This window comes from Croceicoccus sp. Ery15 (assembly GCF_020985305.1).
In the GTDB taxonomy this organism is placed as follows: domain Bacteria; phylum Pseudomonadota; class Alphaproteobacteria; order Sphingomonadales; family Sphingomonadaceae; genus Croceicoccus.
Window position 1 is genome coordinate 3517108 of sequence record NZ_CP087588.1, and the last position, 57671, is coordinate 3574778.

Consider the following 57671-nt stretch of genomic DNA (forward strand, 5'->3'; position numbering starts at 1 on the left):
GATGGTGCTGGACGGTCCGATCAATGGCGACTGGTTCGAAGCCTATGTCACTCAGGTGCTCATTCCCGAACTGCGTCCCGGCGACATCGTCGTCATGGACAACCTGTCGAGCCACAAACGTGCGGCGGTGCGGGAAAAGATCGAGGCGGCAGGCGCGACACTGCGCTTCCTCCCGCCCTACAGCCCGGACTTCAATCCGATCGAGAAGGCCTTCTCACGCCTCAAGGCCATGCTCCGCAAAATCGGCGAGCGAACCGTCAGTGGCCTCTGGGACCTGATCGGCAAACTCGTCGATATCTTCCAGCCCGGCGAATGCGCCAACTACTTCAGCTCGTGCGGTTATGACCCGGAATGATCGAAAACCGCTCTAATCTGAAAAATCCGGATCGAGGTAGCGGGACAGGCCGCATTCCTCGCACTCTGCGATGACCGACGAAGTTATTTCGTACGGCAGGGCGTCGCGAACGTTCTGCTTGCTGTGATTTCTGAACACGCCATAGGTATCGGCATTGGATCCCGTCGTCGTGGATTTCTTCAGAAACTGCCGCGTCTGATCCGACATCGGCAATTGAAGCGATAGAAACATTTCCTGCACCTGCTGTTGTGGCTGCGCTTTCAGGGCATGGTATTTCAGGATGCGAACGCGACCGGGGTACTCTGCTTGCAATCGCTGGAAAATCAGCGTGGCGCGAAGCCAGCCTTCAAAGCCGAAAAACTCTTCCGCTCGCCCCCTGTTCTTCGAAGCTGCGCGTTTCCATTCCTCTGCGAAACTCCATTCAGGTCGAAATTCACGGGGTGCGGCGCGCCAACTTTGCAAAACTTCGCGTGGATCGCGCACAATCGCGACCAGCTGAATGCCGACATGTTCTGCCATAAGCATTGGAAGCAGGTTGTGATAGCGGACTTCCTTGAAAACCAGATAGTTGGGTAATGCTGCCTTTTGGAAGCGCAGTTCTTTACTCGATAACGCCTTACTGCCGGTTTGAAGAATGAATTCATCGTCGGTAGCAAGCAAGTCGACAAGGAATCGATCAATATCGCGACGACATGAATTCTCTGCTAGCCTGTTCTTAAACGCATAGGAGAACAGGGGCTGATAGCGATAGGCCACGTCCGGGCTCGAATTGAATATCTGCCCCAACCAGCTCGTTCCGGAACGAGGCACGCCTTGGATGGCAACGGGTATTGGCATGTCAGGCAAGAGTTGCCCCTTCGATCATTGCGCGAACGGCATCCGCTTCATTGAACATCAGGACGTCAATGATGCTGAGGTTGGGAATAAAGTCACCTCCGAATTGACGGTAGGGTGGGCAAGATGGCTCTAGAAATGAAAGTTCCAGACCATGTGCCCGAAAGGCAGCAGCATCATAGAGTGACCTTCCCCCGGGCGCGTTGATATAACGGTCTGCGCCAAGCTTTTTGCACAGCGCGATGACCTTGTCCTGGCCGCGATGGTGCGGCGAACAGTCGATAGATGAGGAATCCACGAATTTTCGATTCCATCCCAGATAAGTGCAGATCTCTTCAAGCAGGAAGGCATTGAGTTTGGCCACATTGCGGTCCGGGTGCCGCAAGACCCCGTCGATCAATGCCATCACCTTGTCGTAGTGGGGGGCCCGGCCATAGCAATTCTCAAGGCGGGAGAGTTGAGGTCCGGTTTTGCCGTAATCTTCGTAATGACGCTGGTTAATGGCAAGCTTGTGTGAAGCGGTTTTGACCGGGAGTGTAAACCAGCTGTTTCCGCCAGCGGGATGAATGCGATTGCGATTGACAAAGCCGCCCTTTATGTATTGTGCGTCATCGTAAAGTGCAAATATGTCGCAAGCGGCCATTAGCTGAAAATAGCCGAGGTAGGGAAAGAAATACGGCTGCATGATCGCGATACTGAGCTTCACTGATTGGTGATCCCGAAATGCAGACAGCAATTGGTCACGAATTCGTGGATCATGCGATTTTCTTCCGCCTCTGCATCCGCCAGCCGCTGTAATAGTCGGTCGCGTGTCGCAATGGCCCATTCTATGTTCTCTTCCCCATAGGCAAGGCCGTAGCGTCGGTGCTCTTCCGGCATCCATTCTTCTACCGACACGCCTTCAACCGGAACGATGACGGGAATGCAGCCACACACGGCCGCATAGATATTGTTCATGGAATACAGGTCATACGAATACAGTCTCTTGCTTCGGCGATAGATCATGGCCTTCTCGGCGTGGCTAAGCTTGTCGACTGAAACGCAGTCCGCAGGATGTCGGTCTAGCACACGATCCGCCCCCTTGTGGACTACAAAGCAATTTTCGGTCCGCTCATGCCCGGCGTCGTAATACTCGCCGTTGAAATGCTGTATGCGCAGATGGTGCGACATTGTGCCATCCGGCAGAGTGTCGGCGAAACTGGGCATGTAATAGGCAAGCATCTCACTGCTAAGGTCGAAACTGCTCAACTGACGGTCCGTCGGACGATATAGCAGCCATCGAACGATCCTCTCGGCATCCACCGGGTTGCCAATGGCGACTTCTGGATAGACTATGATGGAATTCCTGATCTCGGCCCAGCGCGCTTTTCTGACAGGAAAGGGGCCATAGCCGTAACCAAGATGCCAGCGCTGCCAGATCAGCTGGCCCAGTCCGGACAGAGTTTTTGGGATAAACTTATGTGCTGACCAGATTTTCGCCTGGTAGCCTAATTCGTTCATGCGATTGCACAAGGCATGCAATGCGATGGCGCCGCCGCTGTTCTCATTATAGCGGGGCGCCCAGATTACGAATCTGAGTTGGCCCTTGTCGATGTCGGCAAAACTGTCACTCATGCCCTGCTCTCGTCGGGTCGGTCAGTTGTCACAGTGCCAATCCGCTGCCTGAACAAGGCGAAACCACTGTCGATTAGCAGATTGAAATGGCGGGCATTCATTAATCGTCCAATTCCAAAATAAATTACTGCGGCAATGACCGCCTCTATCATCAAGGTCAGATAGACCGGCAATGTCGACCATTCGCTTATCACAAATATCGCGCCGGCCATGGCGAGGGTAGGGATGGCCAATTGCCTCTGATCCCAAAACTGTTTGTAAATAGGGTAGTCGATCGTGTCCTTCGAATATTGAGAATTCAAGAACACCGCCACCGTCGCAGACAGAACCATCGACCATGCCAGCGCCGTCAGCCCGAAGAAGCTGAATGCGATGATCAGGCAAATGCCGATGGTCTTTTTCTGGAATTCAATCTGAAAATATCTCCTCGACTCCCCTCTCGCCAGCAACACTTGAAGGTTGACCATGCTGAAGGGATAAAGAAGTCCTGCCAATGCAGTGATCTGCAATACCGGGGCCGCCCCCATCCACTCTTGCCCGAATGCAACCTCGATGACCTGCGGGGCCGTTATAATCAAACCGGTCATCGCGGGAAAGGCAAACAGCGTCATCAAGCTCAGGGCAGAAGCCGTCGCCTTTTTCATGTCCCGGGCGTCCTCGATTCCGGAAAGTACGGGAAGCGAAATGCGGCCGACCAGCCCTGAAAGGACGGAATTAACCAGTGTCTGCATGGACAGGCCCCTGTCGAACAGGCCGACCGTGCGCACGTCAAAGAACTTGCCGAGCAAGGGTGCGGATCCGCGGGCATAAAATGCTTCCAGTGCTCCGGCACCGCCAATCCACAATGCCGAACGAAGCAGGGGGCCGGGCTTCGCTCCCGCCAAACGGAAACTGGGCAGCCAATTAGCTTGCACCCAAGATATAACTGTCGATATGCAGGCATTTGCAAGCAACATCGCCGCAAGGGACCAAGCTCCAGCCCCCCAAACCGCCAAGGCGGATCCCAACAAACCGGAAGATACTGTGGCGATAGTCCCGCTGAAAAATATCGCGCGATAATCGAGTTTGCGGCTGAGGATAGCGATCGGCACTGACCCCAGGGCAGTTATTATAATGACAAGCGCGATAGCTGGTATCAGCATTGACAAAACCGGCTGCCGAAAGAACAAGCTGATCGGCCCGCCCAAGGCAGCCAATGCAATGGCTAATAGTATGGCCAGCGCCAGGTTAAGCCAATAGAGCGCGCTTTCATCGGCTCGGTCCGTCCTTGGGTTCTGGATCAGTGCCGTTGTTATGCCGCCTTGAGTGAAGGCGCAGCACAAGGTTGCGAAGAAGGTAGCGATCGCGATGATTCCGAACTGGTCCGGGCCCAGCAATCTGGCCATCACTATGCTAAAGGTTAGCTGCCCGATCGATCGCACGATTAGGTCGAGCGCGCTCCATAGCCCAGCACGTGCGATCCTTGAGCGATCGTGCATGCCTTTCATCAGCCCCTCCCCCCGTCGGTTCGAAAACGCCACGGTTCTTAGTTCGGACGTTTCTTGCGTGAATTTCTCGGCAGTAAGCCTTTAAGGTGCATCTCGTTAATGGCTAGGCGATAAAGGTGGATGATAAGCCCATCATGCAAGAGCAACGGGGAAGTGCAATAATGCCTCGTATCCTGATGTGGGGAACCTATGATCTTGGCAAGCCCCGCACACGCATTATCCGGCAAAGCTTCAGCAAGGCAGGAATGGAAATCCATGAGATCCATTTCGATGTATGGCAGGGTGTCCAAGACAAGAGCCAGATAAACTCTTTCTTTCAAAGAATGATCATATTGCTGAAGCTTTTGGTGTATTATCCGGTTCTTATCGCCAGATATCTCTCTTCGTCTCACCACGATGTCGTCTTTGTCGGTTACATGGGCGTCTTCGATATTCTAGTGCTGGCTCCATTTGCTCGAATGCGTGGAGTGCCCATCGTCTGGGACGCGTTTCTTTCTGTTTATGACACGGTGGTGAACGATCGCAGGATGCTTCGGCCTTCATCGCCGATGGCGCGGCTGTTATTATGGATGGAGCGCACAGCTTGCAGATTGTCAACGCTTGTTGTCTTAGACACTCATGCCCATGCGGGCTTGATGGCAAGGGTCTTGGACCTGCCCGCAGATCGATTCCGTGCAGTAATGGTAGGTTGCGAGCAAAACTTCCGCGTAAAGCGAAGCCGTCATCGGCCAAGCAAGCGAACTGTTCTCTTCTATGGGCAGTTCATCCCACTTCACGGCATCGAGACGGTGGTGCAGGCAGCGCAAAGCGATCGAGGAAGAGACTGGCAATGGGTCCTTATCGGTACCGGCCAAGAAAGCACACGAATTACCGATATGATAGAACGTGGTGACGGGTCCAATATCGCGTCCATCCCTTGGGTACATTTTGATGATCTTGCCGATCACATCTGCAAGGCGGATATCTGTTTGGGGATATTCGGCCAGTCGGAGAAGGCAGCTAGCGTCATACCGAATAAGGTTTTCCAAGTTCTCGCGACTGGCATGCCGCTGATTACTCGCGATTCTCCGGCCATACGCGAACTGATTCATGACCCGCAGCCGGGCCTGTACTTGATCGTGCCGGGCAACCCCGAGGCCCTTCTCGATGCGCTTGACCGTTTCGAGCGCGAGGGCGAAGATCTGCCCGAGCAATTGCACGATCAGATCATAGCCCGGTTCTTACCAGCAAAGCTGAGTCGCGACTGGCGGACACTTGTGGACGAGGCCGTGAGATTGGGGGGCAAGCGTGGCCACAGTTGATATCTTACTAGGCACCTATAACGGCGCACGTTTCATCAATGAACAGCTTCACTCGCTCAGTGCCCAGACGCATCGCGACTGGCGGTTGATCCTGCGTGATGACGGATCCGCCGACGAAACGGTCGAGCTGGTGCGGAACTGGGCCCTTCGCGAAAGCGTCGATATGGTCGAAATTAATGATGGCTGTTCGAATTTGGGCGCTTGCCAAAATTTCGCACGGCTTATGGAGCATTCGCTCGCGCCCTACTTTGCGTTTTGTGATCAGGATGATGTCTGGATGCCAGACAAATTGGAACGCATGCTTGCGGCCTTGTTAGAAAGTGAGATTGAGGTCGGACATGATGTGCCACAACTAATTTATGGTGATGCCGTGGTTGCATCGGAAAGTCTGGAGGTGATTCACGCTTCATTCCGTCAATATACCTCTCGGTTGACAGATGCAGATGCACAGGATGTGGCTATGGTGATGCTTGGAAACGTAGCCCCTGGATGCGCTATGCTAGGTAACGCGGCATTGCGACGCGCGGCACTTCCGGTGCATCCTGATGCGCGCATGCACGATTGGTGGGTGACAATGGTCGCCCTTTCTCAAGGTAAATCGATCCAGATGGATCAAACCGTACTGTTCTACCGACAGCACGGCAGTAATGCGCTTGGCGTTCCTCAGTCTGGTATGATGGCTCTTAAACTCTTTCTGCGCAGCCCATCAAGTGCGCTAAATCGTGCTCGCAAGATGCTAGATCGTACAACCAGCCAAGCCCGTGCATTCGCCAGCACGTATGGCGAGGCTGGCAGAAACGCGACCGTTGCCGGATACGGGCGTATTAGTAGAAAAAGCCTTATCGCTCGCAAGACCTTTCTTTTCCGCAATAAGGTTCGAGCAGCAGATTGGGGAACCTTTATTGCGCTTATGTTGGTGATTTAGGTCGTGGACCGAGCTCCGGAAATGTCGGATTCTATTTCCGACAGGTCGAACCGCTCGCGGACCAAAGTTTCTCGCCATGCATCAACATTTTCAAGCAACATCCTGCGTTTAACAAAGGGAAAGCCATGTGCTGCCTGTTGTGGCCATTCCGTTGCGGTCGGATTTCTCCCGCTGATGGATGGAAAAAGGCATGCTGTTCGCAGGCCGATTGATCGCAAGCTGTTTGCCAGATCGATTTCAAGAGTAAGAATTACCTTGGCCCGGCTAACAATCCGTGGTTGCCACAAGCGGGAAAATACAGGCGAGTTGATTGCGGCACCGTTGAACAGGAGCGCGTAGGACTGCAAGTGCCATCGCCATTCCAGACTGTCCGAGAATCCAATCAAATCGGCATCGACATTCTCAGCATTTATTATCGAGGCGGCCAGCCTGTCACTTACGAATGTGCTGTCGTTTACGGTAGCCAACCTTTGAGTCTTTGACAGGTCGATTTCTTTGATGGCGCGTGCCCATGCAGCAAGGTCATGTCCAATGTTTTCTCGCTTGATCGCATGTCCGAATGGTACGTCGGGATGCTCAGAGTAATTGTCGAGCGCGATGATGAACACGATTGAATAGCCGCTTGATCGCCAAGTTTCCGCGTGACGAATGGCGCGAAACGGTATCCGGCCGTTAGGAGCGTAAGTGACGAAAAGACACAATTTCTCGGCGTCAGTCGACGGCTTCGGCGTCAGCCATTCGTAGCGCGCACGATCTCGCCGAGCGAGCCATCTATCCATGGCAATGAACGGCTTGGAACTGCGGATGCGACGAATAAGGACCGCAATTGGCGATGCAAATGCGGAGCAAATCCCGCCTCGGGCATAAAGTTGCCAGTTAATATAGTCTTCCCGCATCACAGAACATACTCAATAGTCGGTGAAAACAGTCATCCCGTTGATGTCGCCTGACGCCACTTCGCTACCATTGCCCCAGCGAAGCACGCTTACCTTTCGCCGATCGGGCACGACAAGATGCTCGCCGCGGGCAAGATCTACGACCTCGCCCGGCGAATAGAGGTAGCCGTCGATGCTAATGGCTGCATTTTCGATCCTGTAGGGTCCCGGGATGTTGATATCGACAATTCGTTCGCGATCACCCGGTGCTATGAACTTTCCGGCCAGATAGAACGGGCCGCGTGCGTGAATATAGTTGGTTTGAAGTATTGCGCGATCGGCGGGCAGGAGGCCCTTGCGATCGTCGCTTGGCGCAAATGCGTTGAGCAGTGCGGGCGTGTTGACAATAACCATTGGCACTGTTTCGCGCGCGATCGCTTCGCGGATGATGGGTCGGCCGACATTGCGATAGGATTCTAGGGCCCAGCCGGACCAATATTGATCGACGGCCCTGGGATAAGGAGCGAGAACCCCCGCATTATCGATATACTTTGCCTCTTCGCCAATCAGACCCGTCGCGATCTGCTGAAATCGGCGCTGATTTTCGATGACCTTCCGATCTTCTGCAATCCATACGGCGGCCGCATTGGCTAGAAAGGCGGCGGCAGTGAGATGTAAGCCAAAGCGCCGGACCAGCGCTTCAATTCCAATACTTGCTCCGATCACCACAGGTGCCAGGATGAACTGGTAAAAATACGGATAGGCGTTGAGATACACGAGCACGGATGCGAGAGGGGTCATCAGTAGTGCTATGCCGATCCGATGCGGCGTTGGGGTCTTTGAATTGCGAGCGATGACGAAAGCAGCGATAACGATTGCCGCACTGAGGAAAGGCGCGAGTGAGAATGCACGTACGGCGTATCGGGATTCGGGAAGGATGCCGCCGCCAAACATCCGTTCGGCCGCCGCATAAAGACCTTTGCAGATGGCAGTGAGCTGATCGGGCGTGACCAGAACTGCCGTAAAGGTCGCTATGCCGAAAATGGCAAGCGCAATCGCGATAATACGAGGGTGCGGCATGCGCAGACCTTGCATGCCTTCCCCAAGGAAGGGTAACGCGAGAAATGCTGGTAGGTAAAGCGCGCTCTTGATCGACGCGACGAATGCCAGCCCGATGAGCAGCAGAAAGAGCATCCATCGTGCTTTAGACCGGAGCTCATGTAGGCCAAGCACTAGTGCACTGGTCAACATGGCAGCCGCAATGGGGTCGGCACGCAACGCAATGCCGTGAGAGAATGTGTAGCCGCCGGTCATATAGGCCAGTGCGGCAAGCAAAGCGATTTGCCTGTTTACGAATCGTTGGGCGCCCAGTGCGATCATGAATGCTGTCCAGGCGAAGAACGGCCAGGTGAGCAGTCGGGCAACGATCACATGGTCTATGGCCGAGCCGGGTACCGTTGATACCCAACCGAAGAGATACGCGAAGGGGACCTGAAATATCTGGCGAGGACCGCCATGATAATGCTTGTGAAGCAAGCCATAATGCCAGAACTCGTCCCAATTGAGCGATTTTGCCGTGGCCAGCTCAAGTTGCATCAGCGAAACAATGCCGATTATTCCCAGCAGCAGATAGCGCGACATCGCAGATTGGGCGACGTGTCGGTCTTCGGCCCAATCCATTCGGTCTGTTTCGTTCCGAACATCCGATGAAATACGGGAAGCGAAGGTCATAGCAAGCTCCTAGCCGAAGAACTTCGCTAGCGGGAGAGCCAGATCTGGGGCAATCATAGCGGTACCCACAACGGTCCACGTGGAGGAAGTTCGCGCGGCCTTCCGACAATATCTGCCCAGATCAGCTTAACGGCGTTCCGACCTGGATTGACTATGCGATGATAACCACGCGTCAACGTGATTGTATCGCCTTGCGTGAAGCTTTTTCCGTCCACAGCCAGTTCTCCGCCTATGAGACGATATTCGCCCGGCACGAGAAATTCCTGTTGTCCATTTGCGCCGGGCGCTATTTGTCGCCCGGCGACCCAGACCGGCCATTGCCATTCAATATAGTTGCTTTGCAATGCGGCCACGTCCGCGGGCAAGAATTGCGTCTCGTCGGTCGCTCGCAGGACGTCGCTTAGAACCCACCAGTTTTCTAGAACGAGCGGGATCGGGCGGCGCTCCATTTCCTGACGATAGTGTGGAACGCCAGCATCTCGATAGGCCTGCATCGCCCAGGGCATTAGAAGCAGATTGCGCTTGTCGAAATCAGGAAGCGTGTTGGCATGATCGAAATAGGCCACAGGCGTTGGGAAGAGTCTTCGCACACCTTCCTCGACCGCCGATTGTCGGGCAAGCACCGCGTGATTGCTTATGGCAAAGAGGAAGATTGTAGATGCGCTCAAGGCTGCGGTTGCGACCGATGGGCGGACTTTCTTCAATACAGCGGTCATGACAGGAGCCAGTGAAACACTAACAGGGGCAAGCATGAAGACGAAATAATAGGATGCGGTATTTCGATAGAACAAGAGGGTGAGGATGATGGAGCCCATTCCGGCCAACGCCAGTTTCTCTTCCGATTGCATCGACGAATGCCAAATCAGCAGCGGAGCGGCCAGTATTGCGACAGTCGTGCCAGGCGAGAGCAGCAAGCCCTTCAACGCCATTCCGGCATTGGGCGGCTTGCCGACAAAGAACATATATTGGGCAGCGTTTGCGCTCAATCGCGCGCCGTGGCCGGCTGAAGCCGGAGCCAGCGGCATACCGGTCCGATGAAATGCATAAAGCAGGGCAAAGCAAACGGCCGACATGATCGCGAAGCCAACAAGCAGTAGCGCCATGCGCGGTGATTGGTCGGCTTCTCTCCAGCGCATCCATGCCATGCCGGCGAACGCAGGCAGAAATAATATGGATTTGATCGTAAAGATTCCTGCGAGGCCCACCAAGGTGCTTGCCAATAGCAGGCTGGTCGGATTGATCGGTGCCCGAGTCAGTACGACCAAGCTCCACATCAGCAAGCAGGTGGCGAAAGGATCGGCCCGGAAACTAAAGCCGTTCTGGAAAACATAGCTGAACGACACATAGGCTAGAGTAGCCATCAGCGATGGAGCGAGGTCGGCAAAGCGGCGGGCGAGCAAAAAAATCGCGACCAGAGTTGCCAATTCCAGTGCCAGCATCACCATGCGCGCAACAACGATTTGTTCCACGCCATTGCCGTCAAGCAAAGTCAGCCAGGCAAAGGCGCGCGCATGGAAGGTCTGCAATGGTAGGCCAAGTCGGCCGTCCTTAAATCCTATGATCTGTGAATAGTACCAGAATTCGTCCCAGTTGATGGCGCGCGTATGCACCATCACGGCCTGTGCGATCAGCAATAGTGCGATAGCAACCGACGGCCAGATAGCACTTTCCGCATCGGGCAGGGCAGCCCTTGGCCCGGTGCGGGCATACAAGTGCGCGGACCGCATGGCTTAACGGCTCCGGCGAGTGGGCGTGCGTTTGGCCTTGGCGGGAAGGGGAACCACATCCGCGGCCCGTTTGCCGGTCGGATCTACGGCGGGAACCTTGGCGGAGGTGGCTTCCTGTTCCGCCAGCCGTTCCTCTAGCTTGCGGACCTTGTGCAGCGTGGCTTCCAGCAGCTTGCGATTGGCAGTGATCAGGTCGGCCAGCATGCCCATCACGGCCACCAGCGCGCCCAGCACCAGCAGCGCGCCGCCGATGACCAGCGACTGGATATGGCCGCCGCCATCGCCGTTTACATAAAACCACAGGAACCGCAGGATCGGCACCAGCCCTGCAAAGGCCAGCAGCAGACCCGTGCCCACGAACACGCGCAGCGCGTTATAGGTGGTATAGGCGCGCACGATCGTTACGCCGGTCTGGCTAATGAAACGCGGAATCGATGTGAACAGGCGCGACGGGCGCGGCGTGGCATGGGTGCGTACCGGCACGCTAACGATCGCCATGCGCTTGCGACCGGCCTGGATCAGCATGTCGGTGGTATAGCTGAATTCGGTGGTGATGGTGATACGCTGCGCCGCCTCGCGGCTGATGGCGCGGAAACCGCTGACCGCGTCGGTGATTTCCGTGCCCGACAGACCGCGAACCACGGCGCTGCCCAGACGTTGCAGTCGGCGCTTGAACGGGCCGAAATGCGCATTCTTGCCGACGCCGCGGTCGCCGATGGCAATGTCGGCATCTCCGCGCAGGACCGGTTGGACCAGTGCCGCGATATCCGCGCCCTCATACTGGCCGTCGGCATCGGTGTTGACTATGATATCGGCGCCCGCCGCCAGACAGGCATCCAGTCCGGACTGAAACGCATTGGCCAGCCCGCGATTGCGACGATGGCGAACGATATGCTGTACGCCCCATTTGCGCGCGACTTCGGATGTATTGTCCCTGGACCCGTCATCGATGATCAGCACTTCGATCGTGTCGATGCCGGCAATCTCGCGCGGCAGGGCAGCCAGCGTCGCAGGCAGGTCGTCTGCCTCGTTCAAACACGGAATCTGGATGATAAGCCGCGTCAATCTCATTCCCCCTGGCGCGCAAGACTAGTCGATAGAGCGGCTATGGGCAATTTCGCTTGAGAAAACGTTAACCATGACCGGTGCTTGCGGAAAAACGGAGTGGCTGCCTAAGGTCGGATCGATGACCCGCGAACCGGATTCACCGCTCTGCTGGCTGTGCGCCCGGCCTTTGGGACGGCGGGTGGAGCGGCATCATACGGTGCCGAAAAGCAGGGGAGGGCGGGTGACGGTCGATGTGCACCCGATCTGTCACCGCAGCCTGCACGCGCGCTTTACCAATGCAGAGCTGGCGCGGCTGGGCGATGATGTGGCGGCGGTGCGGCGCGATGCCGACATGGCCGCCTTTCTGCGCTGGATCGCACGAAAGCCCCCCGACTTCCACGCGCCCACACGCAAGCGGAACTAGGCCGGGGCGCGCAAGCGAAATGAGACCGAGACGCGCAAGCGGAACCGGGCCGGAATCTCAGGCCAGACGCAGCAGGCGCTGGAGCAGGCCGGGTTCTTCCAGCGGCTGGATGCGGCCATAACGCTGACGCCGCATATTGGCGTCGGTAAATGGCCGCGGACTACTCCAGGCATCCTTGCCCGATTGATGGAATGTATATCTCGACACGCTCTTGCCCCCTTGGCAGTCGATATGGATGAGTATCGCTTAGCGGGGCCTTTAAGACGAGCGCGAGTTATCCGCTTTCGATCCGCAGCTTTATCCACAGTCGTGGGTCACACAAAGGTTAATGGCAAGGGTCGGAAACGATTGACATTTTTGTCAGTGCAGGCCCGCAACCTATTGTCTGCGCGCGTTTGCTGGCAGGCGATGGCGGGAGAGCCACACGGGCGGCGCGAAATAAAAAGGCCCGCGCGTGGCGGGCCCTTTCGATGCTCGGTCGCTGATTATGCACAGGCGGCGGAGTCGAATCGCGCCGGTGCGACAGGACGGATCAGTCCTCGACGTGCTCGGCCAGAACGGTCAGGCCCGCGTCGCCAACCTCGGCAAAGCCGCCCGAGACGGTGATGACTTCGGGCGTGGCGCCCGCGGTCTTGTAGATGCGCATCTGGCCGTCGGCGATGGTCGACATGAAGGGCGCGTGCCCTTCCAGCACGCCGAACGCACCCTCGCTGCCGGGGACTTCCACCATGTGAACGTCTTCCGAGCGGACCAGCTTGGCCGGAGTTACGAGTTCGAAATGCAGCGCCATCGTTTCAGCTTTCAATCATTGTCGTGAAGGAGAGGGCGGAAGCACGCTGCCTCCGCCCGTCTCAATCAAATCAGGCGTCTTCGGCCAGCTTCTTGGCCTTCTCGACGGCCTCGTCGATGCCGCCAACCATATAGAAGGCTGCTTCGGGCAGGTGGTCGTATTCGCCTTCGACAACGGCCTTGAACGACTTCACCGTGTCTTCCAGCTGGACGAACTTGCCGGGGATGCCGGTGAAGACTTCGGCCACGTGGAACGGCTGCGACAGGAACTTCTGGATCTTGCGCGCGCGCTGGACGGTGAGCTTATCTTCTTCCGAAAGCTCGTCCATGCCCAGAATGGCGATGATGTCCTGCAGCGACTTGTACTTCTGCAGCGTTTCCTGAACGGCGCGGGCCGTTTCATAGTGCTCGGTGCCGACGACGCGGGGTTCCAGAACGCGGCTGGTCGAATCCAGCGGGTCCACCGCGGGATAGATGCCCAGTTCCGAAATCGCACGGTTCAGCGTGGTCGTCGCGTCAAGGTGAGCGAACGAGGTGGCCGGTGCAGGGTCGGTAAGGTCGTCGGCCGGCACGTAGATGGCCTGAACCGAGGTGATCGAACCCTTAGTGGTCGAGGTGATGCGTTCCTGCAGCGCGCCCATGTCGGTCGACAGGGTGGGCTGGTAACCCACGGCCGAAGGAATACGGCCGAGCAGAGCCGACACTTCCGAACCCGCCTGGGTAAAGCGGAAGATGTTGTCGACGAAGAACAGCACGTCCTGCCCTTCCTGATCGCGGAAATATTCCGCCATGGTCAGGCCCGACAGCGCCACGCGGGCACGCGCGCCCGGGGGTTCGTTCATCTGGCCGAAGACGAGCGCCACCTTGGAACCGTCCGAGGTTGCGTTGCCGTCGGCATCCTTGGCGATAACGCCCGCGTCGAGGAATTCGTGATAGAGGTCGTTGCCTTCACGTGTCCGCTCACCCACGCCCGCGAACACGGACACGCCGCCGTGGCCCTTCGCGATATTGTTGATGAGTTCCTGGATGAGCACGGTCTTGCCCACGCCCGCGCCGCCGAACAGGCCGATCTTGCCGCCCTTTGCATAGGGGGCGAGCAGGTCGATGACCTTGATGCCGGTGACCAGAATGGCCGCTTCGGTCGACTGGTCGACAAATTCGGGAGCCTTGGCGTGGATCGGCGCATGCATGTCCGAACCGACGGGACCGCGTTCGTCGATGGGCTCGCCCACCACGTTCATGATGCGGCCCAGCGTCTTGGGGCCGACCGGAACCGAGATCTGCGCGCCGGTGTTCGCCACCGGCTGGCCGCGGGTCAGGCCGTCGGTCGCGTCCATGGCGATGGTGCGAACCGTGTTCTCGCCAAGGTGCTGCGCCACTTCGAGCACAAGGCGCTGGCCGTTGTTCTCGGTTTCCAGCGCGGTGAGGATCGCGGGCAGCTCGCCTTCAAAGATCACGTCGACGACAGCGCCGATGACCTGGCTGATCTTGCCCTGTGCGGGGACATTCGATGTGCCCGAGAAGTCGAGCGTGGGTGCGGTGGCCATGGGTGTTTCCTTGCCTATTACTTAGAGCGCTTCGGCGCCCGCGATAATTTCGATAAGTTCGGTGGTGATCGCCGCCTGACGGCTGCGGTTGTACTGGATCGTCAGCTTGTTGATCAGGTCGCCGGCATTGCGCGTGGCATTGTCCATCGCGGTCATCGACGCGCCCTGTTCCGACGCATTGTTCTCAAGCAGGGCCTTGAAGATCTGCGTCTTCAGATAGCGGGGGAGCAGCGCTTCGAGGATTTCTTCCTCGCCGGGCTCGTACTCCACTACCGCGTCGCTCTCGGCAGCAGCCCCCTCAGGAGCGGCGACCGGGATGATCTGCTGCTCGGTCGGAACCTGCGCCAATGCGCTCTGGAACCGCGAGTAGAACAGATGCGCCACGTCGAAACGGCCATCCTCGTACATGCCGACCAGCTCGTCCGCGATCTGCTCGGCCTCGTTAAAGCCGGCTTCGCGCACATGGGTCGTGTCGAACTGCACGCCGATCCGGTCGGGGTGGGTGCGGCGGATCACCGGACGGCCCTTGCGGCCGATCAGGTAGAACTCGACGTCCTTGCCCTCGGCCAGCAGCGCCTTTGCCTTGGCGAGTGCCGCCTTGACGATGTTCGAGTTGAACGCGCCCGCCAGACCCTTGTCCGAATTGGCGACGACCAGAAGATGCTTCTGGCTGGAGCCGGTGCCGGCCAGCAGCTTGGGTGCATTGTCGCTCTTGCCCACTTTCGTGGACAGGCTTGCCATCACGCCCGTCAGCCGTTCGGCATAGGGGCGCGCGGCTTCCGCCGCGGCCTGCGCCTTGCGCAGCTTCGCGGCGGCCACCATCTGCTTGGCCTTGGTGATCTTCTGGGTCGATTTGACCGAGTTGATCCGGCCCTTGAGTTCCTTCAGCGAGGCCATGACGGCTCCCTAGCTACCTCTTGGACCTTAGGCGAATTGCTTGGCAAAAGCCTGAAGCGCGGCGACGGTCTTGTCCTTCGTCTCGCCTTCGAACTTCTGCGTGGTGCGGATTTCGGCCAGCACGTCGGCGTGCTGCGAACGCATGAACGACAGCATTTCGGCTTCGTATTCAGTCACGCGGTCGACCGCGATGCCGTCGACATAGCCGTTGGTGCCCGCGAAGATCGACACGACCTGCTCTTCGAAAGGCAGGGGCGAGAACTGCGGCTGCTTCAGCAGCTCGGTCAGGCGCGCACCGCGGTTCAGCAGCTTTTGCGTCGAGGCGTCGAGGTCCGAACCGAACTGGGCGAAGGCCGCCATTTCGCGGTACTGCGCCAGCTCCAGCTTGATCGAACCGGCGACCTTCTTCATCGCCTTGGTCTGGGCCGAACCGCCCACACGCGACACCGACAGACCCACGTTGATCGCGGGACGGATGCCCTGGAAGAACAGGCCGGTTTCGAGGAAGATCTGGCCGTCGGTGATCGAGATCACATTGGTCGGAATATAGGCCGACACGTCGCCTGCCTGCGTTTCGATGATGGGAAGGGCGGTCAGCGAACCGGCGCCGTTTTCCTCGTTCATCTTGGCCGCACGCTCCAGCAGGCGGCTGTGCAGATAGAACACGTCGCCGGGGTAGGCTTCGCGGCCCGGAGGACGACGCAGCAGCAGCGACATCTGGCGATAGGCGACGGCCTGCTTGGAAAGGTCGTCATACACGATCACGGCGTGCATGCCGTTGTCGCGGAAGAATTCGCCCATCGCGCAGCCGGTATAGGGCGCGAGGAACTGCAGCGGGGCAGGCTCCGAAGCGGTAGCGGCGACGACGATCGAATATTCCATCGCGCCGTTTTCTTCGAGCTGGCGCACGATCTGCGCGACGGTCGAACGCTTCTGGCCGACGGCGACATAGATGCAGTACAGCTTCTTGCCTTCGTCGTCGCCCTGATTGACTTCCTTCTGGTTGATGAAGGTGTCGATGGCGACAGCGGTCTTGCCGGTCTGGCGGTCGCCGATGATCAGCTCGCGCTGGCCGCGGCCGACGGGGACGAGGGCGTCAACGGCTTTCAGGCCGGTCTGCACGGGTTCGTGCACCGATTTACGCGGGATGATGCCCGGTGCCTTCACTTCGACGCGCGAACGCTTGTCCGCGACGATCGGGCCCTTGCCGTCGATCGGGTTGCCCAGCGCGTCGACGACGCGGCCCAGCAGGCCCTTGCCGACGGGGACGTCCACGATGGTGCCGGTGCGCTTGACCTGGTCGCCTTCCTTGATGGCGGCGTCCGAGCCGAAGATCACGACGCCGACATTGTCAGCCTCAAGGTTGAGGGCCATGCCCTGCGTGCCGTCGGAGAATTCGACCATCTCACCAGCCTGAACCTTGTCGAGGCCGTGGATGCGGGCGATGCCGTCACCCACCGAGAGGACGGAACCGACCTCGCTTACCTGTGCTTCGGTGCCGAAGCTGGCAATCTGGTCCTTGATGACCTTCGAGATTTCTGCGGCGCGGATTTCCATGGATCTAAGTGCCTTTTCCTAAGGACCCCCAGTTCAAGCGAACAGGTCAGGTCAGCCCTTCATGGCCTGGGCGAGAGAGTTGAGACGGGTGCGGATCGAGCTGTCGATCTGGCGGCTGCCGATCTTTACGATCAGCCCGCCAAGGATCGAAGGATCGACCTCGGTACGAACTTTGACGTCGCGGCCTTCGCGCGCGGTCAGCTTTTGGGTCAGCGCCATCACCTGCGAATCGTCCAGCGGGTGGGCGCTGGTGACGTCGGCGGTCACTTCGCCGCGCTGGGCGGCGGCGATGGTGGCGAATGCGCGGATCATGTCCGGCAGGCTCGACAGGCGGCGGTTCTTGGCCAGCACGCCCAGGAAATTCTTGGTCAGCGGGGCAAGATGCAGGTGATCGGCCACGCCCGCAACGGCGGCGCCAGCCTGCTTGCGGCTGATTTCCGGGTCCTTCAGCAAGGCAGCAAGATCGGTCGATTCGGCAATCGCCGAACGCAACGTCTCAAGGTCGCCCTCGACCGCGGTAACCTGGTTCTCGTCCACTGCCAGTTCGAACAGTGCCGAGGCGTAGCGCCCCGCAAGACTGGCCGTGATGCCGCCCGTATTCTCCACGCTTGTCCTGTCCTCAATGCATGCCGTGAAACGGCCCTACCCCCGAACGCCTTGGCCATGCCCCCGCGCCGTCACGAATGATGTGTAGCGCAAATGCACGGCACGCTGGATGCGTCCGTTACGGCGGCGCGCCTAGCAATGAAACCGCGATATGACAACCGGCGCGCGGCGTGTTTTGGGGCGTAACCATACCAATTGGCGACGGCAAAGCCCCAACGCGCGTGGAAACGGCGCGTTTCAGCCGTTTTCGTCGCCCCCTGGAATTTCCGCCTTCGCGGATTCATCCTTCGCAGGAGCGATTTCGCCCGGTTCGCAGCGATAGACCAGCCGTTCGTTGGGTGTATCGGGCAGCAATTGGCGAATCGCTTGTTGCTGGTCACCCAGATCGCGTGCGGCATCGGGGCCTGCCCCGCAGGCCGGCGCCTGATAGGACCCGCGCGCTTCCCGCGCCGCGCCCATGGTATTGAGGTCGAGGAAATAGCGGTCGGTGCGCAGGCTGCGCGTTGCCGGATCATAGCGTGACACCGAAACCGTCTGTTCGCTGTCGGGCACCATGATTCGCGTCCAGCCATCGGACGAGATGCCATATTGCGTGCGCCCGTTGACGCAGCCTTCCGCGTCCCATTGCAGTTCGACATCATTGCTGTTCGACACGGTGACGCGGCTGCGGTCGGGCAGGAACCGGCAGATGAAACGGCCCTTGTCCATGCTGGCCGACGGGGTTTGCGTCTTGGCGGGGGCCGTCAGAATGGCGCGCTGCGCCTCGTCTCCGCGTTCGATCACGTCGCTGACCGACGGGCGCGCGATCCATGCGGCCAGCGCGGCCAGCAGGGAGAACACGGTGAAAGCACCGGCGGCCATCGCCTGTTCGCGGCGCTGGTTGTCGAGCAGATAGACGCCGCCAAGCCCGCCCATCATCGCGAACACCACCATCAGCCCGGCAAGGCCCATCAGCGTATCGCGCTCGTCAATGGCGTCCAGCTCGGCGCGGCGGGCGGATTTTTCGGCGGCCAGATTGCGTTCGGCAGAGGCGGCGGCAAGGCGGGCGCGCTGTTCGGCCTCTTCGCGCAGGGACCGCGCCGTTTCCTCGGCATCCAGATCGGCGAGCGATCGGCATTCGCTGGCGCTGGTGCGCGCGGTAACGCCCGCCGCGCGCAGGAACGGGGCCAGTTCGCGCATCGACACCGCGAAATAGAATTCCGAATCGCTGCCATTGTCGCTGATCGTGCCGAACGCGTTGACGCCGACCACGCGGCCGCAGGGATCGAGCAGCGGCCCGCCCGAATTGCCGACGCCGATCGCGGCCGTGTGCAGGATCGTATCGTAATCGGCCGACGAACGCCCCGCCGAAACCTGCCCGCGCGTCTTCACCGGCGGCTGCGGAGAGACAAGCCCGTTCAGGCCAAGACCCAGCGCCTGGTCGACATTGGCGGGATAGCCCACGGCATAGACGTCCTGCCCGTCCTCCACCCGACCCGAATAGAGCGTCGATACGGGAAGCGAGGCATCCTCGGTCAGTTCGACCAGCGCCAGATCGACATCGCCCGCCACGCGCACGATCCGCGCGAAATAGCCGGTGCGCCCCTGCGCGGGCACGATGCCGAGACGCAGCCGGTCATCCTCCAGCAAAGGGGCCAGCACATGCGCATTGGTGACGATCAGCTTGGGCGTGACGGCAAAGCCGGTGCCATGGCCGATGACGTCATAGCCCGACGAATCGCGCATCACAATCACCACGCGCACGACCGAGCGGGCGGCGGCATTGATGTCGGCGGTATCGGCGCGCGCGCTTTGCACGCCGCCCGGCAGCACCGTGCCCGCCAGCGCCAGCATCAGCGCAAGCGCCGTCACGCGCATGGCTGCGACCAGCCGCGCCGGTGCAGATAGCCCGCCCTGCGCGGTTCGATAGTGTTTCAGCATTCCGCCAACGTCCATGGCTGCGGGCCTTAGCGGGTTTCGACGGGGCATGGCAGGGGTTTTCGCCGTGATCCCACAGGGATTCTGGTCAAATCATTCCGGTTTGAAATCGGCTTTCGGGATGCGTCGCGCGGCGCAAGGGGGTAGAACCGCCGTCATGACCGATACAAGCCCCCTTTCTGTGCCCAAGGCCGAAGCGCTGGCCGCCTTTGCGCGGCGCGACAAGGATTATGACGGGCGCTTTGTCGTGGGGGTGCGCACGACCGGCATCTATTGCCGCCCCAGTTGCCCCGCGCGGCGGCCAAAGCCGGAAAACATGGCGCTCTATCCCGATATACCGGCGGCAAAGGCCGCAGGATTGCGCGCGTGCAAACGCTGCCTGCCCGACGATGCGATGGAGGATAAGGACGCGGTGCATGCCGCGCTGGCGGCGATCCGCGCACAGGGCGGGCCGGTGGCGATGGCTGTGCTGGCAGGGCGGACAGGCTATTCCCCCGATCATCTGCAGCGCATCTTCCGCCGCGCGACCGGCATCAGCCCTGCCGCCTATGGCCGCGCCCTGCGGCTGGAACGCGCGCGCGACGCGCTGGGAAAGGAAGCGAATGTGACCGATGCGATCCTTGGCGCGGGCTATGAAGCCCCCTCGCGCTTTTACGAAGACGCAAAAGGAAAGCTGGGCATGAGCCCGTCGGCATGGCAGCGCGGGGGAGAGGGCGTGACGATCCGCTGGGCGGTGGTGCCGACCGGCCTTGGCGACATGCTGGTCGCCGCGACCGACAAGGGCGTCTGCCGACTGTCTTTCAACGAAACTGCCGATGCGCTGGCCGAACGTTTCCCCAGGGCGCAACTGGCGCAGGGCGATGCCGCATTCGCCGCGCTGCTGGCGCGGGTGACGGCAGAGGTCGAGGCGCCGGGCAGCGATCCCGATATCCCGCTGGATGTGAAGGGCACTGCCTTTCAGGAACGCATCTGGGCCGAATTGCGCCGCATTCCCGCAGGCGAAACGCGCAGCTATGCCGAGCTTGCGGCGGCAGCCGGTCATCCAAGGGCCGTGCGCGCGGCAGGCAGTGCCAACGGGGCGAACAATGTGGCGGTTCTGATCCCCTGCCACCGCGTGGTACGCGCCGACGGCAGCGTGGGCGGCTATGCCTATGGACCCGAAATCAAAAGCGAATTGCTGAAGCGCGAAGGCGCGCGCCCCGCCAATGGGAGCGCGCGCAAAGGCTGATCAATCCTCGTCCTCTTCGGGATCTTCCCAACCCGGATGAAGCTCTTCCAAAGCCTTGGTCTTGTTGCCCGCCTCGATCTCCTCGACGCGTTCGGACAGACGTTCGACCGTGTCGCCGCCATGCGGGTTATAGACAATGGGACCCAGCACGGCGATCGCTTCCTTGTCACGGTTCTCGGTCAGCAATTGCCATGCCAGCGACTGGCGGATGCGGTCGTCGAACTTGGCCAGCGAATAGGCCCGCTCCAGCGCGATGATCGCGTCTTCGGGCGGGGTTTCGCCTGCCAGCACAAAGGAATGATAATATCCCGACAAGGCACGCGGATCGTTGGGATTGATCCGGTTTGCCGCGATATATTCGCTGCGCATCGTGGCATATTGCGCCGGATCGTCCTCTGCCCGTTCCTCGGCCACGCGGGCCAGATAGATATGGGCATCGACCGAATCGGCATCGATGGTCAGCATCCGGCGGGCCAGACCCGTCGCCTCGTCATAGTTCTCCGCGTCGAATTCGGCTTCCATCGCCATGCGAAGAACCGCCATGTTCTGCGGATAGCTTGCGATTAGCGTCCGCGCCTTGGGTACCAGAGACGCGGCCTCGTCCTCGTCCACTCCCACGCTCGACAGCATGTGAATATCCATCGCGGCGGCGGCGCCTGCGTCAAGCTGGCGGACCGAGGCGTCGGGCATTTCGAAATTGGCCAGCTTCACCTCGGTAATGCGGGCGCGGCCACGGCGATAGGAATCGAGTTCCTTTTCCAGCTTGTCGAGATCGCCGAACGCAGCCTTTGCCGCCTCGATCGGTTCCTCGCCGCGGTTCATCGCGGTCAGATATTGGGCCAGCTGGCCCGCGCGCGACGGTTCGATCGACAGATAGCTCGTCAGCAGCCAGCCATAGGAATAATCCTGATAGGCATCGAGGCCGGTCATATCCTCGTAATCGATGGGATCGAGCATTTTTTCGATCGGCTGGCTGTACCAGTACAGCATGGACGAGCGCGATTCGGGCGCGCGGCCGATGCGGAAACCGTCGTCGATCAGATCGACCGTGCCGAACAATTCGGCAAAGCCCTCGCTATACCAGCGCGGATAGGCGGCGGGGCTGTGCTGATACATGAAATAATGGGTGTATTCGTGGAACAGCACTTCGTTCGGCGGAATGCTTTCGCCGCCCTTGCGCGCGCCATAGGAGCCGCGCCGGCGCGGTTCGCGCAGCGGTACAAAGGCGACCGATCCGCCCGCACGGCTGATGAAAAAGCCCGCAACGCTGGTCGAATCGACCAGCCGCCCGATGTCGCGCGTGTCGCCGAACTGGAACACGCTCAATTTCTGGGCGTCGGTCATCGGCGCATTGTCCATCGCCACTCCGCGCATAAAGCGCAGGGCCGCGTCCAGACGTTCCATGTCGATGGCCAGTTGCTTGGCCGAATCCTCGCCGCCGGTGGAATAGATGTTGAAATGATCGGTGCTTGCGACCCACCAATCCTCTGCCTGCGCCGGAACGGCGGCCAGCATGGCCGCCGCGGCGATCAGTGTCCTTAGCATGTACAGTCCCTTTGGTTACTTCAGCCCCTTGATTAGAAAGGCACTGTGCACAGTCCGACAGGGGATTTGAAGCCTTTAACCCGTCTTATTCACGGGGTTGGCTACGAAGGGTTGGCGGGAGTGGCATAAGCCTCTGATCTGAATTAGGAACTGGGTGTCTACACCGGCCCTGCTGCAGGGCAGAAAATGCCACAGGCCACACCCGCCATGAACGACGATATCGCAAGCCCCTTCCGATTCCCAGCGGTCGACCGCAAGAAAGTCACAGCCGCGTTCGACGGTGGTCGGCTCACTTCGGACGGCGGCGTTCTGTTGCTGTCGCAGGCCGAGCGCGCGATGGGTATCTGCCAGCGGCTTGCGACTTGCATTGCCGATCCGCGCGATCCTGCGCGGGTGATCCATCGCCTCGACGACATCCTGCGTGCCCGCGTGTTCGCGATCGCCTGCGGCTATGAGGATGCCGACGATCTCGATGCCCTGCGCGACGATCCGGGCTTCCGCCTGGCCCTGGGCAAGCTGCCGGGATCGGGCGCGGGGCTGGCCAGCCAACCGACGATGAGCCGGTGGGAGAATGCACCGATCACGCGCGAGTTGGCGAAGATGCTGGCCGCGATGATCGACATCTACTGCGCCAGCTATCCGGCCCCGCCGGCGGCGGTGACGCTGGATATCGATGATACCTGCGATGTCGTCCATGGCTATCAGCAGTTGTCGTTCTGGAATGGTCATCATGGCGAGCGTTGCTTCCTGCCGATCCATGTCTACGACACCGCCACTGGCCGGCCGGTGGCGATGCTGCTGCGCACCGGCAAGACACCGTCTGGTGTTGAAGCTGCCGGTCACATCCGGCGCCTCGTGCGCCACATCCGCCGGCAATGGCCCGAAACGCACATCACCATCCGCGGCGACGGGCACTATGGGCGGCCCGAGGTCATGGCCGTCTGCGAGGGTTGCGGCGTCGACTACGTGTTCGGCCTGCCGACCAACGCCGTGCTACGCGCCGATCCCGAAATCGTCGTTGCCGCCGATGCCTGTGCGGTCAAACGCGCTCAGCGCCAGTACCCGGTCCTGCGCACCTATGCCGAGACCCGCTACGGGGCCAAAAGCTGGAAGTGCCAGCGCCGCGTCGTCGCCCGGATCGAGGCCAGTACGATGGGCATGGACATCCGCTATGTCGTCACTTCGCTGACCGAAGGCTCGGCCGAGCACATCTATGATACGCTCTACTGCGCGCGCGGTCAGGCCGAAAACCTGATCAAGCTGCACAAGACCCAGCTGGCCAGCGATCGCACCTCGTGCCGCTCTCCCAACGCCAATCAGATGCGCCTCATCCTGCACACCGCCGCATACTGGCTCCTGTGGCGCATTCAGCAGGAAATCCCCAAGGCAGCCTCGCTCGCGACCGCCGAGTTCGCAACGTTGCGCCTCAGGCTGCTCAAGGTCGCTGCCCGCGTCATTGAGAGCGCCACTCGCATCCGTGTCGCCTTCGCGTCAGCCTGTCCCGATGCCTCCGTTTTGAAAGCCATCGCCACCAATCTCAGGCCTGCACCTACTTAGGCGGTGCGGCTGTGCCGCCGAACTCCGAGCTCCATTCCATCAACCTCGAAAAGCCCATTGATCCTGACGCGGTGAAAAATGCCGTCGAAGACGCTCGCCCGGACTACGCCGCCAACGTCAGATCAAGGCCCATCCACTTCGCTGCTGCGGCCTCATGAATAAACCGGGTTAAGTTACCTCTGAAACGAGATTTCGCGCCATTTTCGCACGATTTCAGCTGTTCAGACGAAACTATAGGGGTCGATATCGACGCCGACGCGCACGCCTTGCGGGTGATCGATCGGGCCGAGCCATTCGCGGATCGTCTGCTGCAGCGCGGCGCTGCGGCGGGCATTGACCAGCAGGCGATAGCGATAGCGGCCGCGCAGCATCGACAGCGGCGCGGGGGCGGGGCCGAATACGGCGATATCGTCCAGCCGCGGCGCGCTGCCGCCGATCTTTCGGGCGGCTTCGGCGGCCTCGGCCTCGTCCTCGCTCGACACGATGATGGCGGCCCAGCGGCCGAATGGCGGCGCGCCCGCATGGCGGCGGGCATCGCTCTCGGCCTCGTAAAACGCATCGCGGTCATAGGCGGCGAGCGCGGCGATGACGGGCGCATCGGGATGGCGCGTCTGGATCAGCACTTCACCCGGCTTGGCGGCGCGGCCCGCGCGGCCCGCGACCTGCGCGATCTGCTGATAGCTGCGTTCGGCGGCGCGCAGATCGCCCCCTTCAAGGCCCAGATCGGCATCGATCACGCCCACAAGGGTCAGTTCGGGGAAGTGATAGCCCTTGGTCACCAGCTGCGTGCCGACGATCACGTCGATTTCGCCCGCTTGCGCCGCATCGACGAATTCCCCGATCTTGTCCGGGCTGGAAAGCGTGTCCGACGTGACGACGGCGGTGCGGGCGTCGGGGAATATCTCGGCCACCTCGTCCGCGATGCGTTCGACGCCGGGTCCGCAGGCGGCAAGGCAATCGCTCTCACCGCATTCGGGGCAGGCTTCGGGGCTTTTCACCTGATGCCCGCAATGGTGGCAGGCAAGGCGGCGGGTCAGGCGATGTTCGACCAGCCATGCCGAGCAATTGGGGCATTGGAAGCGATAGCCACACTGGCGGCACAAGGTCAGCGGCGCATAGCCCCGCCGGTTGAGGAACAGCAGCGCCTGTTCGCTGCGCTTCAGCCGCTCCTCGATGGCCGTCACCAGCGAGGGCGCGATCCAGCGGCCGCGCGGGGGGCTTTCCTCGCGCAGGTCGACGATGCGGATATCGGGCAGTACCGCGCCGCCGAAACGGGCGGGCAGGTCGATTTTCTCATACACCCCCGCCTCGGCCATTTGCAGGCTTTCCAATGCGGGCGTCGCGCTGGCGAGAATGGCGGGAATATTTTCGAACCGCGCGCGCATCACGGCCACATCGCGCGCATTATAACGCACGCCATCGTCCTGCTTGAAGCTGATCTCGTGCGCTTCGTCGACGACGATCAGGCCAAGGTCGGCAAACGGCAGGAACAGCGCCGACCGCGCGCCGACCACCACGCTGGCGCCGCCTTCGGACACTTGCCGCCATGCGCGGCGGCGGTCCGACTGTTTCTGCGCGCTGTGCCAGACGGTGGGGGCCACGCCGAAACGCGCCTCGAACCGTTTCAGGAAATTCTGCGTCAGCGCGATTTCGGGCAGCAGCACCAGCACCTGCCGTCCCAGCCGCAAGGCTTCGGCCACCCCTTCGAAATAGGTTTCGGTCTTGCCCGATCCGGTCACCCCGTCCAGCAGCATGGGGGCGAATTTGCGGGCGCGCACCGCGTCGATGAAACGGTCGGCGGCCGCCTGTTGCCCGTCCGACAGATCGGGCGGGGCGTGATCGGGACGGGGCGCATCGAAGGGCCGGTCGATGGCGACCTCGACCGCTTCCAGACACCCGGCATTGACCAGCCCGCGCAGGACCGCTTCGGATACGCCCGCAAGGTCCGCCAGCTCGCGGATCGTGCCTTGCTCTCCGTCCAGCGCCGACAGTGCCGCATCGCGCTGCGGGGTCATGCGCGGCGGCTCTTCGCCGGTCAGCCGGTATTCGGTGATCGTGCCGCCCCCGCGCAGCGCGGCGCTGGACGACAGTGCCATGCGCGCGACGCTGGCCATCGAGGCGCAGTAATAATCCGCCGTCCATTCGATCAGCCGCCGCAGCGGGGCGCGCAGCGGTTCCACCGGCAATGCGCCCAGCAGCGGGCGCAGGCGCGAATCCGGAACCTCTGTCCCGGGCAGTCGTTCGCTTTCCCACACGATGCCAGTCACTTGCCGTGGCCCCAGCGGCGCGACGACCACGCTGCCGGCTTCCAGTGCCATGCCATCGGGCACGCGGTAATCCAGCGGACCCAATGCGGCATTCATGACGAGGAGACGGACGCGGTTCATCTTGCCACCCATATGGCGGCTGCCGCGCCCCGATGACAGGGCCATAGAGGAATTGAATATGGATAAAGCCGCCCATCCGCCTGTGAATTTCGCCCATCGCCGCCGCTTTCTGGGCCTTGCCGCCCTGGGCGCAGGGGCACTGACGCTATCGGGCTGCGCGACCTATGGCGGGTTCAGCTATACCGAGGCGATCCGCCGCCTGCTGACCGTCGCGTCGCAGGATGCGTTCGAACAATTGCTGGCACCCGACGGATTTTACGACACGCAGCTGGCGCGGCTGGCGGTGGACGACGCGCTGGCGGGGCGGGGCGGGGCGATCGCCTCCATCCTCGGATCGACCATCGTGCGCGAACGCATGATGCGCGAATTCAACAGCATCGCGGCCGAAGGCGCCTATCGCGCGGCGCCCGTGGTGGCCGATACGGTGCGGGTGATCGGCATCCAGAACGCCGCCGCGCTGATCGCCGGCGGGCCGACCGCCGCGACCGGATTCCTGCGCCAGAACATGGGCCAGCAACTGATCGAGGTGATGCTGCCCGAAGTGTCCGATGCGCTGCGCGTGGTGAACGATCCGGTGCTGGGCCCCGCCTTGTCGCAACTGGCGGGCGTCGATCTGTCGGGCGTGGCGGGTTCGCTGACCCGGCGGACCGAGGATGCGATCTGGACCGCCATCGGCCAGCGGGAAAGCGCCATCCGCGCCGATCCCTATGCCACCAACGATCCGTTGCTGATCGGCGCGTTCGGGATGCGGTGACCGGTCAGAACCGCCGCAAGACCGAGATTTGCGGCACATGGGCCAGCACATTGGGTTCGTCGGCGACGGGGTGATAGATCAGCAGATAGCCCGCCGTCGCCTCGATCCCGCGGCCCAGTTCGCGGGTGACGGCGATATTGGCGCGCAGCTGGTCGGTCCCCGTATCGCCGCCCTGCCGTTTGTTGCGCAGGCGCAGCAGCCATTCGCCCGATGCGGCCAGCCGCGTTTTCGGGTCCAGCCGCCAGCTATGCTGGATCCGTTCGCGCAGCCGCAATTCGGCGCGGTCGCCATCGTCGAAAAACCGCTGTTCGAACTGGCTGCGCAGCGCAAAGCCGCGCCGGGCCAGCGTGACGCGTTCGAAAAGGCGCCATTCGACCACTCCGCCGGTTTCGAAATGCGCCACCCCGCCGCCCAGCCGCACCAGCGGGGTCAGGGTGGTATCGGCGCTGGCGCGGATCAGGAACTGGTCGTCGCCCGATGCATCGTCGCGCAGCCGGTATCCGATATCCGCCACCAGCGGCGTATCGGGCGCAACGGCGGTTTCGGCGCTGGCCATGGTCCACAGCTGGAACTCCTGCTCTTCCGCAACGGCGCTCGCCGGTTGCAAAAGGGCGGACAGGGCGGCAATGCGGACCGCACAGACGAACAGGGCGCGACTCATGTTTGCCCCCATAACCCCGTGGCGCATTCAAAAGCGCGGAAGAAATGGACCTTTCCCGATGAAATTCTTCGCCGACACTGCCGATACCGCCGAAATCGCCGAGCTGGCCGCGACCGGCCTGCTGGATGGCGTGACCACCAACCCCAGCCTGATCGCCAAGTCGGGCCGCGATTTCATGGAAGTGACGAAGGAAATCTGCGGACTGACCGACGGGCCGGTCAGCGCCGAAGTCGTCGCTCTCGACCATGAAACGATGATGAAAGAGGCCGAGGTGCTGCGCAAGATCGCGGATAATGTCTGCATCAAGGTGCCGCTGACCATCGACGGTCTGAAAACCTGCCGCGCGCTGACGAATGACGGCACGCAGGTCAATGTCACGCTTTGCTTCTCGGCCAATCAGGCGCTTTTGGCGGCCAAGGCGGGGGCGACTTTCGTGTCGCCTTTCATCGGTCGGCATGATGATAATGGTTTCGACGGGATGGAACTGATCGCTGATATTCGCGAGATTTATAACAATTATGCGTTCGGGACTGAAATCCTCGCGGCCTCAATCCGGCATCCGACTCATGTTCTCCAATGCGCGCGCATCGGCGCCGATGTCGGCACCATGCCGCCCAAGGTGATCAAGGCGCTGGCCAATCACGTTCTGACCGACAAGGGCATCGAAGGTTTCATGAAGGACTGGGCCGCAACCGGCCAATCGATCCTGTAAGGCGGAAGGCCCTTTTGGCAGAAGAATCGAATCTCGACCGTTTTCGCGCCGCATTGACCGGCACGGCCCGCGCCGTGGCCGAGGATGCGGAGATCGAAGTCAGCTGGACGTCGGACACCCCCGCGCAAGTGGGGAACAGCGTCCGCGTGCCGATGCCGGGCCGCAAGCTGGAGGCTGGCCCCGTTGCCATTGCGCGCGGGGTGGCCGACAGCTTTGCCCTGAAACAGCGGCACCACAACAGCGCGCTGCACAACCGGATGCGCCCGTCTGACGCGCTGGCGCGGCAGGCGTTCGATGCGGTCGAACAGGTCCGCTGGGAAGCCATCGGCGCCAACGCCATGACGGGCACGCGCGCCAATCTGGCCGCTGCGCTGGATAAAAGGCTGGCGGCGGATTCGATCACCCGCGCCGACCGGGCAGAGGATGTGCCCATCGCCACCGCGCTCGCCTTGATGCTGCGCGAACATCTGACGGGTCAGGCCGCGCCCGAAGCGGCGCAGGACGGGCTTGCCCTGCGGCGCGAGGCGATTGCGGCCGCCATCGGCGACGATTTCGACCGGCTGGCCGATGTGCTGAACGACCAGAAGGCATTCCAGAAGGGCGCGCTCGACCTGCTCCGCCATCTGGAAATGGTCGAGCTGGACATGCAATCCGAACAGGAGATCGACGAAGGCGACGAGCCCGAGGGCGAGGACGGCGATCAGGACGACAGCCCCGAGGAAGAGCAACCCTCGGACGAGAAATCAAACCCCGTCGATGCCGCTGCCGAACCGCAGGACAGCGAGGGCGAGAACGACGGTGAGGACGAGGGCGAGTTCGACGCCGACGGCGAATTCGATCCGGGCGAGGATGCCGAGGAAGGCATGATGCCCGTGCGGCCCAACCGCCCATGGACCGATCTGCCCGACGATTTCGATTACAAGGCGTTCACCGACGATTTCGACGAGATCATCGGCGCAGCCGATCTGTGCGACGAGGAAGAGCTGACGCGGCTGCGCACCTATCTCGACGCGCAGCTAAAGGGCTTGCAGGGCGTGGTGACGAAGCTCGCCAACCGGTTGCAGCGCCGCCTGATGGCGCAGCAGAACCGGTCGTGGGACTTCGATCAGGAAGAAGGGCTGCTCGATGCTGCCCGTCTGGCGCGGGTTGTGATCTCGCCCGGATCGTCGCTCAGCTACAAGATCGAGCGGGATCAGGAATTCAAGGACACGGTCGTCACCCTGCTGATCGACAATTCGGGGTCGATGCGCGGGCGGCCGATCTCCATCGCCGCGATCAGCGCCGACGTGCTGGCCCGCACGCTGGAACGCTGCGGTGTGAAGACCGAAATCCTCGGCTTTACCACCCGCGCGTGGAAGGGCGGGCAAAGCCGCGAGCAATGGCTGTCGAGGGGCAAGCCCGAAAATCCGGGCCGCCTCAACGATCTTCGCCATATCGTTTACAAGCAGGCGGACGAGCCATGGCGGCGCGCGCGTCGCAATCTGGGCCTGATGATGCGCGAAGGGCTGCTGAAGGAAAACATCGACGGCGAGGCCTTGATGTGGGCGCATGCGCGCCTGCTGGCGCGGCCCGAGGATCGCCGCATCCTGATGGTGATTTCCGATGGCGCGCCGGTCGACGATTCCACCCTGTCGGTCAACAGCGCCGGCTATCTGGAAGCGCATCTGCGCAAGGTGATCGAGTGGATCGAGAGGAAATCGCCGGTCGAGTTGATGGCGATCGGCATCGGCCACGATGTCACCCGCTATTACCGCCGCGCCGTCACGATCATGGATGCCGAACAACTGGGCGGCACCATGATCGAGCAATTGGCGGGCCTGTTCGAAGGCGATTAGGCGCAGGTCGGGCTGATCGGGCCGGTCGGGCCGGTCGGCCCTGACCCGAATAAGCCTAACCCGAATAAAGCGTCAGCACGCCAGCCTCGTCAGGGGCGGAGGCAAGCCGCGCGGCTTCGCTCTTGTGCAATTCGCGTTGCAGCCTGCGGGCCTGATAGGAATGGCGCGCGGTGATGATATTGGCCTGCACCTCACGCCCCTGAAAAGCGACGGGCAGGGCAGGCAGATCGTCCATGGCGGCAATTGCCTCCATCGCGTCCCTGTCCAGCCATGGCTTGCCCGACGAACGCATCAGGCGAATATTGGCTGGCTGCCCGTCGACCAGTTCGAAACGGATCTGGACGATGGCATCGGGAATATCGGGCGGCATGTCGGCGCGCGCGCGATGCAGATTGCGGTCCAGCCGCCGCGACGCGGTGGCCGACCATTGCGCGGCATCGGGCGCGGCATCGACCAGAATCGGCGCGCTAGCGGTCGGTTCTGCGGTGGCCGGTTCGGCGGTGGCTGGTTGGGTTAGGGCGGCACAGAAACTGCCCGCCAGAATGACGGCAAATCTCCTCATCGTTCTGTCCTTTCGATCATGCAAATCCGCAAAGAACTGCCCCGGCAACCGCGCCCGGATGGTGGCACGGGTGTGACAACGGGGGGGTGTTGCTGCCGGGGCAGTTCCTGCGTGGTGACGGCTTACCCTGCTCTCCTGCTTCCCGGGTTCAGCGCGATCACCGTCCGGTCGGGTCCGCTCGATGCCATGCGCGCTTCCTCCACGGCGATCAGCTCGTCATGCAGGTCGCGAAAGGCATCCTCGTCGCGGGCCGTGATGATATTGGCCTGCACCGTCCGCGTATTGTCGGCGGTATAGGGAATGTCGGACATGTTGTTCAGCCGCTCGACCGAACGCACGGCCTGACGGTCCAGCCAGCGGTAGCCCGACTGGCGGTGCACGCGGACATTGACGGGATGGCCGTCCGCAACCTCGAACCGGATCTGGACAAGGCCATTTGGCAGGATTTCACGCGGCGCGGGCCGGATTTTCATCAGTTCCCGATCCAGGTCCTGCGAAACATCCTGCGCCCATTGCGCGGTCAGATTGCCCGCATCGACAAGGATGGGCGGGTTCTTGTCCTGCTTGGCAATGGTCGGGGCCGATCCCAACAGCACGATGGCCGCGGTGGCGGTTGCTAGCCCGGTTTATTCATGAGGCCGCAGCAGCGAAGTGGATGGGCCTTGATCTGACGTTGGCGGCGTAGTCCGGGCGAGCGTCTTCGACGGCATTTTTCACCGCGTCAGGATCAATGGGCTTTTCGAGGTTGATGGAATGGAGCTCGGAGTTCGGCGGCACAGCCGCACCGCCTAAGTAGGTGCAGGCCTGAGATTGGTGGCGATGGCTTTCAAAACGGAGGCATCGGGACAGGCTGACGCGAAGGCGACACGGATGCGAGTGGCGCTCTCAATGACGCGGGCAGCGACCTTGAGCAGCCTGAGGCGCAACGTTGCGAACTCGGCGGTCGCGAGCGAGGCTGCCTTGGGGATTTCCTGCTGAATGCGCCACAGGAGCCAGTATGCGGCGGTGTGCAGGATGAGGCGCATCTGATTGGCGTTGGGAGAGCGGCACGAGGTGCGATCGCTGGCCAGCTGGGTCTTGTGCAGCTTGATCAGGTTTTCGGCCTGACCGCGCGCGCAGTAGAGCGTATCATAGATGTGCTCGGCCGAGCCTTCGGTCAGCGAAGTGACGACATAGCGGATGTCCATGCGCATCGTACTGGCCTCGATCCGGGCGACGACGCGGCGCTGGCACTTCCAGCTTTTGGCCCCGTAGCGGGTCTCGGCATAGGTGCGCAGGACCGGGTACTGGCGCTGAGCGCGTTTGACCGCACAGGCATCGGCGGCAACGACGATTTCGGGATCGGCGCGTAGCACGGCGTTGGTCGGCAGGCCGAACACGTAGTCGACGCCGCAACCCTCGCAGACGGCCATGACCTCGGGCCGCCCATAGTGCCCGTCGCCGCGGATGGTGATGTGCGTTTCGGGCCATTGCCGGCGGATGTGGCGCACGAGGCGCCGGATGTGACCGGCAGCTTCAACACCAGACGGTGTCTTGCCGGTGCGCAGCAGCATCGCCACCGGCCGGCCAGTGGCGGTGTCGTAGACATGGATCGGCAGGAAGCAACGCTCGCCATGATGACCATTCCAGAACGACAACTGCTGATAGCCATGGACGACATCGCAGGTATCATCGATATCCAGCGTCACCGCCGCCGGCGGGGCCGGATAGCTGGCGCAGTAGATGTCGATCATCGCGGCCAGCATCTTCGCCAACTCGCGCGTGATCGGTGCATTCTCCCACCGGCTCATCGTCGGTTGGCTGGCCAGCCCCGCGCCCGATCCCGGCAGCTTGCCCAGGGCCAGGCGGAAGCCCGGATCGTCGCGCAGGGCATCGAGATCGTCGGCATCCTCATAGCCGCAGGCGATCGCGAACACGCGGGCACGCAGGATGTCGTCGAGGCGATGGATCACCCGCGCAGGATCGCGCGGATCGGCAATGCAAGTCGCAAGCCGCTGGCAGATACCCATCGCGCGCTCGGCCTGCGACAGCAACAGAACGCCGCCGTCCGAAGTGAGCCGACCACCGTCGAACGCGGCTGTGACTTTCTTGCGGTCGACCGCTGGGAATCGGAAGGGGCTTGCGATATCGTCGTTCATGGCGGGTGTGGCCTGTGGCATTTTCTGCCCTGCAGCAGGGCCGGTGTAGACACCCAGTTCCTAATTCAGATCAGAGGCTTATGCCACTCCCGCCAACCCTTCGTAGCCAACCCCGTGAATAAGACGGGCTAGTAATCTCTTCATCGGTACATCCTCCAGTTGAAAGGAATAACCGGCCGACAGGCAAAATCGCTGGTAACGCGACCCTGATGGAAATGCGATCAAGACGAGTGGTCGGTCGTGAACATGTTCTGTTCTGTTCAGTCCCGCGCCGCTTTTCGCGCGGCTTTCCTAAACTGTCAAAGCCAATCCCCGAATCCGTGCTTATATTACGCAAATTCGACATCAATATTGTGCGGCCGCGAAGGATCGCATCGGGCGCGGCGATTTTCTGGCTGCGATGGCGCAGAATGAAATTGTGGCGATCCCGCCCCGATCCGACTCGCTGCTCGACGACGGGGGCGCCCTGACGGCGCCAACGCTACGCTGCCGGTGCTTGACCTTGCGCCGCGCCCGCGTAAGGCAGCGCGCCATGACCGACATCGCGCTCACCCTGTTCAATTCGCTGACCCGCAAGGCGGAGGCGTTCACCCCCGTCCATCCGGGAGAGGCGCGCGTCTATAGCTGCGGGCCGACGGTCTATAACTATCCGCATATCGGCAATATGCGCGCCTATGTCTTTGCCGATATACTGGGCCGCGTGCTGACGTGGAAGGGATATGAGCTGACCCATGTCATCAATATCACCGATGTGGGCCATCTGACCGACGATGCCGACGCGGGCGAGGACAAGATGGAGAAGATGGCGGCGGCCAGATCGCAAAGCATCTGGGACATCGCCGAGCATTACACGCAGGCCTATTGGGCCGATGTGGCGGCGCTGAACATCCGCCAGCCCGCGCAGTGGACGATTGCGACCGATTACGTCGAAAAGATGATCGCCTTTGCCGAACGGATCGCGCCGAAGCATTGCTACGAACTCGACAGCGGCCTCTATTTCGATGTGTCGACCGTCGCCGATTACGGGCGGCTGGCGCGCGCGGTGACCGAGGACGGAGAGGGCCGGATCGAGGCGGTCGACGGCAAGCGTAATCCGCAGGATTTCGCGATCTGGCGCAAGACGCCTGCGGGCGAGACGCGGCAGATGGAATGGGACAGCCCGTGGGGCAGGGGCGCGCCTGGCTGGCATCTGGAATGCAGCGTGATGAGCGGCGAGGTGCTGGGTTTTCCCTTCGACATCCACACCGGCGGGATCGACCACCGCGAAATCCACCACCCGAACGAAATCGCGCAGAATCAGGCGTTTTGCGAATGCGGCGGGTCCGGTTCGATGAGTTTGGCCGATGCCGCCAATTCCGGCGCGCGCATCTGGATGCACAATAATTTTCTGGTCGAGCGGTCAGGCAAGATGTCGAAGTCGTCCGGCGAATTTCTTCGCCTGCAATTGCTGATCGACAAGGGCTATCACCCGTTGGCCTATCGCATGCTGTGCCTGCAGGCGCATTACCGCAGCGAGCTGGAATTCAGCTGGGACGGGCTGGGCGCGGCGCTGGTGCGGTTGAAACGCCTGTTGTCGGCGGCGCGCCCGTTACTGGGCCGCGTGGACGATGGCGCGACGCTGGCGCAGGCGCAGGCGGCAGTGACCCATCCCAAGCTGGTGCCGCTGATCGCGAAATTCGATGCCGCGCTGGCGGACGACCTCAACACGCCGGTCGCGCTGACCGTGCTGGAAGAGGCAGTGGCGGTGAAGAAAACCGATCAGGCGCAAAAGGGCGCGCTGGTCGGCGCGATGATGTCGGCACTGGGCCTGCCGCTGCCCGATCGTGAGGCGCTGCGCCTGCGCCCCAAGGGCGCGCAGATCGACGAGGGAGAGATCGGGGATATTCTCGCCCGCCGCAAGACCGCCCGCGCCGACAAGGATTTCGCCCTGTCGGACGCGTTGCGCGACGAGCTGGCGGCAAAGGGCGTGGAAGTTATGGACGGCGATCCGCTGGGCTGGGAATGGAAGCTGGCCTGATCGCGTAGGCTGTCGCGGGCCCTAATCTTCCAGCAGCAGCAGTTCGACCTGAACCCGCAGCTTGGATTCGGGCAGCATTTCATGCTCGACCTTCACGATCTGCGCATCGGCGACAAGCTGGCCGGGGATGCGGAATTCATGGTCGGGAAGCTTTGCCAGCAAATCCTCGCCAGCATCCACCGCTCCGCTGCCGGTAAAACACAGCGATAATGTGTGGCGCGTGCCGGCAAAGGTAATGCTGGCCCATGGCATTTCGCGGTGGATCGTCACCGCGCCCAGACCGCCAGCCAGCGCCAGCACGGCGTCTTCCAGACGTTCGGAAATGCTGCGGCGGATCGGGCGCTGTGCCTTGCGGGGCATGGGCTTGTCGTGAGTGGAGGCGGGTGTCCGGGTGGGGAAATCAGCGCGCATGGGGCATCTCCAGCTTGTATTTGTTCATGAAATGTTCCACCCTTATCACCATGCGACGACGCGGTTCGCGGCCATTGCGCAGATCATGCACAAGCCGCGGGTCACGCGCCGCCATCCGTCCGAACTTGCTGGCAGGCATGCCGGTGCTGCGCAGGAATTTCTCGATTTCACGGATAAGCACTTGGAACTCCCTAATTCTCGAATCACCCGTTGGGACCATCGCGGGGTGTAAGGATCAGGTCGCAGGAGAAATCCTACTTGTCTAGGAAAAATCTTTCATGTAGGAATGAGGAATGGTTAATAAACTCGCACTCGATCCGGCCCGCCAAAGGCTGATGGAACTCGCCGACGGGCGGGGTGTCAGCCTGTCATCCCTGTCGAAGCTGATCGGCAGAAATCCCAGCTATTTGCAGCAGTTTATCCGCAAGGGCAGCCCGCGCAAGCTGGAGGAAGTGGACCGCGGCACGCTCGCCCGCTTCTTCGGTGTGGGAGAGGATGAGCTGGGCGCGCCGGAGGCAGAGGATATTTCTCCCGCAATAGCGAAATCATCGGGGAAACTTCCCGCGCCGCGCGCGCAATGGGTCGATGTGCCGCGGCTTGCACTGGGCGCATCGGCAGGGCCGGGCGCGGTGGCAGAGGAGGATGCGCCGGTCGGCCATCTGCGGTTCGCACAGGGCTGGCTGCGCGAACTGGGGCTTACGCCCGGCGCGCTGTCGGCGCTGACCGTGGCGGGCGATTCGATGGAGCCGACCCTGCGTGACGGTGACGAGATACTGGTCGCGCGCGCCGATGCCGATCCGTCGGGCCGCCTGCGCGACGGTATCCATGTCATCCGCCGCGACGGCGTGCTACAGGTAAAGCGCCTGCAATTCGGCACGGGTCAGGCCGCAGTAATCTCGGACAATCACGCCTATCCGTCGGACATGGCGGTGCCTTTGCGCGATCTGGATGTGCTGGGGCGCGTGGTATGGAAAGGGGGGCGCGTCTAGGCCGACACCGGCGCGGGCCGCATCCCGCCGTCGAACATCAGCGCCAGTGCCTTGCTGCGTTCGATCACCAGCCATGCGGCATAGGATATCAGCAAGGTCAGCACCATGACCGCAACCGCCTTTACCAGCGGGGGCAGCGGCACATACTGGCCCGCGAACACCAGCCCGCAGATGACCGGCAGGTGGAACAGATAGATGACGAAGCTGGCCGAGGTAAAACGCTGGACCAGCGGAATGGGCCGGTCGAACAGATGCGCCGCGATACTGATCGACAGCTGAGTCATCAGCATGGCGGCGAATGTCTCGATAAAGCGGAACAGGGCGGGGTGCACCTGTTCCTTGGTCACGATGGCCAGCACCACCGCGATCACGGCCAATACCGCGACCAGATGCGAATAGCGCGTGACCTGCGCCACGGTCTCGCGGCTGCGCTGAAGGAAACAGCCCAGCGCGAACCAAGGCGCATAGATGATCGTCTGGTCGACCCGCAGGATTTCCTGAATGATATTGGTGTTGAGGCCCGCGATATAGAATGCCTCTACCGCCAGCGCTTCCCACAGGCCGACGATGGCGGCCAGCACCAGCAGCGCCGCGACCATGTGCCGCCCCGCCAGCCGGTCGATCCGTTCGGGCAGCCGCGCCTTGGCAAAGCCGGGTTTAGCGCGCGCCAGCCAGGCGATCGCACAGCAGAAATACAGCAGCACGATGATGAACCATAAATGCCGCACCCAATATCCGCCCGATTTCAGCGAATTGCCGATCCAGCTGTCGATGGCGGCCTGCAACGGCAGGTTCGAAAACTCGCAAAACCAGTTCATCACCGGCACCAGCACTATGACCGATGTCACGAAGGGAATGCCCAGCCGCCGGAAACGCCCCTCAAGCCAGATCGCCGGTTCGCGCCGCGCCAGCAGCATCGCCGCGAAATAGCCTGCGATCAGATAGAATGCGGGCATTCGGAACAGGCTGATAAAGCGGGCCAGTTCGATAAAGCCGGTGACGCCTTCGCCCGATTTCACGATCCACTGCCGCCCGACCATATAGGACAGCGCCACGTGATAGGGGATGCCCAGCAGCATCAGCACGGCGCGCAGGCTGTCCCAGAAATGCTCGCGCTGCGGCTTCGCGCTGGCGGTGCTGTTGGTGTCCATCCTCTCCATCCGCCCTCAATGCCGCGAAACGATACGGGGTCAATCCGAATTCGCGCGCGCGGTTCCCCGCCCATTGCTCGCCGTCCCCTTCCACCCGCCCCCTGCCGCCGGCCTCGTGCCATCGACCGGCTTGCAATCATCCGCGCCTCCGGCCATTTCGGCCGCATGACCGATACAGCCAGCCAGCCCGCCATGCGCGCCGCGATCCTGCCCGTGACCCCGCTTCAGCAGAACTGCTCGCTGATCTGGTGCACGAAAACGATGAAGGGCGCGCTGGTCGATCCCGGCGGCGATCTGGACAGGCTGAAGGCGGGCGTCGCCAAGGCCGGTGTTACGCTGGAAAAGATCCTGATCACCCATGGCCATCTGGACCATTGCGGCATGGCGGGCGAACTGGCCAGCGAGCTGGACCTGCCGATCGAGGGGCCGGAAGAAGCCGACCGTTTCTGGATCGCGCGGCTGGACGACGATGCCGGCCGTTGGGGCGTAGAGGCGCATACGTTCGAGCCTGACCGCTGGCTGAAGGATGGCGACACCGTCACCGTCGGCGATCTGGTGCTGGATGTCGTCCATTGCCCGGGGCACACGCCCGGCCATGTGGTGTTCGTGCATCAGCCCAGCCGCTTCGCATTCGTGGGCGACGTATTGTTCAAGGGCAGCATCGGCCGCACCGATTTCCCGATGAGCGACCACCAGAGCCTGATCGACGCGATCACGCAAAAGCTGTGGCCGCTGGGCGACGACATCACCTTCGTTCCCGGCCATGGCCCGGTCAGCACTTTCGGCGCGGAACGACAGACCAATCCTTTCGTTGCCGATATGGCGCTGAAGCAATAGGGTTTCGCGTTCGGACAGTCCTGCCGGACCTGCTCTTGCAATATCGGGCGACTGACAAATCGGACAGTCGGCGCGCAGTCATTACGGGAAGAATTCAGACACATGGCCTTGCTGGTCTTTTACGTTGCACTGGCGCTTTGCGTGTCTTTCCTGTGCTCGCTGCTCGAATCCTCGCTGCTGACGATCACGCCGACGCAGGTCCGTACGGCAGAGGAACAGGGCGCGAAATGGGCGGCCAGGCTCAAGCGGTTAAAGGATGACATCGAACGTCCGCTGGCCGCGATCCTGACGCTGAACACCATCGCGCACACCATGGGCGCGGCAGGCGCGGGCGCGCAATATGCCAAGCTGTATGGCAATGGCGGAGAGGCGTTTTTCGCCGCCTTCCTGACACTGGCCATTCTGGTGGTCACCGAAATCATCCCAAAGACGCTGGGCGCCCGCTATGCCCGCGCGCTGGCGCCGTTTTCGGCGTGGATCCTGCCGATCATGATCACCGCGCTGGGCCCGCTGGTCTGGGCATCGCGCAAGCTGACGGGTTTCATCACCATGGGCCGCGCCGCCGACAGTCCGCAGCACCGCGACGAATTGCTCGCGGTCGCCAGCCTTGGGCAGGCATCGGGCCAGATCGACAGCAGCGAGGCGCGGTTCATGAAGAACATGCTCCAGCTTCACGCGCTCAAGGCTTCGGATGTGATGACACCGCGCACGGTGGTGTTCACGCTGGCGCAGGATGTGCCGTTGGCCGATTTCGCTGCCCGCATCCGCGAGGCGCCCTATACCCGCGTCCCCGTTTATCGCGACAATGCCGATAATATCACCGGCTTTGTGATCAAGCACGAGGTGCTGTCCAGCCTGCTGAACGGGGACAGCGAGGGCGACGGGGTCAATCCGCTGATCCGTCCGCTGCCCCATGTGCTGGACGAAACGACGGTCGACCGCCTGTTCCGCCGCATGATTTCCGAACACCACCATATCATGGCGGTGGTCGACGAATATGGCACCTTCCTTGGCCTTGTGACGCTGGAGGATGTGCTGGAAACCATTTTCGGCTTCGAAATCGTGGACGAGCTGGACGAGGTTCCCGACCTGCAGGAATATGCCCGCGAATTGTCGCGCCGCCGCGTTGCGGGCGCCTCTCGCCCTTCGGCCGGTGACGGCCTGGCGGACGGATCCGGCAACAATTAGATACGGGTTCAGCCGCCCTCCGTCAGGGAAATTTTAACCCTGATCGCGCACCATAGCTGTTGATCCGTCGCTCGCAGTACCCGCGGGCGGCTGCGACAGGAGGGGTACGATGTTCGGTTGGTTCAAAAAGAAGATGGCGCCCGAAGGCCCCGTCGAATTCAGCCTCGACATGGAGATCGGGCGTCCTGCAGAGGATATCTTCCGCCTGCTCGACTGGTCCGACGACATGAACGCCAAGCGGGGCGAGGGGCAGCAGGTCCTGCCCGGTGCCGGTGCCGGGCAATGGCGTCTGATCATGCAGGGGATGGAGGATGTAACTTTCCACCTCAATGTCACGCAGGAAGAGCGTGATCGCCTGTATGGCTATACGTGTCAGGCCGACCCGATGATCGGGCGGCTGGTCTCCTCGCACGAAGTATTCCGCATCGAGCCTTTGCCGGACGGCGCGTGCAGGGTCTATCTGAATGTCAGCGCGCAATTCATCGAAGGCATGACCGAAAAAGAAGTCGCCGGCGAAACCGCGATGATGTCGCTGGGCTGCCACAGCAGCCTTGCCCGACTGAAAATCCACGCCGAACACGGCCCCGACGCCGCCCGCGACGCACAGATCGTTGCAATGGATTAAGCGGGGAGCGGGCAGGGGGCAGGCGGGCGATCAGGCGGGCACGGGGCAGCAGGGGGCAAAGCGACCCTTGCTTTTCGCGCCAGAATCGGTAATGGGCGCGCCTTCGCCGCAAACTTGCGTCTTGCTGCCGGCGGGCCTTGCTGTCCGCCGCCGCATGGCCTAGTGCGGCCCGCAAACATTGATCGTTATTTTAAGCAGGTGCCGAAATGGCTGTTCCGAAGAGAAAAGTATCCCCGCATCGCCGTGGCAATCGCCGTGCGCATGATGCGCTCAAGCCCGCAGCGTTCCACGAATGCTCGAACTGTGGCGAGTTGAAGCGCCCGCACAATCTGTGCGATGCTTGCGGCCACTATAACGGTCGCGAAGTCGTCTCGGTCGGCCTGTAAAAGACCGACCGGCCGGAGAGTAGGATGAGTCTGCCGCGTATCGCTATCGACGCGATGGGCGGCGACGAGGGCGTGCGCGTGATGATCGAAGGCGCGGCGCTGGCCCGTCGCCGTCATGATCGTTTCAAATTCCTGCTTGTCGGCGACGAGGCGCGGATCAAGGCCGCGCTCGACAATCATCCGAATATGCGCGGCGCGTCGGAGATTCTCCACGCGCCCGAAATCGTGTCCGGTGAGGAAAAGCCGACGCAGGCCCTGCGCCGTGCGCGCAAGACCTCGATGGGCATGGCGATCGACGCGGTGAAAAAGGGGGAGGCCGGCGCAGCCGTCTCTTCCGGCAACACCGGCGCGCTGATGGCCATGGCCAAGCTGTCACTGCGCACCATGCCGGGGATCGACCGGCCCGCGCTCGCCGCGCTGATGCCGACCTTGGGCGAGACCGATATGGTCATGCTCGACCTGGGCGCGAACACCGAATGCGATGCCCGCAATCTGGTGCAATTCGCGGTGATGGGCGCGGCCTATTCGCGCATTGCCACCGGCCTTGCCGAACCGCGCGTCCGCCTGCTGAATATCGGCACCGAAGAGACCAAGGGCACCGGCGCGCTGCGCGATGCGTCCGAAATGCTGCGCGAGGCACAGGAACAGCTCGCCTTCAGCTTCGGCGGCTTTACCGAAGCGGACAAGATCAATCGCGGCGAAACCGATGTGGTCGTCACCGACGGGTTTTCGGGCAATATCGCGCTGAAAGCCGTGGAAGGCGCGGCACGTTTCGTGACCGACCTGCTGAAAGAGGCGTTCCAGTCCTCGCTCCGCTCCAAGATCGGCTTCCTCGTCTCGCGCCCCGCGACCGAATTGCTGAAGCATCATCTCGATCCCAATAACCATAATGGCGCGGTGTTCCTTGGCCTTAACGGCGTGGTGGTGAAAAGCCACGGCAGCGCCAATGCCAAGGGCGTCGCCAATGCGGTTGCGTTGACGGCGCGATTGCTGGAAGAAGATTTGATCGAGCGTATTACGGCCGACCTTGCTGAAAGCGGGCTGGCTGCCAACGGGCGGACGCGGCGCACCCCCAGCGCCCCGAAAACTCCCGCCGCAGGAGAGGCATGAACAATTCCACTGGTATGATCCGGCGTAGCTGCGTCGTGGGTTCGGGCTCGGCCCTGCCGAAACGGCGCGTCACGAACGAGGAACTGGCCAAGACCGTCGATACCAGCGACGAATGGATCAGGGAACGCACCGGCATCGCCGCCCGTCATATCGCGGGCGAGGGTGAAACCACCGCGACCCTTGCTGCCGAAGCCGCGCAAAAGGCGCTGGACGCGGCAGGACTGACGGCTGCCGATATCTCTCTGATCGTGCTGGCGACCGCAACGCCCGATCAGACCTTTCCATCCACCGCCAGCAAGGTGCAGAAGCTGATCGGCGCGGGCAATGCCTATGCGTTCGATGTCGCGGCAGTGTGTTCGGGCTTTCTCTATGCCATGGCCACGGCCGACGCGCTGTTGAAAGTGCCTGCCGGTGCCGCCCCGAACGGCGTGCATCGCGCGCTGGTGATCGGGTCGGAAACCTTCAGCCGCATCCTCGACTGGGAAGATCGCGGCACCTGCGTCCTGTTCGGCGACGGCGCGGGCGCGATGGTTCTGGAGGCGCGCGACTTCCCCGCCGACCAGGCCGACAGCGCGCCGGGCATCATCGCCAGCCGCCTGCACACCGATGGCGAGCATAACGAACTGCTCTATGTCGATGGCGGCCCGTCGACCACCGGCACCGTGGGCAAGCTGCGGATGAAGGGGCGCGAAGTGTTCCGCCACGCCGTCACCAATCTGGCCGATGTCCTGCGCGAGGTGATGGACGAGGCCGGCGTCGCCGCGGACAGGCTGGACTGGGTGGTGCCGCATCAGGCCAATGCCCGCATTCTGGATGCCACGGCGAAGAAGCTGAACCTACCGCCCGAGAAAGTCGTCAAGACGGTGCAGGACCATGCCAATACTTCTGCCGCCAGCGTGCCGCTGGCCTATGATGTCGCGGTCAGGGACGGGCGAATCCGGCCCGGCCAGCTGGTCATGCTGGAGGCGATGGGCGGTGGATTCACATGGGGCGCCTGCCTGATCCGAAGCTGACAAAAATCAGCGCGCGGTTCGATTCGCACCCTCTGGCAGCCTGATTTGATCGCAAACTAGCCAGATTGATGCCCCAACTACCCGAAAAACCCGCCTAAACCGGCGTGTTGGTCCCGTTTTCATTTGGATCGCTGCGGCTGGTGTGAAATAGTTACCGCTATCGCTCGGGTCGCCAGCAACCGAGGGGAACAGGGGAATGTTGGATATGCGATCAGTCGGAACGCTGACCCGTGCCGATCTTGCCGATGTCATTCATCGTAAGGTGGGCCTCAGCCGCGCCGAATCGCTGGACATGGTGGAAAGCATTCTGGGTCATATGTGTGACGCCATGTCGGATGGCGAGAATGTGAAGATTTCCGGATTCGGCACGTTTCTGCTGCGCGACAAGGGCGAACGGATCGGCCGCAACCCCAAGACGGGGATCGAGGTGCCGATCACGCCGCGCCGCGTGATGACTTTCCGTGCCAGCAAGATGCTGAAGGACAAGGTAAGCGGGCTTTAGGGCCAGCGGGCATTGAACGGAGAATGACGTGAGCGGAGCGGGCGACCTCTTCGACGACGACAAGGACAATGCCGCCTTCCGCACGATCGGAGCGGTGGCGAATGCGCTGGGCATCAAGCCCCATGTGCTGCGCTATTGGGAAGAACAGTTCCCGATGCTGAAGCCGGTGAAACGCAGCGGCCAGCGCCGCTATTACCGGCCCGAGGATGTGGCCCTGCTGCAAACCATCGACCGCCTGCTGAACCGCGAGGGGTTCACGATCAAGGGCGCGGTGCGTGCTCTGCGAAGCGGTCAGGCGGGAGAGGATGCCAAACCGGTCGCTGCTGCGGCTGTTGAGGGCAAAACCGGCGGTGCGCCGAATGCCGAACTGGCAGCGAAACTGCGCGCCATTCGCGGCAGATTGGCGGAAGCGCTGGTTTAGGGCGGGGCGGAGTTGCTGCGGGCTGTCTTTGGCTGATAGTCACTGGCGTCGGTTCGAAAGCGGCCTTTCCGGAACCGACCGTTTGCGGACATCAAGCTTCGGCTATTCGACGCACTCATGATAAGTGCCATCGGAACTCGGTGCATCGATTATCTTCCAGCGACCCGATGCGGTTGCGATCAGGTCCCGACGAAGATTGTCCGTTTTGGTGTCGGACCCAAGCAGGTCGTTGTTTCGGAACATCGAAACACCGACAGACATTGCTGATGAAGCCCCGATGTTATTGATCATCACAGGTCCTGCTTCCGATCCCCATCGTGGATCTTCTAGGAATAGCGCGAACAGGTGCTCCGTCACGATTGGGCTATCGAGTGCTTCTAAATCTCTACTGGCTGTTTCAGAATAGTCGTCAATAGTGAGCCCGTAGCGCGATGCCACTTGCGCCACAGCCTCCTTCAACGCAGCAAAATCGTCGGTGTTGGTGAGACAGATGCCAATCTCATCATAGGGCGTTTGCGACGCGCAAGCTGTCACTAGGAGGGCGGGTGCAAATAGAAGAGCGCGTGCTATCATCGTCTCGACTTTAGGCTGATTTGGTCGAAGAACCAATGTCCGCTAACCACCCCATTCCGGCCATTCGCCATTCCAAAAGCAACACCCGAAAGCAGTCCCAGCCACGGCAAAGCCGCGGCTGGGACGTCGAACGACGCGCTGCGGGGCTTTGGCCCCTCGCGGTCGTCGGCCGGGTTGCCGCCTCTGGCGAAATAGGCCTGCGCTTGCTTCGCAATCCTCGGCTATAAATCGCGGGCGGCTGCCTTTACCTTGCAAATTCCGGCCCCAGCGCGGGGTCCAGATCGCGGGGGCGGATCATGCTGATCAACCGCCCTTTCGCACTGCGCAATTCGTTCCAGTCCGCGATGTCGAGTTCGATGAGCGCGAAGGCGCCGGTCGGGAATTTTTCCTCGACGATGGCGCGCAATTCGTCCGACGGGTCGGCGGGCACCAGTTGCAGCACCAGCTCTTCCAGCCCCGGATTATGCGCGACCAGCAGCAGGGTGTCGGCCCCCGCGCCATGTTCGACCGCGCCGTCGATCAGCTGTTCGGGATCGGCCAGATAGAGCTGCTTGTCATTCACGCGGTCCACCGGCGCATGGCGGCCCATGGCATCCAGCGCGATGTCGATGGTTTCCTGCGCCCGCGCCGCGGCAGAGGCGATCACGCGGTCGAACGGCGGCTGCACCTTGGCCAATGCGCGGCCCATGGTTTCGGCGGCGCGGCGCCCCTTGGGATTGAGCCCGCGGTCGTAATCGCGGCCCGATGGCTGATGCGCCTCCGACTTGGCGTGGCGCAGCAGGCCCAGACGTTTGGTGCCCCGTGTCACAGGCGCGTCACCGCCATCTGAGAGCGCAGCATCGCTCAACCTTTCCGCTCCTCTTCGTTTTCCGCCGGTTGCGCAGAGGAAACAGATTTCTGCAACCTTTGTAAAGCGTCATCGAGCGTCAGGCGGTGAACCGGTGTCCCTTGGGGAAAGGCCGACAGCAGGCGCGACGGGAAGGCGGGCGACAGCACGACAAAGCGGCCCCTGTCCTCCTTGCTGCGGATCAGCCGGCCGAACGCCTGCGCGATCCGCGCGCGTACGATGGCGTCGTCATAGGCCTGCCGGTTGGCATCGAATTGCTGCATATGCGCGGCGCGGCGGGCGCGGTGCAGGATCGACGGCTTGGCCCACGGAACCTGCTCCATCACCACCAGCCGCAGCGAATCGCCCGGCACGTCCACCCCGTCGCGCAATGCATCGGTGCCCAGCAGGGACGCGCGCGGATCGTCGCGGAAGATATCGACCAAAGTGCCCGTGTCGATCGGGTCTACATGCTGCGCGTATAGCGGCAGCCCGCCGCGCGCCAGCCGGTCGGCAATGCGCGCATGCACCGCGCGCAGCCGCCGGATCGCGGTGAACAGGCCCAGCACGCCGCCGCCCGATGCCTCGATCAGCCTTCCATAGGCAGCCGCCAGCGCGCCGATATCGCCGCGCGGCACATCGGTCACGATCAGCACTTCGGCCTGCGATGCGTAATCGAACGGGCTCGCTGCCTCGGCCAGCTTTGGGGAAAGGCCCAGATGCCCCGCGCCCGACCGCGCCACGGCCCGCGCCCAGTCGGGATCGCGGCCCCCTTCACCGTCCGACGGGGCAGATCGGTCGCATAATGTCGCGCTGGTCTGCATCACCCCGTGCGCGGGTTCCAGAACGGTCGCGGCAAAGGGCTTCATCGGGTCCAGCCAGTGGCGGTGCAGGCCGATATCGAACTCGCGCGCCTCGGCCCGGTCCACCGCCAGCCAGTCGACGAAATCGGGATCGGCGGGGCCGCCCATGCGCGCCAGCAATGCCTCCCACGCGGCCAGCGTATCGGTCCGCCACGACAGCGCGTGGCGCGCGCCCTCGATCCGCTGGCGGGTCTGCCCGTCCATCCAGTCGGGCGCATCCTCTCCGCTGGCGATCAGCGCATCCAGCCGTGCCGTCAGCTTCAGCAGCGGCTGGCGCAGGCGGGCCAGCGCCTCGCGCGCGTCGGCGGCGGCTTCCAGAAACGGGCCGTCCAGATCGGCGGCCTCGGTCTCGATCCCGTAACCTGCCTCTCCGCTGCCGCTTTCGTCGCGCGAATGGGTCAGGCGGCGCACATGGGCCAGCAGGGTTTCGACCGCGCCCAGCGGCTCCCCTTCGGCAATGCGGGCCAGCCAGCCGTCCGCGGGCAGCATCATGGCGGCATCGCGCGCATCGGAAATCGCCTTGCCCGCCATATCGTCATAGCTGGCGACATCGGCCAGCCGCGCCGAAAGGCCGCGCCGCCGCCCGCTGCGGGCCTGACCCGCTTTCGTTTCGGGGCCCAGCACCCAGCGGCGCATCTCGATCGCCTCGCTCCCCGACAATTGCGCGGCAAAGGTGGAATCGGCGGCATCGAACAGATGATGCCCCTCGTCGAATACGATGCGGGCAGGGCGGGCGTTGGGCCCTTCCTCGCGATGCTGGGCGCGGGCGGCGTGAACCATGACCAGCGCGTGATTGGCGATGACCAGATCGGCATGGGCGGAATCGCGCGCGGCGCGTTCGATGAAACAGCGCTTGAAATGCGGGCAACCGGCATAGACGCATTCGCCGCGCCGGTCGGTCAGCGCGGCAAGGCCCCGCTTGCGGAACAGCGTGGGCAGCCAGCCGGGCAGATCCCCGCCGACCATGTCGCCATCCTCGGTAAAGGCGGCCCAGCGCGCCACCAGCTGCGCGAAAATCGCGGGCCTGCCGGTAAAGCCGCCGCCTTGCAGCGCGTCTTCCAGATTGAGGAGGCACAGATAATTGTCGCGACCCTTGCGCACCACGACGGCGGGGGTTTCGCGCGCAGCCTCATCAGTCGGCCACGCGCGGCGGCTCTCGCGCCGCAATTGCCGTTGCAGCGCCTTGGTAAAGGTCGATACCCAGACCGTCCCGCCCGATTGCTGCGACCATAGCGAGGCGGGCGCGAGATAGCCCAATGTCTTGCCGACACCGGTGCCTGCCTCTGCCAGCAGCATATTGGGCTGGCCCCTTTCGCGGCGCGGTTCGAACACATGGGCGGCGGCACGGGCGTAGTCGCGCTGCCCCTCGCGCCGTTCGGACCCGTGACCAGTCAGGTCGTCGAGCCGGTCTGACACCGCTTCGGGATCGAGCAGCGTATGCGCGGGCTGGGGGCGGGGCGGGCGTTCTTCCCATTCGGGCAGCTTGGAAAACACCCAGCGTTCGGCCCGTTCGGGGCGTCTGACATGCGGCAACAGCAATTGCGCCCATGGCCAGCGATGCCGGACCAGCGATTGCAGCACGCTCCACGCGCCTTCGCGTTCGGCCCATTCGTCGCTTTCGCAATGCGCGAACAGCGCAGCGGCGGCGCGGGCGAGCAGCAGCGGGACATCGGCCTCCCGCTCCGCTTCCGGCAGGTTCAGCGCATGGGCAAGGCCGCGCGGCGTTGGCACCATGAAGCGTGCGGGATGGACAAAGGCGAACAGTTCCAGCAGGTCCAGCCCCGACAGTTCGGGATAGCCAAGGCGGCTGGCCACCAGCGGCGCGTTCAGCATCAGCAGCGGAGTCTCCGCCGCCGCCATGATCGCCTCTCCGCGCGAAAAGCTGCGCGTGTCCCCGCCGGTCATCAGCCAGCAGCCCGAATGGCTGGCATGCAGCGCGGGCAGGTTCAGGGCAGGAACAGGAGACATGCTTTCGGGCATCGACCCGAAGATAGGAATTGCGGCACGGAAAGGGAACGGCGCAAAGGGCGCTATTCCCCGTTCAGATCGGTGTGCGGCGAATGGCCTTAGGCGGCGCGCGCGTCCAGCGGCGCATCCGCCACGCGGCAGCAATCGCAGCCGTCGGCGCTCTGCGTGACCAGCGCGGTCAGCTGCGCGTCGATCTGTTCGCCATGCTTTGCCTCAAGCGTGCGGCGGACAAGCCGCGATACGACCGAGGGAGCGTCCCTGCCATCACCGTCGCGCTTGTGGACAAAGCCCGACACATGCATCCACTGATGCATCAGATGGGCGGCGTAATTCACGCGGTCATCCGCCGCCATGCAGCGCGCCAGAAACCAGCGCGCGCTGAAAATCGGCAGCGTGCCGATACGCGTCGCGCCGATCACGCCCTTGCCATCGGCATCGTCGGGCAGATCGGCAATTTCCACCGACAGGTTCAGCGCGTGATCGCCGCAATGGCCGGATTCGCGGCCATGCACGATGCGGTCCCATACGCCTTCGCCGTCCAGTTCGCGGATATTGCCGTGGCGACCCTGCCAGCTTGCGCTGGAATAATCGGCCTGACGGACGGACCCGCCGAAACCGGGGGCCTGAACCGCTTCGCGCAGCAGCGCGACGGACTGGCGGATGAAGGCAAGCTCGGCGTCGGTCGCGCCGGCGGTGTCGTGCAGGATTACCGATACGGTCATAATGGCTCCAACGCAGGCCATGAGAAAAGTTTCCGACAAAGCGCACGGGCCGCATCTGTCAGCTTCATGACCCTAATATGATGGAGCGAATATCGGCTTAACGGCGAATTCGGGAAATGTTCATAATTGATTTGTTCGGTATTCGGACAAGTATTGCCGTGCCGCGTTTCAGCACCAATTACCCTTGTAACCCTGCCAGCGTTCGGCCAGCCCCTCGTCAATCAGAATATCGCCAAGGCTTTGTCCGCCGCGCGTCACCCGCCGCAGCAGGCGGCCATAGCGGTCGGCTTCCTCATCGCCCTTTTCCAGAGAAAACGGCCCGTCGTTCATCAATTCGGTCAGCCGCGCGGTCGCCTGCAGGCCTAGCCGGTATTCGCGGTCGCACTGGGGCGATGATGTCTCGGGCGTATTGATGTCGAGGATGCGGATCTTGTCGCCCGCGAACCAGATCGTATCGCCATCGACCACGCAATTGATGCGCTGCGGCCCGTCGCAGCTGGTGAAATGGGCACGCAGCACATCGTCGGGCGCGGCCACCGGCGCGGCCAGCGCCTGTTCGCCGCCATCGCCAAAGGGCAGGCCGTAACGCAAGGTGACGCCGAACCCGATCAGAAACACGGCAAGGACGAGGATGATGAAACCGGTGTTGCGCATGGTTGCCTTGGTCTGGCTGGAAGGAATCACGGTCCCCGCCTGTCACGCAGCGGCACGGCGCGAAAGGGTTTGCGAACACTCATGAACAGGCACGTTACGCCGCGAGTATCAACACGCGGTTACCTGCCGCCCTTTCGCGCAATTCGGCCAGCGACCAGCGCCGTTTCGCGGCCTCGTCCGCGCAATGCGGGCCGACGGGGCGCAGCGATCCCAGCCAGGAATGCGCCAGCCAGCCCAGCTTTTCCGCTTTGGTCGTATGGGCGCGGTGGTCCCATGCATGGGTGCCCGCCGCCTCTACCTTGCGGGCGATGCCGCCATAGATGCCGGTGGCGGCCAGCACGGCCCAGCGATGGCGGAACCGCAAACGCGCCGCGCCGATGCGGGCCGAAGCCTCGTGCGCGCGGGCAATCTCGCACGCGCGGTGGACCAGCTCGACCAGCTGGGCGCGATACATCGGCTTCATATGCTGGCCGGGCGGGATATCGACATCGACCAGCCATTCGACCGGCAGGTAACAGCGCCCCGCCGCGTCATCCTCCCACACGTCGCGCACGATATTGGCCAGCTGGAACGCAAGGCCCAGATCGCAGGCCCGCTCCAGCGTATCCTCGTCTTGCGGGGAAACGCCCATGACCAGCGCCATCATCACGCCGACCGCGCCCGCGACGTGATAGCAATATTCCATCATGTCGCCCTCGCTGCGCGGTCGCCAGTCCGCCGCGTCGAGCACGAAGCCCGCGATCACATCGTCGCAATGCGCCTGTGTTATGCCGCATTCGCGCGCCACCAGACCCAGCCCGTCGAACGCGGGATCGCCCGTCGCCTCTCCGGCCAGCGCCTGCGCGGTGCGGGTGCGGAGCAAGGCAACCCGCTCCTTCGCGCCTTCCTGCTGACCCAGGGCTCCGCCCATATCCTGCGCATCGGCCAGATCGTCGCAGGCGCGGCACCATGCATAAAGCAGCCAGACCTTTTCGCGCGTTTCGCGGTCGAACAGGCGGCTGGCGGCGGAAAAGCTTTTCGAACCCTTGCCGATCGCGCGCTGCGCATGGGCGACCAGTTCGGAGCGGGACAGAACCTCGGCCATGCGGCTCAGCGCCTTGCCAGATCGGACAGCATCAGCCGCGCCGTTGCCCGCGCGCTGCCGACCACGCCGGGAATCCCCGCGCCCGGATGCGTGCCCGCGCCGGTGAAATAGAGATTGGTAATCTCGTCATCGCGGTTGTGGGTGCGGAAATAAGCGCTTTGCGTCAGGATCGGTTCAAGGCTGAACGCGCTGCCCAGATGGGCGTTGAGGTCATGGGTGAAATCGAACGGCGTATAATGGAACTTCGTCACGATCCGGTCGTGCAGATCGGGCATCAGCCTTTTCGCAACCTCGTCCAATACGCGCTTTTCAAGGGCGGGGCCTGCCTTGTTCCAGTCCACCGGCAGCTTGCCGCGATGGGCGACGGGGACCAGCGCATAGAAGGTCGAATGCCCCTTGGGTGCCATGCCGCTGTCGGTGGCGCTGGGATGGTGGAGATAGACCGAGAAATCGCGCGGCAGCACGCCATGGTCGTAAATATCCTCCAGCAGCCCCTTATACCGCGGGCCGAACAGGATCATGTGGTGCGGAATATCGGGAAAGGTCCCCTTCACGCCGAAATGCACCACGAACAGGCTGGGCGAGAACCGCTTTTTCGCCAGCTTTGCCGCGACCTGCGGGCCGCGCCGGTTGCCGGTCAGCAAATCGCGATAGGAATGCATCACATCGGCATTGCTGGCCACCGCGTCGAAATTCTCGCGCCACCCGCTGGCGCAGGTGATGCCCGTCGCGCGATTGCCCGCGGTTTCGATCGCGGTCACCGGATCGCCCAGCCGCACCGTGCCGCCCAGCCGTTCGAAATGTCTGACCATGCCCGCGATCAGCCGGTTGGTGCCCCCCCTTGGCCCACCACACGCCGCCATCCTTTTCCAGCTTGTGGATCAGCGCATAGATCGAACTGGTCGCCATCGGATTGCCGCCCACCAGCAGCGTATGAAAGCTTAACGCCTCGCGCAGTTTTTCGTCCGATACAAAGCTGGAAACGATGGAATAGACCGACCGCCACGCCTGATATTTCATCAGCGCGGGCGCGGCTTTCAGCATGGATTTGAAATCGAGGAAGGGCACATGGCCCAGCTTCACATAGCCTTCGCGCCAGACGCCTTCGGAATATTGGAGGAATTCCTCGTACCCCGCCAGATCGTCGGGATTGAGCTTGGCGATTTCGCGCGCCAGTTTCGCATTGTCGTTCGAGTAATCGAAATTGGTCCCGTCGTCCCAGTTCAGGCGGTAGAACGGCATCACGGGGACCAGCTCGACATCCTCGTCCATCTCGTGATCGGTCAGCCGCCACAGCGCGCGCAGGCAATCGGGATCGGTGATGACGGTGGGGCCCGCGTCGAAGGTAAAACCGTCACGCTCCCAGAAATAGGCGCGCCCGCCGGGCTTGTCGCGCCCTTCGACCAGAGTGGTGGCAATGCCCGATGCCTGCAAACGTATGGCAAGGGCAAGCCCGCCGAAACCGGCGCCGATCACGGCGGCGCGCTGGGGTTTCGGCTTTGTTTCGGAATTCATCGATCCACCTTAAGCGAAGAGGGGGCGCCAATACCGGCCAGCACCAGCGCGGCTTTCGTTAAAGGAACAGGCGGCTTGCCCGCAAGCACCCGCGCCATATCGGCGGTGGTGCTGCCCCCTGCATAGAAACGTTCGATCAACCCTTCGTTCAAACGATAGAACCGCTGCAATACGCGGTAACGCCGGTCGGGTTCCGCCGCGCCGAACAACATGGCTGCCAGCATGCGGTAAAACCGCCCGCGCTGCCAGTGCGCCTTGGCATATTGGTGCGACGCGCCCGCGATGGCGGGGCCGTCCAGATGCGGCAGGGCGGCGATATGATGCGCAAACCGCACCGCATCGGGCAGGGAATAGCTGGTCAGCGGCTGGAACAGGCCCGCGCGCACACCCGCCAGCGCCACGCCGCGGGGCACGCCGCGCCACAGCGCCGCGAAATCGCCGCCCGTCACCACCGGCAGCACGCCCGTCTCCTCGCGCGATATGCGCGCGATGCACCAGCCCTGTGCGCCGGCATGGTCGGCAATGCGCTGCGCCAGCGTGTCGCGGTCAAGCGCGGGCGCATCGGCGTAATAGGTATCCTCCACGAACAGCGACTTTTCCGCGAATGGCAGCACATAAACGAAGCGGTACCCGTCATGCTGCGGCACGCTGGCATCCATCACCACCGGACGGGTCAGCCCGTGCGGCGCTTCCAGTTCCAGCATCTGCCCCGCAAATTTCTGCCACCCGCCTTTCAGCGCGCGCAATTGCGCAGGCCCGATCCCGCGCGCGTCGATCACCGCGCGGGCCGCGATCCGCTCACCGCTGTCCAGCACCACGCCATGCCCGTCCAGCGCGGCGACATTGGTGCCTGTCATTACCGCATCGGGGGGCAGGGCACCCGCCACCGCCCGCGCCAGATTGTCCGACGTCACCGACCGATAGGCGGTCGGCAGGCTGCGGCGATATTCGGGGAACGCCACATCATAGCCGCCGTCCCAGCGCGCCGCGACCAGCGGTTCGACCAGATCGCGGCTGGCAGGCGCGATATCGCTGGCGAAGAACGACCACAGATGATGCCCGCCGATGGCCGGCCCGCCCTCTATCAGCGCGACCGACACATCGGGCCGCCTTGCCCGCAGGGCCAGCGCGATCAGCGCGCCCGAAAGCCCGCCGCCCGCAATGGCGATATCGAATATCCGCGCACCCATCGCGCCCAGCCTTAGGGCCAGAACGCGAAGTCAGCCATAGCGAAATGGCCGGCGCCGCTGGTCCACGGCGGCTGCTCGTCCTGCGCCCTCTTTACGCTTATGCGATCCGCGCCTAATATCGCCGTTCACCCCGGGGAGCCTGCTTTGGCTGAGAGGTGGGCGTAGCGGCCTGCGACCCGTTGAACCTGAACCCGTTAGCACGGGCGGAGGGAAGGGCAGTCAGGCGGGCCGTTCAAGAACCGCACTCTCCTTCCATCCTTTGAAGAACAAGGGTCATGTGCCCGATGGAAGTGGAAGAAAGGCTCCCCAATGGCGGACATCAACAGCAAGCTTGAGATCGGCGTCACCACCGGCCCCATCCGCGGGTCGCGCAAGGTGCATGTCGCCGCGAAATCGGGCAGCGGCGTGCGCGTCGCGATGCGGGAGATCGCGCTGGAGGGGGACGAGCCTTCGGTCCGCGTTTACGACACCAGCGGCCCCTATACCGATACCAATGCGGTGATCGACATTCAGGCGGGCCTGCCCCAGATGCGCCGCGAATGGATCGTGGCGCGCGGCGATGTGGAAGAATACGACGCCCGCATGGTCAAGCCCGAAGACAACGGCCAGCTTGGCCCCGACCGCAGCGGCGGCGTCCCCGCATTCCCCAATGTCGTGAAACGCCCCCTGCGCGCCAAGCCCGGCATGAACGTCAGCCAGATGCACTATGCCAAGCGCGGCATCATCACCCCCGAAATGGAATATGTGGCCGAGCGCGAGAACCTTGGCCGCGAATATATCCGCCGCGAGATCGAGGGCAATTCGTGGGGCGCGGCGATCCCCGAATATGTGACACCCGAATTCGTGCGTGACGAGGTCGCCCGCGGCCGCGCCATCATCCCGTCGAACATCAACCACCCCGAGAGCGAGCCGATGGCCATCGGGCGCAACTTCCTCGTCAAGATCAACGCCAATATCGGCAACTCTGCCGTGGCGTCCGACGTGGCATCCGAAGTCGACAAGATGGTCTGGTCGATCCGCTGGGGCGCGGACACGGTTATGGACCTGTCGACGGGCCGCAACATCCACGACACGCGCGAATGGATCATCCGTAACTCGCCCGTGCCGATCGGCACCGTGCCCATCTATCAGGCGCTGGAAAAGGTCGGCGGCATTGCCGAGGAGCTGACGTGGGAAGTCTTCCGCGACACGCTGATCGAACAGGCCGAGCAGGGCGTCGACTATTTCACCATCCACGCGGGCGTGCGCCTGCCCTATGTGCCGCTCGCCGCCAAGCGCGTCACCGGCATCGTGTCGCGCGGCGGTTCGATCATGGCGAAATGGTGCCTCGCGCACCACAAGGAGAGCTTCCTCTACGAGAATTTCGACGAGATCACCGAGATCTGCAAGGCATACGACATCGCCTATTCGCTGGGCGACGGCCTGCGCCCCGGCTCCATCGCCGACGCCAATGACGAGGCGCAGTTCGCCGAACTCTACACGCTGGGCGAGCTGACCAAGCGCGCGTGGGAACAGGACGTTCAGGTCATGATCGAAGGCCCCGGCCATGTGCCGATGCACAAGATCAAGGAGAACATGGACAAGCAGCTCGAAGCCTGCGGCGAGGCGCCGTTCTACACGCTTGGGCCCCTCGTCACCGATATCGCGCCGGGTTACGACCACATCACCAGCGGCATCGGTGCGGCGCAGATCGGTTGGTACGGCACGGCGATGCTTTGCTATGTCACGCCCAAGGAACACCTTGGCCTGCCCGACCGCGACGATGTGAAGGTCGGCGTGGTCACCTACAAGCTGGCCGCCCACGCGGCTGACTTGGCCAAGGGCCATCCGGCGGCACAGGTGCGCGACGATGCGCTGTCAAAAGCGCGCTTTGAATTCCGCTGGCGCGACCAGTTCAACCTCTCGCTCGACCCCGACACGGCAGAGCAATACCACGACCAGACGCTTCCCGCCGAAGGCGCCAAGACCGCGCATTTCTGCTCCATGTGCGGGCCGAAGTTCTGCTCGATGAAGATTTCGCAGGAAGTGCGGGAGTTTGCCCGCCTGCAAAATCAGGGTTCGGACGAATTCATCGCCGCCGATGAAGCCGAGGCCGGTATGGCGAAGATGAGTGAAGTCTATGAGGAAACCGGCCGCGAGCTTTACATGGGGCAGGGTGATCGGGAGCACGATTGAGGGGTTAAATGGTGATTTGATGCCAGACGAAGAAGACGAAAAATCTGATTGCGTTATTCCACCTGCAATGAAAATTGAGTCAGTTTCTAAATATCTGGTCAATCAAATCCCCGAAGAAGCTCGCGATGTTGCTGAGTATGTTGAGGGACAAGCTCACAATGAGAAGGTATCTCATTGTGAGCTTGTGAAAACAGAGTACGTATTCGCAGAGCGGTATGATGTGTGGGATGTCCACACAGACAAAAATCGTTGGTGGGTAATTACAAACCTAACAAATTTGTATCAGCAGTCCGATTTCCCTAGCCTTGATTATTTACTGTCATTTCACATCGGTTTAATGGCACGTTTATCAGCTAAGGAAGGGAAGAACCATTCAAATGGCGAGGTGGATTTTGCGCCGCTGAGCCGTAAAGTTGATCAAATCTCTCATCGGCTAGACGAGGCAGATGAGGCGGAAGATTTTCAAAATATCGGTCTGCTCTGCCGTGAAGCGCTAGCCCGTCGTATTCACCAAACCGGTCCTAAAGGGTTAGCGGGAGTGGCCTAAGCCTCTGATCTGAATTAGGAACTGGGTGTCTAAGCCGAACCTGCCGCAGGGCAGAAAATGCCACAGGTCACCCCCGCATGAACAACGATATCGCAAGCGCATTTGGATTCCCAGCAGTCGGCCGCAAGAAAGTCACAGCCGCTTTCGACGGCGGCCGGCTTACCTCGGATGGCGGCGTGTTGCTGCTGGCACAGGCCGAACGAGCGATGGGGATCTGCCAGCGGCTTGCAGCCTGCATTTCCGATCCGCGTGACCCGGGCAGAGTGGTGCATCACCTCGACGATATCCTGCGCGCCCGCATCTTTGCGATCAGCTGTGGCTATGAGGACGCCGATGATCTCGACGCTCTGCGCGACGATCCGGGCTTCCGCCTGGCGCTGGGCAAGCTGCCGGGATCGGGCGTGGGGCTTGCGAGCCAACCGACCATGAGCCGGTGGGAAAATGCGCCGACTACGCGCGAGTTGGCCAGGATGATGGCCGCGATGATCGACATCTACTGCGCCAGCTATCCCGCCGCGCCGGCGGCGGTGACGCTGGATATCGATGACACCTGTGATGTCGTGCACGGCTATCAGCAACTCTCGTTCTGGAACGGTCATCACGGGGAGCGCTGCTTCCTGCCGATTCATGTCTACGACACCGCCACCGGTCGGCCGGTGGCAATGCTGCTGCGCACCGGCAAGACACCGTCGGGCGCCGAAGCTGCCGGCCACATCCGGCGCCTGATGCGCCATCTGCGTCGGCACTGGCCTGAGACGCACATCACCATCCGCGGCGACGGGCACTATGGCCGGCCCGAGGTCATGGCCTTGTGCGAGGCGGCCGGCGTCGATTACGTGTTCGGCCTGCCAACCAACGCCGCGCTGCGTGCTGATCCCGAAATCGTCGTTGCCGCCGATGCCTGCGCGGTTAAACGGGCTCAGCGCCAATATCCGGTCCTGCGAGGCTATGCCGAGACCCGCTACGGCGCCAAAAGCTGGAAATGCCAGCGCCGCGTTGTCGCCCGGATTGAGGCCAGCACGCTGGGCATGGACATTCGCTATGTCGTCACCTCGCTGACCGAAGGCTCGGCCGAGCACATCTACGACACGCTGTACTGCGCCCGCGGTCAGGCCGAGAACCTGATCAAGCGCCACAAGAGCCAGCTCGCCAGCGATCGCACCTCGTGCCGCTCGGCGGGCGCCAACCAGATGCGCCTCATCCTGCACACCGCCGCATACTGGCTCCTGTGGCGAATCCAGCAGGAAATCCCAAGAGCCACCGCACTCGCCACCGCCGAGTTCGCCACGCTGCGCCTGCGCCTGCTCAAGGTCGCTGCCCGCGTCATCGAAACCGCCACGCGTATCCGCGTCGCCTTCGCTTCGGCTTGCCCGGATGCCGGTGTGTTCAAGGCCATCACCACCAGTCTGCGACCAGCGCCCACATAGCAAGAGCGGCGGTGCCGCCGAACCCCTGAGCCCCAGTCCATCAACCTCGAAAAGCCCATTGCTCCTGCCGCGGTGAAAAACGCCGGTGGAGGCGTGCGCCTTGATCAATCAGGCACCGCCACATCGCCGTCCGAACAACACGAAGCGGTAGCCTCATGAATAGGACGGGCTAGTGTTGCTTTCTCGTTCATTGGCGGAAACTAGTGCAGAGTTTACCCCGGACGATATCAAACGGGCGGATTTCAAAAATTGGTCGGAAGTTGCTGCCGATAATTTGGCGTCGGGGAGCGGTGCTGCGACAGCGCGTTCTCTTATGAAACATGCCGCTAAGCGAGGATGGGATCATGTTTCTTGGTTGACCCACGCTGGTGCTGCTACGAAATATGACGCCTTCGTCGCTTATATGTTCACGACGTTGATAATAGACACATTCTTGATTATGCTTCGCAAACATAGAAGCGGTCT

At 62.3% G+C, this 57671-nt stretch carries 53 protein-coding genes, 1 pseudogene and 1 riboswitch (1 of these 55 running past the window's edge); of the genes and pseudogenes, 22 read left to right on the plus strand and 32 right to left on the minus strand.

Annotated elements, in window-relative coordinates:
- Positions 1-355 (plus strand): IS630 family transposase gene (locus tag LOZ77_RS17100; RefSeq protein WP_230279141.1); it begins 592 nt to the left of the window's first position. Within the gene, positions 1-355 belong to an annotated coding region that runs on past the window's edge; the region does not span the whole gene.
- A gap of 12 nt (positions 356-367) precedes the next feature.
- Here LOZ77_RS17100 and LOZ77_RS17105 read toward each other — a convergent pair.
- From LOZ77_RS17105 to LOZ77_RS17120, 4 genes are read right to left on the minus strand one after another with little or no spacing between them, the layout of a single operon-like run.
- On the minus strand, positions 368-1192 hold the full coding sequence (locus tag LOZ77_RS17105) for a sulfotransferase (RefSeq protein WP_230280140.1): 825 nt from the start codon (positions 1190-1192) through the stop codon (positions 368-370).
- A 1-nt stretch (position 1193) separates the two neighbouring features.
- A complete protein-coding gene (locus tag LOZ77_RS17110; RefSeq protein ID WP_230280141.1) occupies positions 1194-1895 on the minus strand; it encodes a WbqC family protein in 702 nt (233 codons plus the stop codon).
- Positions 1892-2803: a hypothetical protein gene (locus LOZ77_RS17115; RefSeq protein WP_230280142.1), complete on the minus strand. Its 912-nt coding sequence runs from the start codon at positions 2801-2803 to the stop codon at positions 1892-1894. The genes LOZ77_RS17110 and LOZ77_RS17115 overlap by 4 nt, the downstream gene beginning before the upstream one ends.
- Positions 2800-4290, minus strand: a complete 1491-nt coding sequence (locus LOZ77_RS17120; RefSeq protein WP_230280143.1) for a lipopolysaccharide biosynthesis protein — start codon at positions 4288-4290, stop codon at positions 2800-2802. The genes LOZ77_RS17115 and LOZ77_RS17120 overlap by 4 nt, the downstream gene beginning before the upstream one ends.
- 116 nt (positions 4291-4406) lie before the next feature.
- On the opposite strand from LOZ77_RS17120, the gene LOZ77_RS17125 reads away from it, so the two are divergent.
- The gene (locus LOZ77_RS17125; protein WP_230280144.1) at positions 4407-5591 is read left to right on the plus strand and encodes a glycosyltransferase; all 1185 of its coding nucleotides are present in this window, start codon (positions 4407-4409) and stop codon (positions 5589-5591) included.
- Positions 5578-6516 carry a glycosyltransferase family 2 protein gene (locus LOZ77_RS17130; protein WP_230280145.1) on the plus strand — a complete coding sequence of 313 codons (939 nt, stop codon included), beginning with the start codon at positions 5578-5580 and terminating at the stop codon, positions 6514-6516. The genes LOZ77_RS17125 and LOZ77_RS17130 overlap by 14 nt, the downstream gene beginning before the upstream one ends.
- On the opposite strand, the gene LOZ77_RS17135 is transcribed toward LOZ77_RS17130, so the two are convergent.
- Genes LOZ77_RS17135 through LOZ77_RS17150 form a run of 4 tightly spaced genes read right to left on the minus strand, consistent with a single transcriptional unit; the run spans position 6513 to position 11884 of the window.
- Positions 6513-7412: a rhamnan synthesis F family protein gene (locus LOZ77_RS17135; RefSeq protein WP_230280146.1), complete on the minus strand. Its 900-nt coding sequence runs from the start codon at positions 7410-7412 to the stop codon at positions 6513-6515. The two genes, LOZ77_RS17130 and LOZ77_RS17135, sit on opposite strands and share 4 nt — an antisense overlap.
- 12 nt (positions 7413-7424) lie before the next feature.
- The gene (locus LOZ77_RS17140) at positions 7425-9122 is read right to left on the minus strand and encodes a glycosyltransferase family 39 protein (protein ID WP_230280147.1); all 1698 of its coding nucleotides are present in this window, start codon (positions 9120-9122) and stop codon (positions 7425-7427) included.
- Positions 9123-9175: 53 nt separating this feature from the next.
- Positions 9176-10834 (minus strand): hypothetical protein, encoded by a 1659-nt coding sequence (locus tag LOZ77_RS17145; RefSeq protein ID WP_230280148.1) that lies wholly within the window; start codon positions 10832-10834, stop codon positions 9176-9178.
- A gap of 18 nt (positions 10835-10852) precedes the next feature.
- On the minus strand, positions 10853-11884 hold the full coding sequence (locus LOZ77_RS17150; RefSeq protein ID WP_230280149.1) for a glycosyltransferase family 2 protein: 1032 nt from the start codon (positions 11882-11884) through the stop codon (positions 10853-10855).
- A 151-nt stretch (positions 11885-12035) separates the two neighbouring features.
- On the opposite strand from LOZ77_RS17150, the gene LOZ77_RS17155 reads away from it, so the two are divergent.
- The gene (locus tag LOZ77_RS17155; protein ID WP_230280150.1) at positions 12036-12320 is read left to right on the plus strand and encodes an HNH endonuclease; all 285 of its coding nucleotides are present in this window, start codon (positions 12036-12038) and stop codon (positions 12318-12320) included.
- Positions 12321-12377: 57 nt separating this feature from the next.
- On the opposite strand, the gene LOZ77_RS17160 is transcribed toward LOZ77_RS17155, so the two are convergent.
- From LOZ77_RS17160 to LOZ77_RS17190, 7 genes are all read right to left on the minus strand, one after another.
- Positions 12378-12527 carry a hypothetical protein gene (locus LOZ77_RS17160; RefSeq protein ID WP_230280151.1) on the minus strand — a complete coding sequence of 50 codons (150 nt, stop codon included), beginning with the start codon at positions 12525-12527 and terminating at the stop codon, positions 12378-12380.
- Between the two features lie 325 nt (positions 12528-12852).
- Positions 12853-13110 carry an ATP synthase F1 subunit epsilon gene (locus LOZ77_RS17165; protein ID WP_230281922.1) on the minus strand — a complete coding sequence of 86 codons (258 nt, stop codon included), beginning with the start codon at positions 13108-13110 and terminating at the stop codon, positions 12853-12855.
- A gap of 70 nt (positions 13111-13180) precedes the next feature.
- Positions 13181-14656 carry a F0F1 ATP synthase subunit beta gene (atpD, locus tag LOZ77_RS17170; RefSeq protein ID WP_230280152.1) on the minus strand — a complete coding sequence of 492 codons (1476 nt, stop codon included), beginning with the start codon at positions 14654-14656 and terminating at the stop codon, positions 13181-13183.
- Positions 14657-14677: 21 nt separating this feature from the next.
- Positions 14678-15553, minus strand: coding sequence for a F0F1 ATP synthase subunit gamma (locus LOZ77_RS17175; protein WP_230280153.1), 876 nt, complete (start codon positions 15551-15553; stop codon positions 14678-14680).
- 27 nt (positions 15554-15580) lie between these two features.
- Positions 15581-17110: a F0F1 ATP synthase subunit alpha gene (gene atpA / locus LOZ77_RS17180; RefSeq protein ID WP_230280154.1), complete on the minus strand. Its 1530-nt coding sequence runs from the start codon at positions 17108-17110 to the stop codon at positions 15581-15583.
- Between the two features lie 51 nt (positions 17111-17161).
- On the minus strand, positions 17162-17716 hold the full coding sequence (locus LOZ77_RS17185; RefSeq protein WP_230280155.1) for a F0F1 ATP synthase subunit delta: 555 nt from the start codon (positions 17714-17716) through the stop codon (positions 17162-17164).
- A gap of 237 nt (positions 17717-17953) precedes the next feature.
- The gene (locus LOZ77_RS17190; RefSeq protein ID WP_230280156.1) at positions 17954-19651 is read right to left on the minus strand and encodes a S1C family serine protease; all 1698 of its coding nucleotides are present in this window, start codon (positions 19649-19651) and stop codon (positions 17954-17956) included.
- A gap of 139 nt (positions 19652-19790) precedes the next feature.
- Between LOZ77_RS17190 and LOZ77_RS17195 the strand changes: the two genes are divergently transcribed.
- Positions 19791-20861, plus strand: coding sequence for a bifunctional transcriptional activator/DNA repair enzyme AdaA (locus LOZ77_RS17195; RefSeq protein WP_230280157.1), 1071 nt, complete (start codon positions 19791-19793; stop codon positions 20859-20861).
- Here LOZ77_RS17195 and LOZ77_RS17200 read toward each other — a convergent pair whose 3' ends face one another.
- Positions 20862-22406, minus strand: a complete 1545-nt coding sequence (locus LOZ77_RS17200) for a lipopolysaccharide assembly protein LapB (RefSeq protein WP_230280158.1) — start codon at positions 22404-22406, stop codon at positions 20862-20864.
- 207 nt (positions 22407-22613) lie between these two features.
- Here LOZ77_RS17200 and LOZ77_RS17205 point away from each other — a divergent pair, with 207 nt between their 5' ends.
- Positions 22614-23963, plus strand: coding sequence for an IS1380 family transposase (locus LOZ77_RS17205; protein ID WP_169749280.1), 1350 nt, complete (start codon positions 22614-22616; stop codon positions 23961-23963).
- Between the two features lie 221 nt (positions 23964-24184).
- Here LOZ77_RS17205 and LOZ77_RS17210 read toward each other — a convergent pair whose 3' ends face one another.
- The gene (locus tag LOZ77_RS17210) at positions 24185-26350 is read right to left on the minus strand and encodes a primosomal protein N' (protein ID WP_230281923.1); all 2166 of its coding nucleotides are present in this window, start codon (positions 26348-26350) and stop codon (positions 24185-24187) included.
- A gap of 58 nt (positions 26351-26408) precedes the next feature.
- Here LOZ77_RS17210 and LOZ77_RS17215 point away from each other — a divergent pair, with 58 nt between their 5' ends.
- Positions 26409-27104, plus strand: a complete 696-nt coding sequence (locus LOZ77_RS17215) for a DUF4197 domain-containing protein (RefSeq protein ID WP_230280159.1) — start codon at positions 26409-26411, stop codon at positions 27102-27104.
- A 4-nt stretch (positions 27105-27108) separates the two neighbouring features.
- On the opposite strand, the gene LOZ77_RS17220 is transcribed toward LOZ77_RS17215, so the two are convergent.
- Positions 27109-27765 (minus strand): DUF2490 domain-containing protein, encoded by a 657-nt coding sequence (locus LOZ77_RS17220; protein ID WP_230280160.1) that lies wholly within the window; start codon positions 27763-27765, stop codon positions 27109-27111.
- Between the two features lie 58 nt (positions 27766-27823).
- Between LOZ77_RS17220 and fsa the strand changes: the two genes are divergently transcribed.
- Positions 27824-28477, plus strand: a complete 654-nt coding sequence (gene fsa / locus LOZ77_RS17225; RefSeq protein WP_230280161.1) for a fructose-6-phosphate aldolase — start codon at positions 27824-27826, stop codon at positions 28475-28477.
- A gap of 14 nt (positions 28478-28491) precedes the next feature.
- Positions 28492-30312 (plus strand): cobaltochelatase subunit CobT, encoded by a 1821-nt coding sequence (cobT, locus tag LOZ77_RS17230; protein ID WP_230280162.1) that lies wholly within the window; start codon positions 28492-28494, stop codon positions 30310-30312.
- A gap of 55 nt (positions 30313-30367) precedes the next feature.
- Here cobT and LOZ77_RS17235 read toward each other — a convergent pair whose 3' ends face one another.
- The 3 genes from LOZ77_RS17235 to LOZ77_RS17245 all read right to left on the minus strand — a co-directional run bounded on the left by LOZ77_RS17235 (position 30368) and on the right by LOZ77_RS17245 (position 33012).
- The gene (locus LOZ77_RS17235; RefSeq protein WP_230280163.1) at positions 30368-30874 is read right to left on the minus strand and encodes an energy transducer TonB; all 507 of its coding nucleotides are present in this window, start codon (positions 30872-30874) and stop codon (positions 30368-30370) included.
- 122 nt (positions 30875-30996) lie between these two features.
- Positions 30997-31470 carry an energy transducer TonB gene (locus tag LOZ77_RS17240; RefSeq protein ID WP_230280164.1) on the minus strand — a complete coding sequence of 158 codons (474 nt, stop codon included), beginning with the start codon at positions 31468-31470 and terminating at the stop codon, positions 30997-30999.
- Positions 31471-31662: 192 nt separating this feature from the next.
- Complete coding sequence (locus tag LOZ77_RS17245; protein ID WP_230280165.1) at positions 31663-33012, minus strand: IS1380 family transposase; 1350 nt, start codon at positions 33010-33012, stop codon at positions 31663-31665.
- Positions 33013-33544: 532 nt separating this feature from the next.
- Here LOZ77_RS17245 and cysS point away from each other — a divergent pair.
- Entirely contained in the window at positions 33545-35029 is a 1485-nt protein-coding gene (gene cysS / locus LOZ77_RS17250; protein ID WP_230280166.1) for a cysteine--tRNA ligase, read from the plus strand.
- Positions 35030-35050: 21 nt separating this feature from the next.
- On the opposite strand, the gene LOZ77_RS17255 is transcribed toward cysS, so the two are convergent.
- Together LOZ77_RS17255 and LOZ77_RS17260 are read right to left on the minus strand one after the other, a co-directional pair.
- Positions 35051-35440, minus strand: a complete 390-nt coding sequence (locus LOZ77_RS17255) for a hypothetical protein (RefSeq protein ID WP_230280167.1) — start codon at positions 35438-35440, stop codon at positions 35051-35053.
- Complete coding sequence (locus tag LOZ77_RS17260) at positions 35430-35621, minus strand: hypothetical protein (protein WP_230280168.1); 192 nt, start codon at positions 35619-35621, stop codon at positions 35430-35432. Before LOZ77_RS17260 ends, LOZ77_RS17255 begins: the two co-directional genes overlap by 11 nt.
- Positions 35622-35733: 112 nt before the next feature.
- Between LOZ77_RS17260 and LOZ77_RS17265 the strand changes: the two genes are divergently transcribed.
- A complete protein-coding gene (locus LOZ77_RS17265; RefSeq protein ID WP_230280169.1) occupies positions 35734-36429 on the plus strand; it encodes a S24 family peptidase in 696 nt (231 codons plus the stop codon).
- Here the strand turns inward: LOZ77_RS17265 and LOZ77_RS17270 are convergent.
- Positions 36426-37580, minus strand: coding sequence for an acyltransferase family protein (locus tag LOZ77_RS17270; protein WP_230280170.1), 1155 nt, complete (start codon positions 37578-37580; stop codon positions 36426-36428). The two genes, LOZ77_RS17265 and LOZ77_RS17270, sit on opposite strands and share 4 nt — an antisense overlap.
- Before the next feature lie 192 nt (positions 37581-37772).
- Between LOZ77_RS17270 and LOZ77_RS17275 the strand changes: the two genes are divergently transcribed.
- The 8 genes from LOZ77_RS17275 (at position 37773) to LOZ77_RS17310 (ending at position 43662) form a co-directional block, all read left to right on the plus strand.
- On the plus strand, positions 37773-38417 hold the full coding sequence (locus tag LOZ77_RS17275) for an MBL fold metallo-hydrolase (protein WP_230281924.1): 645 nt from the start codon (positions 37773-37775) through the stop codon (positions 38415-38417).
- Between the two features lie 102 nt (positions 38418-38519).
- The gene (locus tag LOZ77_RS17280; protein ID WP_230280171.1) at positions 38520-39605 is read left to right on the plus strand and encodes a CNNM domain-containing protein; all 1086 of its coding nucleotides are present in this window, start codon (positions 38520-38522) and stop codon (positions 39603-39605) included.
- A 109-nt stretch (positions 39606-39714) separates the two neighbouring features.
- Entirely contained in the window at positions 39715-40230 is a 516-nt protein-coding gene (locus tag LOZ77_RS17285) for an SRPBCC family protein (RefSeq protein ID WP_230280172.1), read from the plus strand.
- 206 nt (positions 40231-40436) lie between these two features.
- Positions 40437-40616, plus strand: coding sequence for a 50S ribosomal protein L32 (gene rpmF / locus LOZ77_RS17290; protein WP_230280173.1), 180 nt, complete (start codon positions 40437-40439; stop codon positions 40614-40616).
- Positions 40617-40640: 24 nt separating this feature from the next.
- The gene (plsX, locus tag LOZ77_RS17295; protein WP_230280174.1) at positions 40641-41726 is read left to right on the plus strand and encodes a phosphate acyltransferase PlsX; all 1086 of its coding nucleotides are present in this window, start codon (positions 40641-40643) and stop codon (positions 41724-41726) included.
- Between the two features lie 14 nt (positions 41727-41740).
- Entirely contained in the window at positions 41741-42739 is a 999-nt protein-coding gene (locus LOZ77_RS17300) for a beta-ketoacyl-ACP synthase III (RefSeq protein ID WP_230281925.1), read from the plus strand.
- A gap of 205 nt (positions 42740-42944) precedes the next feature.
- The gene (locus LOZ77_RS17305) at positions 42945-43241 is read left to right on the plus strand and encodes an integration host factor subunit alpha (RefSeq protein WP_230280175.1); all 297 of its coding nucleotides are present in this window, start codon (positions 42945-42947) and stop codon (positions 43239-43241) included.
- A gap of 28 nt (positions 43242-43269) precedes the next feature.
- The gene (locus LOZ77_RS17310) at positions 43270-43662 is read left to right on the plus strand and encodes a MerR family transcriptional regulator (RefSeq protein ID WP_230280176.1); all 393 of its coding nucleotides are present in this window, start codon (positions 43270-43272) and stop codon (positions 43660-43662) included.
- 102 nt (positions 43663-43764) lie between these two features.
- Here the strand turns inward: LOZ77_RS17310 and LOZ77_RS17315 are convergent, their stop codons facing one another.
- From LOZ77_RS17315 to crtY, 8 genes and pseudogenes are all read right to left on the minus strand, one after another.
- Positions 43765-44235 carry a hypothetical protein gene (locus LOZ77_RS17315; protein WP_230280177.1) on the minus strand — a complete coding sequence of 157 codons (471 nt, stop codon included), beginning with the start codon at positions 44233-44235 and terminating at the stop codon, positions 43765-43767.
- A gap of 244 nt (positions 44236-44479) precedes the next feature.
- Positions 44480-45082, minus strand: a complete 603-nt coding sequence (locus tag LOZ77_RS17320; protein WP_230280178.1) for a histidine phosphatase family protein — start codon at positions 45080-45082, stop codon at positions 44480-44482.
- The gene (locus LOZ77_RS17325; RefSeq protein ID WP_230280179.1) at positions 45079-47892 is read right to left on the minus strand and encodes an ATP-dependent DNA helicase; all 2814 of its coding nucleotides are present in this window, start codon (positions 47890-47892) and stop codon (positions 45079-45081) included. The genes LOZ77_RS17320 and LOZ77_RS17325 overlap by 4 nt, the downstream gene beginning before the upstream one ends.
- A gap of 98 nt (positions 47893-47990) precedes the next feature.
- Positions 47991-48614, minus strand: coding sequence for a hypothetical protein (locus tag LOZ77_RS17330; protein ID WP_230280180.1), 624 nt, complete (start codon positions 48612-48614; stop codon positions 47991-47993).
- Positions 48615-48782: 168 nt separating this feature from the next.
- On the minus strand, positions 48783-49298 hold the full coding sequence (locus LOZ77_RS17335) for a thermonuclease family protein (RefSeq protein ID WP_230280181.1): 516 nt from the start codon (positions 49296-49298) through the stop codon (positions 48783-48785).
- Positions 49299-49362: 64 nt separating this feature from the next.
- Positions 49363-50352, minus strand: a complete 990-nt coding sequence (locus LOZ77_RS17340; RefSeq protein ID WP_230280182.1) for a phytoene/squalene synthase family protein — start codon at positions 50350-50352, stop codon at positions 49363-49365.
- A gap of 5 nt (positions 50353-50357) precedes the next feature.
- Positions 50358-51867: pseudogene (locus LOZ77_RS18000) on the minus strand (phytoene desaturase).
- Positions 51864-53057, minus strand: a complete 1194-nt coding sequence (gene crtY / locus LOZ77_RS17355) for a lycopene beta-cyclase CrtY (RefSeq protein ID WP_230280184.1) — start codon at positions 53055-53057, stop codon at positions 51864-51866. The pseudogene LOZ77_RS18000 and the gene crtY overlap by 4 nt, the downstream one beginning before the upstream one ends.
- Before the next feature lie 121 nt (positions 53058-53178).
- Positions 53179-53287, plus strand: a riboswitch (TPP riboswitch).
- A gap of 79 nt (positions 53288-53366) precedes the next feature.
- Here crtY and thiC point away from each other — a divergent pair.
- The 3 genes from thiC (at position 53367) to LOZ77_RS17370 (ending at position 57206) form a co-directional block, all read left to right on the plus strand.
- The gene (gene thiC / locus LOZ77_RS17360; protein WP_230280185.1) at positions 53367-55232 is read left to right on the plus strand and encodes a phosphomethylpyrimidine synthase ThiC; all 1866 of its coding nucleotides are present in this window, start codon (positions 53367-53369) and stop codon (positions 55230-55232) included.
- A 19-nt stretch (positions 55233-55251) separates the two neighbouring features.
- The gene (locus tag LOZ77_RS17365; RefSeq protein WP_230280186.1) at positions 55252-55779 is read left to right on the plus strand and encodes a hypothetical protein; all 528 of its coding nucleotides are present in this window, start codon (positions 55252-55254) and stop codon (positions 55777-55779) included.
- Between the two features lie 77 nt (positions 55780-55856).
- Positions 55857-57206 carry an IS1380 family transposase gene (locus LOZ77_RS17370; protein ID WP_230279804.1) on the plus strand — a complete coding sequence of 450 codons (1350 nt, stop codon included), beginning with the start codon at positions 55857-55859 and terminating at the stop codon, positions 57204-57206.
- The last annotated feature ends 465 nt before the right edge of the window (positions 57207-57671 follow it).

Coding starts and splice junctions, on each gene's coding strand:
- LOZ77_RS17330 (WP_230280180.1), bottom strand. CDS start 48,614: ATGACCGTATCGGTAATCCTGCACGACACCGCCGGCGCGACCGACGCC.
- LOZ77_RS17275 (WP_230281924.1), top strand. CDS start 37,773: ATGCGCGCCGCGATCCTGCCCGTGACCCCGCTTCAGCAGAACTGCTCG.
- LOZ77_RS17205 (WP_169749280.1), top strand. CDS start 22,614: ATGAACGACGATATCGCAAGCCCCTTCCGATTCCCAGCGGTCGACCGC.
- LOZ77_RS17280 (WP_230280171.1), top strand. CDS start 38,520: ATGGCCTTGCTGGTCTTTTACGTTGCACTGGCGCTTTGCGTGTCTTTC.
- LOZ77_RS17325 (WP_230280179.1), bottom strand. CDS start 47,892: ATGTCTCCTGTTCCTGCCCTGAACCTGCCCGCGCTGCATGCCAGCCAT.
- LOZ77_RS17115 (WP_230280142.1), bottom strand. CDS start 2,803: ATGAGTGACAGTTTTGCCGACATCGACAAGGGCCAACTCAGATTCGTA.
- thiC (WP_230280185.1), top strand. CDS start 53,367: ATGGCGGACATCAACAGCAAGCTTGAGATCGGCGTCACCACCGGCCCC.
- LOZ77_RS17220 (WP_230280160.1), bottom strand. CDS start 27,765: ATGAGTCGCGCCCTGTTCGTCTGTGCGGTCCGCATTGCCGCCCTGTCC.
- LOZ77_RS17195 (WP_230280157.1), top strand. CDS start 19,791: ATGACCGATACAAGCCCCCTTTCTGTGCCCAAGGCCGAAGCGCTGGCC.
- atpD (WP_230280152.1), bottom strand. CDS start 14,656: ATGGCCACCGCACCCACGCTCGACTTCTCGGGCACATCGAATGTCCCC.
- LOZ77_RS17270 (WP_230280170.1), bottom strand. CDS start 37,580: ATGGACACCAACAGCACCGCCAGCGCGAAGCCGCAGCGCGAGCATTTC.
- LOZ77_RS17200 (WP_230280158.1), bottom strand. CDS start 22,406: ATGCTAAGGACACTGATCGCCGCGGCGGCCATGCTGGCCGCCGTTCCG.
- LOZ77_RS17235 (WP_230280163.1), bottom strand. CDS start 30,874: ATGAGGAGATTTGCCGTCATTCTGGCGGGCAGTTTCTGTGCCGCCCTA.
- plsX (WP_230280174.1), top strand. CDS start 40,641: ATGAGTCTGCCGCGTATCGCTATCGACGCGATGGGCGGCGACGAGGGC.
- LOZ77_RS17140 (WP_230280147.1), bottom strand. CDS start 9,122: ATGACCTTCGCTTCCCGTATTTCATCGGATGTTCGGAACGAAACAGAC.
- LOZ77_RS17215 (WP_230280159.1), top strand. CDS start 26,409: ATGGATAAAGCCGCCCATCCGCCTGTGAATTTCGCCCATCGCCGCCGC.
- LOZ77_RS17190 (WP_230280156.1), bottom strand. CDS start 19,651: ATGGACGTTGGCGGAATGCTGAAACACTATCGAACCGCGCAGGGCGGG.
- LOZ77_RS17265 (WP_230280169.1), top strand. CDS start 35,734: ATGGTTAATAAACTCGCACTCGATCCGGCCCGCCAAAGGCTGATGGAA.
- LOZ77_RS17245 (WP_230280165.1), bottom strand. CDS start 33,012: ATGAACGACGATATCGCAAGCCCCTTCCGATTCCCAGCGGTCGACCGC.
- LOZ77_RS17210 (WP_230281923.1), bottom strand. CDS start 26,350: ATGAACCGCGTCCGTCTCCTCGTCATGAATGCCGCATTGGGTCCGCTG.
- LOZ77_RS17300 (WP_230281925.1), top strand. CDS start 41,741: ATGATCCGGCGTAGCTGCGTCGTGGGTTCGGGCTCGGCCCTGCCGAAA.
- fsa (WP_230280161.1), top strand. CDS start 27,824: ATGAAATTCTTCGCCGACACTGCCGATACCGCCGAAATCGCCGAGCTG.
- LOZ77_RS17365 (WP_230280186.1), top strand. CDS start 55,252: ATGCCAGACGAAGAAGACGAAAAATCTGATTGCGTTATTCCACCTGCA.
- cysS (WP_230280166.1), top strand. CDS start 33,545: ATGACCGACATCGCGCTCACCCTGTTCAATTCGCTGACCCGCAAGGCG.
- LOZ77_RS17285 (WP_230280172.1), top strand. CDS start 39,715: ATGTTCGGTTGGTTCAAAAAGAAGATGGCGCCCGAAGGCCCCGTCGAA.
- LOZ77_RS17155 (WP_230280150.1), top strand. CDS start 12,036: ATGACCCGCGAACCGGATTCACCGCTCTGCTGGCTGTGCGCCCGGCCT.
- LOZ77_RS17315 (WP_230280177.1), bottom strand. CDS start 44,235: ATGATAGCACGCGCTCTTCTATTTGCACCCGCCCTCCTAGTGACAGCT.
- LOZ77_RS17105 (WP_230280140.1), bottom strand. CDS start 1,192: ATGCCAATACCCGTTGCCATCCAAGGCGTGCCTCGTTCCGGAACGAGC.
- LOZ77_RS17370 (WP_230279804.1), top strand. CDS start 55,857: ATGAACAACGATATCGCAAGCGCATTTGGATTCCCAGCAGTCGGCCGC.
- LOZ77_RS17120 (WP_230280143.1), bottom strand. CDS start 4,290: ATGAAAGGCATGCACGATCGCTCAAGGATCGCACGTGCTGGGCTATGG.
- LOZ77_RS17135 (WP_230280146.1), bottom strand. CDS start 7,412: ATGCGGGAAGACTATATTAACTGGCAACTTTATGCCCGAGGCGGGATT.
- LOZ77_RS17255 (WP_230280167.1), bottom strand. CDS start 35,440: ATGCGCGCTGATTTCCCCACCCGGACACCCGCCTCCACTCACGACAAG.
- LOZ77_RS17340 (WP_230280182.1), bottom strand. CDS start 50,352: ATGGCCGAGGTTCTGTCCCGCTCCGAACTGGTCGCCCATGCGCAGCGC.
- crtY (WP_230280184.1), bottom strand. CDS start 53,057: ATGGGTGCGCGGATATTCGATATCGCCATTGCGGGCGGCGGGCTTTCG.
- LOZ77_RS17175 (WP_230280153.1), bottom strand. CDS start 15,553: ATGGCCTCGCTGAAGGAACTCAAGGGCCGGATCAACTCGGTCAAATCG.
- LOZ77_RS17165 (WP_230281922.1), bottom strand. CDS start 13,110: ATGGCGCTGCATTTCGAACTCGTAACTCCGGCCAAGCTGGTCCGCTCG.
- rpmF (WP_230280173.1), top strand. CDS start 40,437: ATGGCTGTTCCGAAGAGAAAAGTATCCCCGCATCGCCGTGGCAATCGC.
- atpA (WP_230280154.1), bottom strand. CDS start 17,110: ATGGAAATCCGCGCCGCAGAAATCTCGAAGGTCATCAAGGACCAGATT.
- LOZ77_RS17305 (WP_230280175.1), top strand. CDS start 42,945: ATGCGATCAGTCGGAACGCTGACCCGTGCCGATCTTGCCGATGTCATT.